The sequence below is a fragment of the Apilactobacillus ozensis DSM 23829 = JCM 17196 genome (assembly GCF_001435995.1).
Taxonomy (GTDB): Bacteria; Bacillota; Bacilli; order Lactobacillales; family Lactobacillaceae; genus Apilactobacillus; species Apilactobacillus ozensis.
On sequence record NZ_AYYQ01000001.1, the window covers coordinates 1 to 57,671 of the forward strand.

At 32.5% G+C, this 57,671-nt stretch carries 58 protein-coding genes, 1 tRNA gene, 3 riboswitches and 1 other annotated feature (1 of these 63 running past the window's edge); of the genes, 27 read left to right on the plus strand and 32 right to left on the minus strand.

Annotation, left to right across the window (positions count from 1 at the left end):
- Positions 1 to 204: 204 nt before the first annotated feature.
- The 5 genes from FD06_RS00005 (at position 205) to FD06_RS00025 (ending at position 5,484) form a co-directional block, all read left to right on the plus strand.
- On the plus strand, positions 205 to 1,806 hold the full coding sequence (locus FD06_RS00005) for an APC family permease (protein WP_056965486.1): 1,602 nt from the start codon (positions 205 to 207) through the stop codon (positions 1,804 to 1,806).
- A gap of 406 nt (positions 1,807 to 2,212) precedes the next feature.
- Complete coding sequence (gene trpX / locus FD06_RS00010; protein ID WP_054657246.1) at positions 2,213 to 3,211, plus strand: tryptophan ABC transporter substrate-binding protein; 999 nt, start codon at positions 2,213 to 2,215, stop codon at positions 3,209 to 3,211.
- A complete protein-coding gene (locus tag FD06_RS00015; protein WP_056965487.1) occupies positions 3,208 to 4,098 on the plus strand; it encodes an ABC transporter permease in 891 nt (296 codons plus the stop codon). Before trpX ends, FD06_RS00015 begins: the two co-directional genes overlap by 4 nt.
- Entirely contained in the window at positions 4,098 to 4,865 is a 768-nt protein-coding gene (locus FD06_RS00020) for an ABC transporter ATP-binding protein (protein ID WP_056965488.1), read from the plus strand. Before FD06_RS00015 ends, FD06_RS00020 begins: the two co-directional genes overlap by 1 nt.
- A gap of 73 nt (positions 4,866 to 4,938) precedes the next feature.
- Positions 4,939 to 5,484, plus strand: a complete 546-nt coding sequence (locus FD06_RS00025; RefSeq protein WP_056965489.1) for a hypothetical protein — start codon at positions 4,939 to 4,941, stop codon at positions 5,482 to 5,484.
- A gap of 25 nt (positions 5,485 to 5,509) precedes the next feature.
- On the opposite strand, the gene FD06_RS00030 is transcribed toward FD06_RS00025, so the two are convergent.
- From FD06_RS00030 to FD06_RS00040, 4 genes are all read right to left on the minus strand, one after another.
- On the minus strand, positions 5,510 to 6,907 hold the full coding sequence (locus FD06_RS00030) for a DHA2 family efflux MFS transporter permease subunit (protein WP_056965490.1): 1,398 nt from the start codon (positions 6,905 to 6,907) through the stop codon (positions 5,510 to 5,512).
- Position 6,908: 1 nt separating this feature from the next.
- Positions 6,909 to 7,337 (minus strand): MarR family winged helix-turn-helix transcriptional regulator, encoded by a 429-nt coding sequence (locus FD06_RS00035; protein ID WP_056965491.1) that lies wholly within the window; start codon positions 7,335 to 7,337, stop codon positions 6,909 to 6,911.
- A 105-nt stretch (positions 7,338 to 7,442) separates the two neighbouring features.
- Positions 7,443 to 7,514 (minus strand) — tRNA-Arg (locus tag FD06_RS07545).
- A gap of 48 nt (positions 7,515 to 7,562) precedes the next feature.
- Positions 7,563 to 7,886, minus strand: a complete 324-nt coding sequence (locus tag FD06_RS00040) for a hypothetical protein (protein WP_054657250.1) — start codon at positions 7,884 to 7,886, stop codon at positions 7,563 to 7,565.
- Between the two features lie 120 nt (positions 7,887 to 8,006).
- Here FD06_RS00040 and FD06_RS00045 point away from each other — a divergent pair, with 120 nt between their 5' ends.
- Entirely contained in the window at positions 8,007 to 9,848 is a 1,842-nt protein-coding gene (locus tag FD06_RS00045) for an FAD/NAD(P)-binding protein (RefSeq protein WP_056965492.1), read from the plus strand.
- A 31-nt stretch (positions 9,849 to 9,879) separates the two neighbouring features.
- Here the strand turns inward: FD06_RS00045 and FD06_RS00050 are convergent, their stop codons facing one another.
- Together FD06_RS00050 and FD06_RS00055 are read right to left on the minus strand one after the other, a co-directional pair.
- On the minus strand, positions 9,880 to 10,518 hold the full coding sequence (locus FD06_RS00050) for an LVIS_2131 family protein (protein ID WP_054657252.1): 639 nt from the start codon (positions 10,516 to 10,518) through the stop codon (positions 9,880 to 9,882).
- Between the two features lie 146 nt (positions 10,519 to 10,664).
- The gene (locus FD06_RS00055; protein WP_056965493.1) at positions 10,665 to 11,693 is read right to left on the minus strand and encodes a D-alanyl-D-alanine carboxypeptidase family protein; all 1,029 of its coding nucleotides are present in this window, start codon (positions 11,691 to 11,693) and stop codon (positions 10,665 to 10,667) included.
- 158 nt (positions 11,694 to 11,851) lie between these two features.
- A riboswitch (TPP riboswitch) is annotated at positions 11,852 to 11,942 on the plus strand.
- A gap of 93 nt (positions 11,943 to 12,035) precedes the next feature.
- On the opposite strand from FD06_RS00055, the gene FD06_RS00060 reads away from it, so the two are divergent.
- From FD06_RS00060 to FD06_RS00075, 4 genes are all read left to right on the plus strand, one after another.
- A complete protein-coding gene (locus tag FD06_RS00060; protein WP_054657258.1) occupies positions 12,036 to 12,590 on the plus strand; it encodes an ECF transporter S component in 555 nt (184 codons plus the stop codon).
- 16 nt (positions 12,591 to 12,606) lie between these two features.
- Positions 12,607 to 14,001 (plus strand): ATP-binding cassette domain-containing protein, encoded by a 1,395-nt coding sequence (locus FD06_RS00065; RefSeq protein WP_056965494.1) that lies wholly within the window; start codon positions 12,607 to 12,609, stop codon positions 13,999 to 14,001.
- Positions 13,988 to 14,638 carry an energy-coupling factor transporter transmembrane component T gene (locus FD06_RS00070; protein WP_056965495.1) on the plus strand — a complete coding sequence of 217 codons (651 nt, stop codon included), beginning with the start codon at positions 13,988 to 13,990 and terminating at the stop codon, positions 14,636 to 14,638. The genes FD06_RS00065 and FD06_RS00070 overlap by 14 nt, the downstream gene beginning before the upstream one ends.
- A gap of 94 nt (positions 14,639 to 14,732) precedes the next feature.
- Positions 14,733 to 14,927, plus strand: coding sequence for an LBP_cg2779 family protein (locus FD06_RS00075; RefSeq protein ID WP_056965496.1), 195 nt, complete (start codon positions 14,733 to 14,735; stop codon positions 14,925 to 14,927).
- Between the two features lie 19 nt (positions 14,928 to 14,946).
- Here FD06_RS00075 and FD06_RS00080 read toward each other — a convergent pair whose 3' ends face one another.
- Both FD06_RS00080 and FD06_RS00085 read right to left on the minus strand, forming a co-directional pair.
- Positions 14,947 to 16,110, minus strand: coding sequence for a hypothetical protein (locus FD06_RS00080; RefSeq protein WP_056965497.1), 1,164 nt, complete (start codon positions 16,108 to 16,110; stop codon positions 14,947 to 14,949).
- Between the two features lie 17 nt (positions 16,111 to 16,127).
- Entirely contained in the window at positions 16,128 to 17,102 is a 975-nt protein-coding gene (locus FD06_RS00085; RefSeq protein ID WP_056965498.1) for an asparaginase, read from the minus strand.
- A gap of 120 nt (positions 17,103 to 17,222) precedes the next feature.
- Positions 17,223 to 17,321: riboswitch (purine riboswitch) on the plus strand.
- A 75-nt stretch (positions 17,322 to 17,396) separates the two neighbouring features.
- On the opposite strand from FD06_RS00085, the gene FD06_RS00090 reads away from it, so the two are divergent.
- From FD06_RS00090 to FD06_RS00100, 3 genes are all read left to right on the plus strand, one after another.
- Positions 17,397 to 18,698, plus strand: a complete 1,302-nt coding sequence (locus tag FD06_RS00090) for a nucleobase:cation symporter-2 family protein (RefSeq protein ID WP_269147718.1) — start codon at positions 17,397 to 17,399, stop codon at positions 18,696 to 18,698.
- 98 nt (positions 18,699 to 18,796) lie between these two features.
- Entirely contained in the window at positions 18,797 to 19,138 is a 342-nt protein-coding gene (locus FD06_RS00095) for a hypothetical protein (protein ID WP_056965500.1), read from the plus strand.
- A gap of 59 nt (positions 19,139 to 19,197) precedes the next feature.
- Positions 19,198 to 19,881 (plus strand): aquaporin, encoded by a 684-nt coding sequence (locus tag FD06_RS00100; protein WP_237757209.1) that lies wholly within the window; start codon positions 19,198 to 19,200, stop codon positions 19,879 to 19,881.
- 6 nt (positions 19,882 to 19,887) lie between these two features.
- Here FD06_RS00100 and FD06_RS00105 read toward each other — a convergent pair whose 3' ends face one another.
- From FD06_RS00105 to FD06_RS00125, 4 genes are all read right to left on the minus strand, one after another.
- The gene (locus FD06_RS00105; protein WP_056965502.1) at positions 19,888 to 20,730 is read right to left on the minus strand and encodes a DegV family protein; all 843 of its coding nucleotides are present in this window, start codon (positions 20,728 to 20,730) and stop codon (positions 19,888 to 19,890) included.
- Positions 20,731 to 21,238: 508 nt separating this feature from the next.
- Complete coding sequence (locus tag FD06_RS00115; RefSeq protein ID WP_054657276.1) at positions 21,239 to 21,712, minus strand: DUF2798 domain-containing protein; 474 nt, start codon at positions 21,710 to 21,712, stop codon at positions 21,239 to 21,241.
- 100 nt (positions 21,713 to 21,812) lie between these two features.
- On the minus strand, positions 21,813 to 22,013 hold the full coding sequence (locus tag FD06_RS00120; protein ID WP_054657278.1) for a hypothetical protein: 201 nt from the start codon (positions 22,011 to 22,013) through the stop codon (positions 21,813 to 21,815).
- Positions 22,014 to 22,080: 67 nt separating this feature from the next.
- Positions 22,081 to 23,109, minus strand: a complete 1,029-nt coding sequence (locus FD06_RS00125) for a lactonase family protein (RefSeq protein WP_056965504.1) — start codon at positions 23,107 to 23,109, stop codon at positions 22,081 to 22,083.
- Positions 23,110 to 23,245: 136 nt separating this feature from the next.
- Positions 23,246 to 23,474: a binding site (T-box leader), on the plus strand.
- A 42-nt stretch (positions 23,475 to 23,516) separates the two neighbouring features.
- Between FD06_RS00125 and FD06_RS00130 the strand changes: the two genes are divergently transcribed.
- The 4 genes from FD06_RS00130 to FD06_RS00145 all read left to right on the plus strand — a co-directional run bounded on the left by FD06_RS00130 (position 23,517) and on the right by FD06_RS00145 (position 26,787).
- Positions 23,517 to 24,899, plus strand: a complete 1,383-nt coding sequence (locus tag FD06_RS00130; RefSeq protein WP_056965505.1) for an amino acid permease — start codon at positions 23,517 to 23,519, stop codon at positions 24,897 to 24,899.
- A complete protein-coding gene (gene mmuM / locus FD06_RS00135; RefSeq protein WP_056965506.1) occupies positions 24,892 to 25,809 on the plus strand; it encodes a homocysteine S-methyltransferase in 918 nt (305 codons plus the stop codon). The genes FD06_RS00130 and mmuM overlap by 8 nt, the downstream gene beginning before the upstream one ends.
- Positions 25,810 to 25,857: 48 nt before the next feature.
- The gene (locus FD06_RS00140) at positions 25,858 to 26,232 is read left to right on the plus strand and encodes a hypothetical protein (protein WP_056965507.1); all 375 of its coding nucleotides are present in this window, start codon (positions 25,858 to 25,860) and stop codon (positions 26,230 to 26,232) included.
- Positions 26,233 to 26,340: 108 nt separating this feature from the next.
- Positions 26,341 to 26,787 (plus strand): Fur family transcriptional regulator, encoded by a 447-nt coding sequence (locus FD06_RS00145; RefSeq protein WP_056965508.1) that lies wholly within the window; start codon positions 26,341 to 26,343, stop codon positions 26,785 to 26,787.
- A 38-nt stretch (positions 26,788 to 26,825) separates the two neighbouring features.
- On the opposite strand, the gene ppcA is transcribed toward FD06_RS00145, so the two are convergent.
- The 8 genes from ppcA to lysA are packed head-to-tail and all read right to left on the minus strand — an operon-like array spanning position 26,826 to position 35,583.
- On the minus strand, positions 26,826 to 28,334 hold the full coding sequence (gene ppcA / locus FD06_RS00150) for a phosphoenolpyruvate carboxylase (protein WP_056965509.1): 1,509 nt from the start codon (positions 28,332 to 28,334) through the stop codon (positions 26,826 to 26,828).
- A gap of 31 nt (positions 28,335 to 28,365) precedes the next feature.
- Positions 28,366 to 29,442, minus strand: a complete 1,077-nt coding sequence (locus tag FD06_RS00155) for an aspartate-semialdehyde dehydrogenase (protein ID WP_054657286.1) — start codon at positions 29,440 to 29,442, stop codon at positions 28,366 to 28,368.
- Between the two features lie 21 nt (positions 29,443 to 29,463).
- Entirely contained in the window at positions 29,464 to 30,639 is a 1,176-nt protein-coding gene (locus tag FD06_RS00160) for an aminotransferase class I/II-fold pyridoxal phosphate-dependent enzyme (protein WP_056965510.1), read from the minus strand.
- A 27-nt stretch (positions 30,640 to 30,666) separates the two neighbouring features.
- Positions 30,667 to 31,446: a 4-hydroxy-tetrahydrodipicolinate reductase gene (gene dapB, locus FD06_RS00165; RefSeq protein ID WP_054657289.1), complete on the minus strand. Its 780-nt coding sequence runs from the start codon at positions 31,444 to 31,446 to the stop codon at positions 30,667 to 30,669.
- Between the two features lie 2 nt (positions 31,447 to 31,448).
- A complete protein-coding gene (gene dapA / locus FD06_RS00170; protein ID WP_054657291.1) occupies positions 31,449 to 32,363 on the minus strand; it encodes a 4-hydroxy-tetrahydrodipicolinate synthase in 915 nt (304 codons plus the stop codon).
- Positions 32,364 to 32,384: 21 nt separating this feature from the next.
- The gene (locus FD06_RS00175) at positions 32,385 to 33,533 is read right to left on the minus strand and encodes an N-acetyldiaminopimelate deacetylase (protein WP_054657293.1); all 1,149 of its coding nucleotides are present in this window, start codon (positions 33,531 to 33,533) and stop codon (positions 32,385 to 32,387) included.
- Positions 33,534 to 33,539: 6 nt separating this feature from the next.
- Entirely contained in the window at positions 33,540 to 34,250 is a 711-nt protein-coding gene (dapD, locus tag FD06_RS00180) for a 2,3,4,5-tetrahydropyridine-2,6-dicarboxylate N-acetyltransferase (protein ID WP_056965511.1), read from the minus strand.
- Between the two features lie 25 nt (positions 34,251 to 34,275).
- On the minus strand, positions 34,276 to 35,583 hold the full coding sequence (gene lysA, locus FD06_RS00185) for a diaminopimelate decarboxylase (RefSeq protein ID WP_056965512.1): 1,308 nt from the start codon (positions 35,581 to 35,583) through the stop codon (positions 34,276 to 34,278).
- A gap of 126 nt (positions 35,584 to 35,709) precedes the next feature.
- A riboswitch (Lysine riboswitch) is annotated at positions 35,710 to 35,895 on the minus strand.
- 203 nt (positions 35,896 to 36,098) lie between these two features.
- Here lysA and FD06_RS00190 point away from each other — a divergent pair.
- From FD06_RS00190 to FD06_RS00205, 4 genes are all read left to right on the plus strand, one after another.
- Positions 36,099 to 37,460 carry an aspartate kinase gene (locus tag FD06_RS00190; RefSeq protein WP_056965513.1) on the plus strand — a complete coding sequence of 454 codons (1,362 nt, stop codon included), beginning with the start codon at positions 36,099 to 36,101 and terminating at the stop codon, positions 37,458 to 37,460.
- A gap of 22 nt (positions 37,461 to 37,482) precedes the next feature.
- Complete coding sequence (gene dapF / locus FD06_RS00195) at positions 37,483 to 38,457, plus strand: diaminopimelate epimerase (protein ID WP_056965514.1); 975 nt, start codon at positions 37,483 to 37,485, stop codon at positions 38,455 to 38,457.
- Positions 38,458 to 38,573: 116 nt separating this feature from the next.
- Positions 38,574 to 39,269 carry a VIT1/CCC1 transporter family protein gene (locus FD06_RS00200; protein ID WP_269147719.1) on the plus strand — a complete coding sequence of 232 codons (696 nt, stop codon included), beginning with the start codon at positions 38,574 to 38,576 and terminating at the stop codon, positions 39,267 to 39,269.
- A 39-nt stretch (positions 39,270 to 39,308) separates the two neighbouring features.
- Positions 39,309 to 39,974, plus strand: a complete 666-nt coding sequence (locus FD06_RS00205) for a VIT1/CCC1 transporter family protein (protein ID WP_056965571.1) — start codon at positions 39,309 to 39,311, stop codon at positions 39,972 to 39,974.
- Positions 39,975 to 40,004: 30 nt separating this feature from the next.
- Here the strand turns inward: FD06_RS00205 and FD06_RS07630 are convergent, their stop codons facing one another.
- The 4 genes from FD06_RS07630 to FD06_RS00225 form a co-directional block, all read right to left on the minus strand.
- The gene (locus FD06_RS07630) at positions 40,005 to 40,532 is read right to left on the minus strand and encodes a hypothetical protein (RefSeq protein WP_056965515.1); all 528 of its coding nucleotides are present in this window, start codon (positions 40,530 to 40,532) and stop codon (positions 40,005 to 40,007) included.
- 19 nt (positions 40,533 to 40,551) lie between these two features.
- Complete coding sequence (locus FD06_RS00215; RefSeq protein WP_056965516.1) at positions 40,552 to 41,817, minus strand: M20/M25/M40 family metallo-hydrolase; 1,266 nt, start codon at positions 41,815 to 41,817, stop codon at positions 40,552 to 40,554.
- Positions 41,818 to 41,960: 143 nt separating this feature from the next.
- Positions 41,961 to 42,716 carry a YibE/F family protein gene (locus FD06_RS00220; protein WP_054657301.1) on the minus strand — a complete coding sequence of 252 codons (756 nt, stop codon included), beginning with the start codon at positions 42,714 to 42,716 and terminating at the stop codon, positions 41,961 to 41,963.
- Entirely contained in the window at positions 42,713 to 43,750 is a 1,038-nt protein-coding gene (locus tag FD06_RS00225) for a YibE/F family protein (protein ID WP_237757204.1), read from the minus strand. The genes FD06_RS00220 and FD06_RS00225 overlap by 4 nt, the downstream gene beginning before the upstream one ends.
- A 260-nt stretch (positions 43,751 to 44,010) precedes the next feature.
- On the opposite strand from FD06_RS00225, the gene FD06_RS00230 reads away from it, so the two are divergent.
- From FD06_RS00230 to FD06_RS00245, 4 genes are all read left to right on the plus strand, one after another.
- Positions 44,011 to 45,210 (plus strand): quaternary amine ABC transporter ATP-binding protein, encoded by a 1,200-nt coding sequence (locus FD06_RS00230; RefSeq protein ID WP_056965518.1) that lies wholly within the window; start codon positions 44,011 to 44,013, stop codon positions 45,208 to 45,210.
- Between the two features lie 10 nt (positions 45,211 to 45,220).
- Positions 45,221 to 46,072 carry an ABC transporter permease gene (locus FD06_RS00235; protein ID WP_420834739.1) on the plus strand — a complete coding sequence of 284 codons (852 nt, stop codon included), beginning with the start codon at positions 45,221 to 45,223 and terminating at the stop codon, positions 46,070 to 46,072.
- Between the two features lie 14 nt (positions 46,073 to 46,086).
- The gene (locus tag FD06_RS00240) at positions 46,087 to 46,998 is read left to right on the plus strand and encodes a glycine betaine ABC transporter substrate-binding protein (RefSeq protein WP_054657303.1); all 912 of its coding nucleotides are present in this window, start codon (positions 46,087 to 46,089) and stop codon (positions 46,996 to 46,998) included.
- Positions 46,999 to 47,092: 94 nt separating this feature from the next.
- The gene (locus tag FD06_RS00245) at positions 47,093 to 49,009 is read left to right on the plus strand and encodes a M13 family metallopeptidase (protein WP_476726726.1); all 1,917 of its coding nucleotides are present in this window, start codon (positions 47,093 to 47,095) and stop codon (positions 49,007 to 49,009) included.
- 49 nt (positions 49,010 to 49,058) lie between these two features.
- Here the strand turns inward: FD06_RS00245 and FD06_RS00250 are convergent, their stop codons facing one another.
- Both FD06_RS00250 and FD06_RS00255 read right to left on the minus strand, forming a co-directional pair.
- Entirely contained in the window at positions 49,059 to 50,456 is a 1,398-nt protein-coding gene (locus FD06_RS00250; protein WP_237757205.1) for an MFS transporter, read from the minus strand.
- Between the two features lie 109 nt (positions 50,457 to 50,565).
- A complete protein-coding gene (locus tag FD06_RS00255; RefSeq protein ID WP_056965520.1) occupies positions 50,566 to 51,441 on the minus strand; it encodes an alpha/beta hydrolase in 876 nt (291 codons plus the stop codon).
- A gap of 166 nt (positions 51,442 to 51,607) precedes the next feature.
- On the opposite strand from FD06_RS00255, the gene map reads away from it, so the two are divergent.
- The gene (gene map, locus FD06_RS00260; RefSeq protein WP_056965521.1) at positions 51,608 to 52,402 is read left to right on the plus strand and encodes a type I methionyl aminopeptidase; all 795 of its coding nucleotides are present in this window, start codon (positions 51,608 to 51,610) and stop codon (positions 52,400 to 52,402) included.
- 47 nt (positions 52,403 to 52,449) lie between these two features.
- Here the strand turns inward: map and FD06_RS00265 are convergent, their stop codons facing one another.
- The 4 genes from FD06_RS00265 to FD06_RS07760 all read right to left on the minus strand — a co-directional run bounded on the left by FD06_RS00265 (position 52,450) and on the right by FD06_RS07760 (position 55,821).
- Positions 52,450 to 54,000: a BCCT family transporter gene (locus tag FD06_RS00265; RefSeq protein WP_082605229.1), complete on the minus strand. Its 1,551-nt coding sequence runs from the start codon at positions 53,998 to 54,000 to the stop codon at positions 52,450 to 52,452.
- 235 nt (positions 54,001 to 54,235) lie between these two features.
- Entirely contained in the window at positions 54,236 to 54,787 is a 552-nt protein-coding gene (locus tag FD06_RS00270) for a sugar O-acetyltransferase (protein ID WP_056965522.1), read from the minus strand.
- A 45-nt stretch (positions 54,788 to 54,832) separates the two neighbouring features.
- The gene (locus tag FD06_RS00275; RefSeq protein ID WP_082605222.1) at positions 54,833 to 55,636 is read right to left on the minus strand and encodes a ribonuclease H family protein; all 804 of its coding nucleotides are present in this window, start codon (positions 55,634 to 55,636) and stop codon (positions 54,833 to 54,835) included.
- A gap of 62 nt (positions 55,637 to 55,698) precedes the next feature.
- Positions 55,699 to 55,821 carry a hypothetical protein gene (locus tag FD06_RS07760; RefSeq protein WP_269147720.1) on the minus strand — a complete coding sequence of 41 codons (123 nt, stop codon included), beginning with the start codon at positions 55,819 to 55,821 and terminating at the stop codon, positions 55,699 to 55,701.
- 156 nt (positions 55,822 to 55,977) lie between these two features.
- Here FD06_RS07760 and thiD point away from each other — a divergent pair, with 156 nt between their 5' ends.
- A complete protein-coding gene (gene thiD, locus FD06_RS00280) occupies positions 55,978 to 56,790 on the plus strand; it encodes a bifunctional hydroxymethylpyrimidine kinase/phosphomethylpyrimidine kinase (RefSeq protein ID WP_056965523.1) in 813 nt (270 codons plus the stop codon).
- A gap of 47 nt (positions 56,791 to 56,837) precedes the next feature.
- On the opposite strand, the gene FD06_RS07690 is transcribed toward thiD, so the two are convergent.
- Both FD06_RS07690 and FD06_RS00285 read right to left on the minus strand, forming a co-directional pair.
- Positions 56,838 to 57,014 carry a hypothetical protein gene (locus FD06_RS07690; RefSeq protein WP_170207769.1) on the minus strand — a complete coding sequence of 59 codons (177 nt, stop codon included), beginning with the start codon at positions 57,012 to 57,014 and terminating at the stop codon, positions 56,838 to 56,840.
- On the minus strand, positions 57,014 to 57,671 hold the 3' portion of the coding sequence (locus tag FD06_RS00285) for an NAD(P)H-dependent oxidoreductase (RefSeq protein WP_056965524.1). 47 nt of this gene lie beyond the right edge of the window; the window shows 658 of its 705 coding nt (coding positions 48–705); its start codon lies off the right edge, out of view; the stop codon is at positions 57,014 to 57,016. Before FD06_RS00285 ends, FD06_RS07690 begins: the two co-directional genes overlap by 1 nt.

The window sequence follows — 57,671 nt, forward strand, 5'->3', positions numbered from 1 at the left end:
AATATTTGGGATTAATATCCTAGTAAAAGTTGTCTAACTTTTGGGGTTCACATCATTTAGCTTTTTTATTTTTTATTTGTAAATTCCCTAATCAAGCACTATTATAAACATGAAAGCGTTTAAATACTGCCACGATAGGCTTCAAATAATTTTACATCAAAAAAGTTTTTTGGTAATATGTTTTGAGACCATGAAAGGAGTTTTATGAAAAACACAAATAAAACAAAAAAGAAAATAGGTTTATTTCAAATTGTAATGTTAGGTTTAAGTTCAATTATCGGTTCAGGATGGTTGTTCGGTTCTTGGGAAGCTTCTAGAGTTGCCGGACCAGCAGCAATAATATCTTGGGTTGTAGGTGCAATTGTTATTGGAGCAATTGCTTTTAACTATATTGAACTAGGTTCAATGTTCCCCGAAAGTGGTGGTATGAGTAAGTATGCTCAATACTCTCACGGTTCATTGCTAGGATTTATAGCAGCTTGGGCTAACTGGGTTTCATTAGTAACATTAATTCCAATTGAAGCTGTGGCTGCCGTTCAATATATGAACACTTGGCCTTGGAAATGGGCTAGCTGGACACACGGATTTATGGAAAAAGGTGAAATATCAAACCAAGGTTTATTAGTGGTTTTCCTTTTCATATTAGTCTTTACACTGTTGAATTACTGGTCAGTTAACTTATTAGCTCGCTTCACAAGTGTTATTTCCATTCTTAAATTAGGTGTTCCAATGCTAACAATTATTATGTTGTTACTATCTGGATTCCACTCAGGTAATTTCACTTCTGCGGGCGGATTTATGCCTTACGGTAGTGCTGCTATTTTCTCAGCAACAACTGCTTCAGGTATTATCTTCTCATATAACGCTTTCCAAGTTGTTATTAATATGGGACAAGAAATTAAGAATCCTAAAAAGAATATATCACGTGGAATTGTTATTTCACTTGGTATCAGTATAGTTATTTATGTGTTACTTCAATTTACATTTATCGGATCAGTTATCCCTGCTGACTTAGCAAATGGTTGGCATGGTGTTGATTTTGAATCACCATTCGCTGACTTAGCTATTTTACTTGGTATTCACTGGTTAGCTATACTATTATATTTAGACGCTTTCGTTTCGCCTTTTGGTACTGGTGTTTCCTTCGTAGCACAAACTGCGAGAACCCTTGCTGCCATGAAAGATAATGGACACATGCCTAAATTCTTAGGTATCATTAATGAACGTTGGGGTGTCCCACGTATTGCAATGGTTGTTAACATGATTGTAAGTGTCTTGTTAGTTGCTATCTTTAGAAGTTGGGGAACTTTAGCTAGTGTTATTTCCACTTCTACATTGATTGCTTATCTAACAGGTCCAGTTACTGTTAAATCATTGAGAAAGATGGCGCCTAACTTCAAACGTCCAATTAGAATTAAATTGCTAGAATTTATGGCTCCATTTGCATTTGTGCTAGCTAGTTTAGCTACTTACTGGGCAATGTGGCCAACTACTATCAAAGTTATCGGAGTTATCCTATTAGGTTTACCTTTCTACTTCTACTTCGAATGGAAAACTAATTGGAACAAGACTGGTAACCAATTCAAAGGTAGTCTATGGATGATTGGATACTTAATTTTCATTTCAATCATTTCTTACCTAGGTAGTTCTGATTTTGGTGGAATTAACTTAATTCCATATCCATTTGACTTCGTAGTTATTATTATAGTTTCATTAATTTGCTACTACTGGGGTATTTCTTCTTACGTAGTAACTAAGAACTTAGATAACGCTAAAGCAGTAAATGACAAAGTTCAAATGAAATAAATAAAAATATTATTAAGATAATAATGGTCGAAAGAGTAAACAATATGTTTACTCTTTTTTCTTTTAAATATATAAAAGGTTGACTTTTATAATTTATATATTTAAAATTAGGTTATTAAGAAGGGAGAGGTTGTCAATGAATAATATAAATAAAATTAGTTTTAGTAGTTGGCAAGGCTGGCAATATTAAAGTCGTAGTGTGTTAATTTACAGATGCGACTTTGATAATTAGATGTTAAATCATTTATCGATAATGCATCTGTGCTGGCTATCTTCTCACGAATAAATGCCTGTGCGGATTTTATTAAAATGCCAGCCAGGCCTAATAAATTAAAAGCGGACTGTCTGAGCATTCAGATATGTCCGCTTTTTTATTGCCATAAAATAATTATTTAAGGAGCGAAATATGAAAAGACTGTATGGAACCATTATTATCCTATTTTTAATTTTAACCTATGCCTTTTTGCAAGAGAGTCACCCTAAAAAAAACGATAAGAATCGCACCCCTATTGTGGGAATTTTGCAGCTAACTGATCACCCTGCTTTAAACGAAATTCATAAAGGTATTATCGATGGTTTAAAAGAATCTGGATATTTCCCAAATAAAAATATAAAAATTGACTTTCAAAATGCCGAAGGTGATCAAAGTAATTTACAAACTATGAGTACTAAGTTTGCGAATGAAAATGTTGATGCTGCGATTGGAATTGCTACCCCGGCTGCTCAATCGTTAGCCAATAGCATTAAAAATGCTCCAATTGTTTTAGGAGCGATTACTGACCCTGAAAAAGCAGGCTTAGTTGACAGTAACCAACACCCTGGTCGCAATGTTACAGGAGTATCCGATTTATTACCGCTACAACCTAATTTAGATTTAATCAAAGCATCCGTCCCGCATTTGAAAAATTTGGGCATTATTTACACATCTAGTGATAATTCATCGACAACTCAATATCAAATGTTCAAAAAGTTATGTAAAGAAAATCATATTAATTTGAAAGCTTATACCATTGCTAACAGTAATGATTTAAACCAAGTGTCCCAACAAATGCTCCAAAAAGTAGATGCTGTATTTGTGCCAGTCGACAACACCATTGCTAGTTCTATTCAAACTTTAATTGGAAATGCCAATGCCAAAAATATTCCTGTCTTTCCTGGATCAGATACTATGGTCAAAACTGGTGGTGTCGCAACATATACTGTTGACCAATATGGCATGGGTGTCCAAACTGGTAAAATGACGGCTGGAATTTTGAGAGGACAAATCGACCCCAAAAATACCCCTATCAGTTTTACTAAACATCCAAAATTGGTAGTAAACCTTAAACAAGCTCAAAAATTAGGAATTCATCTACCTGAAAATATTATTCAAGAAGCCACACACAAAGGAGTGATTTACAAATGAGTATATTAGTATCTGCAATTGGACAGGGTTTGTTATGGGGAATTATCGGCGTTGGATTATTCTTAACCTTTAGAATTCTTGACTTCCCTGATATGACTGTTGAAGGAACTTTTCCAATGGGAGCAGCAACTTCCGTCACAGCAATTGCTCATGGTGTGTCACCATTTAATGCAACTATTTTAGCCTTTATTGTCGGTTGTTTAGCCGGCTTAGTAACTGGGCTACTTTATACTAAAGCTAAAATTCCAGTTTTATTAGCCGGTATTTTAGTTATGACAGCATCTTACTCCATTGATTTAAGGATTATGGGTAAGCCCAATCAATCGTTGTTAGGTTTAAAGACGTTATTCAATAGTCCAGTATTTGCTAAGTTACCGCCTTACTTCGATAGCATTTTTATAGGTATCTTAATTGTAGCAATTATTATCGCAATTTTAATTTACTTCCTACAGACTAACTTAGGTCAATCATTCATCGCTACCGGTGACAATGAAGATATGGCTCAATCTCTTGGTATTAACACTGATAATATGAAAATTATGGGAGTCAGTGTATCCAATGGTTTAATTGCCCTAGGCGGTGCCCTAATTGCACAAAATAATGGATATTCAGACGTTAATATGGGAATTGGAATAATCGTAGTGGCCTTAGCATCAATTATTATTGGTGAAGTTATTTTTGGTAATTTAACAATGAATCAACGACTAATCGCAGTCATTTTAGGTAGTATAATTTATCGAATTATATTAATGATTGTATTACAACTTGGCTTTAATGCTAACGATTTCAACTTAATTTCTTCAGTAATTCTGGCATTATTTATGTCATTACCAATCTTAGAAAAGAAATACAACCTCAAAAGAATTATTCAAAGGGGGCTAAAATAATGAGTAAGCCTATCTTTCAACTAAAAGACGTTACTAAAACGGTAAACGCCGGTTCACCCGAAGAACTGAATATTTTAAATCATCTAAATTTAGATATCCATGATGGTGACTTTATAACTATCTTAGGTTCCAATGGGGCCGGTAAATCAACTTTATTTAACAGTATCACTGGCAATATTGTCCCCACTTCAGGGGATATCATATATAAAGGCAATCGCATCAATAAAATGTCAGTCGTTAAACGAACTAAGTTTTTGAGTCGCGTTTTCCAAGACCCTAAACTAGGTACTGCACCACGTATGACTGTGGCGGAAAATCTACTATTAGCTGAAAAACGTGGTGAACATCGTTTATTCAACCTAAGAGGATTGAATAAACAGTTACCATTATTTAAAAAAATTACCGCAAAAATGAATAATAGTTTAGATAAACGTTTAAACACCCCTACTGGAAATTTATCTGGTGGTCAAAGACAAGCCTTAAGTTTTTTAATGGCTACAATTAAAAGACCTGACATTTTGCTGTTAGACGAACATACAGCTGCTTTAGACCCCAACACTTCTGAAAAATTGATGAAGATAACCAATGAGACTATCATCAAAGAAAATCTAACCTGTTTAATGATTACACATCAATTAGAAGATGCTTTAAAATATGGTAATCGACTAATTGTATTGCACAAAGGCGCCATTGCTTACGACTTTAACAGTGAAGAAAAGAAAAAGCTGTCTAAAGAAGATATGTACAAATTCTTCAACGAAAAATAACTAACAATACAATTAAATCCAATTTTGTTATAATACTGTATGGGGAAATTTGCCTTTTACAGGAGGGACAAAGTTGAATAATAACGATTCAGATTCTAGAATTCGTCGATACAATTTTAAACGTAGTGAACTAAATGAAAAACCTAACAAAAATAAAGTTAAGGTTTGGCAAATTATATTAGCTATCGTATTAATTACAGCTTTTATCGTAGCTAGTGTTAAACTTTTTAGTGGCGATGTTAAGGGAACTAAAAAAAGTGATTACTACACAACTAAAAGTGCTAAGCAAACTGAAAGTAGTAGTAAGAAAAGCTCCAATAATAATGATCAAAAAACTAAATATGAAACTAAAAAGACTAATTCTAGTGAAACAAACAACAACGATAACAATAGCAATAAATCTGATAGCAATAGCAGTAATAATAGTACTCCCGACAATAACGAACCACCACAAAAGTATAATAATTCTACTTTTAATGTTACTCATACATTTGGTTCCGTGGAAGATGCTAAAAATTGGGCCACCGCAACTCAAAGCTCTTGGCTAAAAGATGGTTATACAAACTACACTGTGACTTCGGATAGTCAAGGTTACTACATTTTAAAATTTATCAAATAAAAAAAGACGGTTTTTACCGTCTTTTTTATTTTGCAGATTTTTTAAAAACTAACATTTTAAAAGTAACTAACGCAGCTATAACAATTAAAACAAGCAAGACAATTAAAGCATTTTTAGAGCCCAACGCTGTACTGCCTACTTCGCCTAAGCTTTTGTGGCTAACTTGACTAATAGTTATGACGGCAGAAATAATTGAAGTAGCAATAGCTCCAGATATTTGTTGAACTGTTGTAAAGACAGCATTTCCGTCACTATTTTCATGTCTTTTTAACTGCTTCAAACCGTTTGTCATAAAGTTACCGAATGATAATCCTATACATATCATATAAACTACATAAAAAATTAAAACCAGCGTATCGCTTAGATGCATACTAAAAGTAACAAATAAAATTAATGAAATAACTCCAAAACATAGTCCGCTTAACATTGGTGGCTTAGGGCCAAAGTTATCTAATATCTTCCCAGAAAATGGTGCAAATAATGCTCCAATAACTGCCCCAGGTAATACTACTAAGCCAGCTATCGTAGCAGATTTATGATTAACAATTTGAATATAGTTAGGCAAGATAAATGACAAACCTAAAGTTTCAAACTGAAGAATAAAAAATACTAAAACATGTCCTGCAAAGCCTTTATTTTTCAAAACATTCAAATTAACGATTGGATTTTCAATATGTGTAGAGCGTTGATATAAAATAATCATCCCTAAAATACCAACTATGATTGGTAAGATGACTTTTAATGATAATACTTGGCCGTCGCCCATGCTGCTAAATCCAATAACCAATCCTAAGAAAGTAACCATAATTAGCATTAAACTAATTAAATCAAATTTAGCTTTATTGATTTCACTCTTTTGTTCAATTGCAAATAATCCCATTAATAGTGATAAAACTAATAGAGGTAATAATATAACAAAGATGTAGCGCCATCCAATAGAAGATACGACAACTCCGCCAAAAGTTGGACCTACTGCTGGAGCAATGGCAGTAATTAAATTTCCAACTCCCATCATAAGACCTATTTTAGACTCAGGAACTTGTTCCAAAATAATATTAAACATTAATGGTAATGCTATTCCAGTTCCCATTCCTTGGACTACTCTTCCTAAAAGCAGCAAACTAAAGTTCGGAGCTATGATATCTAACCCTATTCCTAAAATAAATAATAAATTTGCTGTTATAAATAAGTTTTTTGTTTTAAAGTTACGTTTCAAAATAGCTGATAGCGGAATTACTATCGAAACAACTAATAAATAAATAGTTGTCATCCATTGCACAGTACTAGTGTTAATTCCGAATTCTTGCATTAACGTAGGAAATGTAATGTTCATAGATGTTTCAATTACAACTCCCGCAAAAGACATAATTCCTGCAGCAACCACAGCTAGAATAATTTTAAATGACATTTTTGAGCTAGCCATTTTATAAATTCCCCTTTTCAAATTTAATTAATTTATGCATTACTCGATTCAAAAGTTTAATTTCTTCTTTTGAAAAATTGTTTTCAAAATTTTGTTGAGTAGTATCCATATATTGACTGATCACTTTTTGTAACTTTTTAGCATCATCAGTCAATAAAACTTGCTTTTTTCTAGAATCTTTTAAAGAAGCACTTCTAGTTATTAAATTATGATTTTCCATTCGTTTTAATAATACTGATGCTGTTGATTTTTGAATATAGAACTCTTCTTCAATATCTTTTTGAAATGTTTCCAACTCTTGACGTCGACTTAAAAAATCGATTACTGACATTTGAGTAGAAGTCAATCCATATTCATGTGCAAAAGCATCAAAACGCTTAACCATTTGAATGCATGCTATTTTTAAAAGTATTCCAAAATTTTCTTTCATAATATTCCTCCTTAAAATAGTTAGCTAACTAACTATTTTATAACAAAAAATATTTTTTTCAACCCAAAATAAAAAAAAGTACTCTAAAAAGAGTACTTTGTGATATGCGTTCCCCGAGAATCGAACTCGGATCATGAGGACCGAAATCTCATGTGCTATCCATTACACTAGGAACGCATCTATAAATAATGATAATAATTTATAGAATATATTTCAAATAATTAGCTAACTTCTAGCAATCTTATCGGCTTGTTCTTCAAGTCTTAATAATAATTCAATTGAGTTATTTTTAAAGTCCTCAACAAAAGATGCACCTTTTGATTTAAAAGAACATTGTTTAACGTGCCCAATTCCATACACATTGATGGTATCTCCATCTAATTCTCCAGTATCATAATGACCTTCTTCAGCACTTTCTAGATACATTTGAAATAAATCACTAACTGATTTAGAAATAATATCATCAATATCGACTGGCTTACCTGATTTTGACAATTCATTAAATTTATAATTAACCTCATCCATATTTTCTGGAATTAATTCACTCATTAAAATCACCTCAAGGAATATTTTAACATTATTAAATCAATATAATAATTATTATATTTTTAAATATTTAATATAAAAACTATAATGTATATATAACTACAGATTAAGGGAGTTTATATTATGAAGATAGCAATCATCGGTGCAGGTCCACGTGGCCTGGTAACTGCATATAATTTACTAAAAAATTTTAATAATAAAAATGAAAGCTTACAAATCAATTTATTCGACAAATATGACGTTGGAGGTAGGGTTTGGAATGCAAACCAATCACCTTATTTGATTATGAATACCCCCGCTAGCGAAATCACACTTTTTAATTACGATGATAAAAATAAACAAACACTTTACGAATGGTGTAAAAACGAAAGTGAAGATTTTATATCGAAGCATGATTTTGAGTATCAGCAACAACTTATTGCAGCTGCTACAAATTTACCAGAAAATGGTTATGCTGATCGAGCATTATTAGGTATTTATTGTAAATGGTTTTTCGAAGAATATATTTTAACTCAGCAAACTGCGGACAAAAAAATAAATTTAATTAATCATCAAACTGTAAGTAATATCAAAGTTAATAGTGATAAAAAATATAATGTCATTATTAATTTTAAAAAATATTACGGTGACTTTGACAAAATTATTATTAGTTTGGGACAACAGGAAAACAAATTAAGTGAAAATGAAGCTTCTCTACAAAAATATGCTAAAGAAAATGGACTAAATTATTTTCTACCTGGATACCCAGCTGAACAAGATTTATCAAAAATCAAAGCTAGTGAAAACGTAATAATCAGAGGATTGGGTCTTAGTTTTAATGACTATGTTTCATTGTTAACCATTGGTCGTGGTGGTAAATTTGTTAAAGATGGCGAAAATCTAAAATATATTCCTTCTGGTAACGAACCTAGAATCATTGCCGGCTCAAGACGTGGGGTTCCATATTTTCCTAAAGCAATTAGTCAAAAAAGATACGATGAAAAATTTGGCGGACATTTCCTAATTCCTGAAGTGATTAAAAAGCATTTAACCAATGACAAATTAAAATACGAAGAGTTAGTTAAACTACTAAAATTAGATATTGAATATCGCTACTACGCTTTACTAATCAAAAGTAAATACGCAAAAATTAATTTAGATAATTTTAAAAATGATTTCATTAAAAATAACGGAAAACTAAATTTTGCAGAGCAATACGGAATTGATACGGCGGATATTTTTAATTGGGAAAAGGTTTTAAATCCAGTCGCCGGTGTAAAAATCACAACAACAGATAACTATCAAAAAGAAATTTTGAAATGGTTAAACTTTATTATAAAAGATGCAAAATTAGGCTCTAAAACTGGCCCGCTTACTTCAAGCATTGAAATGCTAAGAGATTTAAGAACCAACATTCGCTGGATTGTAGCTAACAATCTGCTATCCAATGATGATTATATTAATAAATTTCAAAAACAATTCATGTCAACAATTAGCTTTTTATCAATGGGAGCACCTGTAATTAGAAGCGAACAATTAGCTGCATTAATTAAAGCTAACATCGTAACCATATTAGGTCCTCAAATGATGCTTATCGGGGCAAATAAGACTTATAAGACTTGCTCAATGTTTTATAAAAAAGAAATTTTTAGTGCAAAGAATTTAATTGAAGCTCGGATTCCTAAAGCTTCTTTGAAAAATACTGACAATGTACTACTTAAAAATTTATCAGACGATAAACTTGTGCATTTAGACGAGCTTAAAATAAACAATAATCAGACAAGTACAACTGATTCTATTGATATTGATGTAAACAGCAACAATATTATAGCTAACAATGGAAAAATAAATAAAGACATTTATGCTTGGGGACTTAGTACTGCTGGGAAATACTTTATTCCATCAGCATTTCCCACCCCATCTAAAAATGATGAAAACATTTTAATTGCTCAAAAAATAAGTAATCATATTGCTAATAAATTATAAAAATAAAGGAATCTCAACACATGAGATTCCTTTATTCGTTTTCATTATATATATAAGAACTATCAGGTACCCTAATTACAGTGTATTTATCGTATAATTTACCCGCCTTAAAACCAATTCCATTAATTAAATTATCTTTATACCAACTTTGCATAGTTAAAACCCATGCTTTTTGAGTCTTGGAATCTAAATCTTGAATAACTAAACTTTTGTTCAAATCACGGTTTTTATACCTACTACTTATTTTGTATAAGTTTCTATAATTATTAAAATTATTATCAAGCACTAACGCCTGATTACTATTAACTACGTTCTTTTTACCGTCAGATAAATAATAATAATTATTTAAATGACTGATTTCGTTTTGTGAATTGACTTTAATGTAATAAGATTTAAAACCATTAGTATCTAAAACTAACGGATAGTAAGCTTTAGTATTAACTACAGATTTTAAAACTAGTTTGTTGCCGAAAGCAAAGTGAAACATAACTAAAAAAATACACATATTAATTAAAATGTGCACGAAGTTTTTAGAACATTTTACGAACAATGGATGATTATTGCTTTTATTATCTTTAATTTGAAGAAAAAGGTAGAATAGTACAATTAGTAAATCGAATAGTAAACATAACCAAAAAATCAAGCCAACAAAATTCCAGGCTGATTTCATACAAAAAACTCCTTTAAAATATAATTAAGTTTTTTAAACATATTTGACATTTTACACTAAATGCGTAAAAACTCAAAATTATATTTTATGGCTTATATAATACATTCGTTAATATACAATAAAAAGAGCACCTAACAGTGCTCTTTTTATCTAAATAATTCAGAAGTTGCATATATATGTTTCATAAGCGATTTAGTTTCAGAAAATTCGTCATTATCATTTAAAACTACAGTTACAAGACGATCTTTACCTGGTTGTTGACCAGTAGCTACAAAACATAACCCTGCATCAGGGGTGTAACCAGTTTTTAGACCATCAACATACAAACTCTTTTTATAATAAGTTTTTCCAGGTAGCATTCTGTTAACGTTTCTTACAGTTTGCCCAGCTACATTAGCCTTAACTTTACTAGAATCGTCAACAATTCTTGGATATTCTTTAAGTACGTGACTAGCAATGATTGCTACTGATCTAGCGGATACCATATTACCATCGCGATACTTACCTTTTACCCAGTATCCATAGGAGCTTAAATCATGATTTTCCAAACCCGATGAGGAGACAAAGGTTGCATTCAAGTTCCAGGCTTTAGCTTGACTATTCATCATATTAATAAAGGCCTTGTTACTACCTGCCACCCATTCACCTAAAGCAATTGTTGCATTATTAGAAGATTGAATTAAAGCAGCTTGATATAACTGCTTAACTGTGTAGTTATGTCCTTTTACAAATTTAAAACCACCTACAGCAGGATTTTGGCCCATTCTTCTTAAACTTGCACTAGAAGTGTTAACTACTTGATTCCAGCCGTTATCAGTATTTTGGGCTTTTTGAATTACTAAATAAAGTGTCATAAGCTTTGCCACAGATGCAATGCGCATGTTTTTGCTACCATTTTTATCATATACAAAAGTGTTTTTATCAACATCTAAAGCTACTGAAGCTTTAGCTTTTTTAGTGCCTTTAAATGTGTCATTATCTCTAATTAAATTATCGACATAGTTTTCGTCACTATTCAAGTAATAATTAGGTTTAAAAGACTTAGAAGATGGTATTTTAGTCTTAGAAACCGCGTTTTTAACTGAAGAAGCACTTGTTGATTCATATTGTGTATACGTTATAATTCCAACAGCTGCGACCAAAGTTAAAATTAAATACTTAATATATTTTTTCATGGAGTACATCCTTTTTGTAAATTAATGTTTTTACTAAATATAAACTAACATCTATTAAAGGCATCGACAATAGAATTAGCCAAACTGTAACAACAAAGTAATCTTTGTTGCTTTTATTTAATATCTGTCTTATAATCCAAATATATTAAAATATTTATTTACATTGTTTGGGGTGCCTTTTAGGCTGAGATAATACCCATGGAACCTGATCAAGCTAATACTTGCGAAGGAAAACATTAGTCTTTTATTTTTGCGTACAATTTTAAGCTAAAAATTCAAGGGCCCTCAAACTTTGTATTTGGGGACCCTTTTAATATACAAAAAATTATTAGGAGAATTGATATGCTTAAAAATTTAAACTTAAGAAACATTATTTTAATGACACTAATTTCAATTATCTGCGGAACTATCTTTTGGGTTGCTGGATTTTTATACAATGTAGTTACAGTCGCACTAACCCCATTAGGTTTAGCACCCCTATCCAATGATTTACTAATTGGTTTATGGACGATGGCTGGCCCCTTATCAGGATACATAATTAGAAAAGCTGGTTCATCATTGATTGCAGAATTGTTAGGATCTTTTGTGGAAATGTTTTGGGGTGGCCAATGGGGAGCTTCAACTATTATTTCCGGAATTGAGCAAGGTATCGCTTCTGAATTAGGTTTTACTATTTTAGGCTATAAAATATATGGATGGGTAAGTATTATATCAACAACCATTACAACTACCGTTATCACATTTCTTTGGGACTGGTTTAGAAATGGATATAGTGCTTATAGTTACCAAATGTTAATGTTACTTTTTGTAACTAGATTAATTTCCGTATTTGTATTCAATGGAATTTTAACTAAATTAATCGCTAACTTATTGGAGAAAAGTACTATTTTAAAGTAGGAGTGTACTAAATCAAATGCTAGAAATTAAAGACTTTAGTTATCGGGTTAATGAAAACTACATTTTAAAAAATGTAAATATGAAATTTACTGAAAAAACTATTTCAGTTATTCAAGGACCCTCTGGATGTGGTAAAAGTACTTTACTTAAAAGTATTGCCAAACTATATCCAAAATATAGCAATGGAAAATGCAATGGGACAATAACACTAAATCACGAACCGCTAAAGAAAACTGGTACAGATGCATTTTGTAAACAAATCAGCATAATGTTTCAGAATCCAAATTACCAGTTTGCAATGGAAACAGTTCAAGACGAGCTAATTTTTACGCTAGAAAATATTAACACTAACCCTAAATTAATTGAAAAAAAGGCCAGACAAGCCCTTGGATTTTGTGAAATTGCACATTTAGCTAACCGTAAAATTGCTACTTTATCTGGTGGTGAAAAACAAAAAGTATCATTAGCCATTATATATGCAATCGATAGTCCTGTAATTCTATTAGATGAACCTTTTGTAAACGTTGACCAGTCTTCAGTAAATTTAATTATTGATAAATTAAACGTCTTAAAAAGAGAACATCACAAAACGATTATTATTGTTGATCATAATACTTACATATACTATGGTACGGCTGATTTTTATTATAAATTTGATGAAAATAAGCTTAATTTTAAGCCGTTCAATGCTGTTAAACCAAACAATCTAAGCAAATTAATTAGTTTAAATACAAATCGTCGACCATTCGATAATATAATAACTTTGCAAAATTTTGAGGTAGCTAACGAAAATAAAGAATTATTGTCTATAAATAACTTTAGTTTTAAAAATGGAATTACATTATTAACAGGAGACAACGGAACTGGAAAATCCTCGCTTTTTAAAGCGATTACTAAAAGTAAAAAGTATCGCGGAAATATTTCGTTAGCAAAAATGCCAATTCGTAAAATGAGTAAACAAAAATTATACAAAAAAGTTGGCTTAATTTTTCAAAACGCGGACACCCAATTCATGACCATGACGGTGCAGGAAGAAATTAATCTATCTTACAAAAAAGTTAAGAACGGTTTTTATAATTTTAGTCAAATTCAAGATGCTATTAAATTACTAAATTTGGATGCCTTATTGAATCGAGTAATATACACGTTAAGTGAAGGGCAAAAGAAGAAAGTACAAATTTTAAGTATGTTAATTATGTCTAATCCAATTTTGTTACTTGATGAACCATTCAATGGATTAGATAATCATTCACTCCATCAAATCTTAAAACTTTTAAAAAATGCCAAGGAGAAATTTAATCAGAGCATGATTATCATCAGTCATCGTTTTGATGATGTTGGCCAAATAATTGACCACCATGTTAACTTGTCAAACCATAAACTAGTGAACTTAGGAAGTGAGCATAATTAATCCATCTATAAAACTAATCACTATCTTATTAATTGCTTTAGAAATATCCTTTACGCAAAACATCATAACTAATCTAGTGCTTATCTGTTGCAGCATACTGTATTTAATCTTTCATAAAGCAATAACTAAAGGCACCCTGCTTGTTTTTACACTAGCAATCATCCCATCAATAGGGATAGTATTTTCTCAAAACATGTACGGTAACTCTTTTATGGGCACAATATTAGTTACTCGTCTGTATGCATACATCGCTTTAGGAATGACCATTACTAAAACAACTACAATAAAAGAATTATGCATGTCATTTGAACAAAATCTTCATATGCCTACAAAATTTGTATATGGATTTATGGGTGGCTTTAACTTAATAAGTTATATAAAACAAGATATTTTAGACATTAAACAAGCAGCATATTTTAGAAACATGAGTTTACATTTTTGGTCGCCATCGTTGTATTTCAAAGCAATTGTATCAGCTATTCATTATTCGGAACTTTTAGCTGAAGGGATGGAATCACATGGCTTTTCAGAAAATTCTCAAAGAACCCATTACCAAAAAATGGAAATTAAAAGAAGCGATTATGTATTTTCATTAGCGTTATTGATAGCCGTACAAATATTTCTTTTTTACTTTTAAAACATCTTACAAACATAAATTTATCAACATCTTATAATTATGTTTATAATGTAGTTGGGTCGTAATGTTTTTTATAATAATTTGGAGGCTTTATATGAATCGTAAATTAAGTAATGTTTCAGAAAAAATTGTTGATTATCAAAAGAATAATGACCTTACCGATACTCAATTAGCATTCAAGTTACATTTTAGTGTCGAAGAGTTACACAATATTAAATCTATGGAACGAAGACCCACGAGAGATGAACTTAGAGTTATAAAAGTAGGATGTAATGAAAAAGCCTGGTAACAATTAGTTACTAGGCTTTTTATATTTCTCCACGCAATGATAATATTTCTCGAACTAAATAAGCATCAACATACCCAAATGATATTTCCATTACATCATTTAAGGCAATTTTTTTGTTCAAAATTAAGAAAGTTTTGGTTTCATCTAACTGATTGATATACACATTATCGTCATCAGTCTTAACTGGATATCCCATGAAGTCATTACCATTATTCAACTGCAATCGAATTAAATATCTCAATTTTTGAGATTGATTAATAATATCTGAAAATAAATTATCTTGTGAATCAAATTCTCGTTCATAATTTAAAACTGGTTGTGACTCCATATGATAATACTTATTCATGTCAATAAATTGCTGAATTAAAAATAAGTAATCAGATTGAACGATTAAATTGTGTACTGCTAAATTTTTCATCAGTACATATCCACCAAATTGTCCAGCCATATCAACCACTTTAATTACTAGTTGGCTATCAGATAAAGAAATAATTTGTCCAACATAAAAATATCTTTTATTATATCTAGACCTAATTTCAACCAATTGCTGATTCTTATATGCTTGTTTTAATCCATCAACAATTTCAGCTTGTTCACGTTTTATAATTGTTGGCAAACTATCTTTTTTAAAAACATCTAAACAACGACTTAAAATAGTTAATTCTCGACCTTGAAACTCAACTAATTTGATGTTGGTAAAATTAATTGTTGTTTCTTTTTTATTACTGAAGTGAAACTTATCAACATTTTTTATTTTAAAATTAGTATCACTAACATCAGTGACTAGCCCCTCAATAAAACGATTAGAAATTAAATCTTGGACTAAAATAACCTGTTTATCAAGCATTGATTGAATGATAATTTGCTCAAATAAGTTAATGTTCGTAGCAAAGGATAACGAATTAGGATAAAAATCAATAAAATCGTCATCCGCAGCGATTGACATTCTTAATTTAATATCACTTAAATCATCGCTATCAAATTCAACTTCAGAAATTACTGAGTTTTTTAGACACACCATGCCATCAGCTAATCCTAAGCTATCGTAGGTACTTAACAATGTTTCATCATCATTGATTCGATTTACGTACCCTGTATAAAATACATCCTCGTCTTCTTGATAAACATTAATCAATTTTCGATCATTGAATGCATCCTGTAAATCACTATAAATAGTGTTCATAAAATCCTCACTTTATATTATGATATTGCATTCGCCATAAATTTGTTCAAATCAGCTCTGGATTTACCAGCACTAACTCCAACAATTAATTTAATTCTGGCTTTTTGACCATTTAGGCCACGGCAAATTTCAATACCCATTTTTTCTAGTTCAATTCCGCCACCTTGATAGTCATAAATATCTTGTGCAAATCCATTAATACAACGTGAAACTAGATAAATTGGAATATTGGCGTTAAGTAGACGCTGTACTGAAGGTAACGTAGCGGGTGGTAAATTACCAGCACCTAATCCTTCCACGATAATTCCCCTAGTATCTGATTTATTTAGTGCATCGAAAATGGTTCCATCCATCCCCGCAAATGCCTTTACCAGATATACACCATCCACGGTATGATCTATTGAGCATACTTCACTTTGAATTAGTTCTTGATAAAAAGCTGGTTGATGCTTACTGACAATTCCAATGGGCCCAAAAGTTGGTGTCCTAAAGGTATCAACGTTAGTAGTATGAGTTTTAGTTACATATCTAGCTGTATGAATTTCATCATTCATTACAACTAAAACCCCTTTATCAGCCGCATCATCACAAGCTGCAACTGCTAAAGCATTCATAAAATTATATAGTCCATCTGAACCAATTTCATTTGAAGAACGCATTGCACCAGTTACTACCACTGGTATTTTGTTGGGTAATGTTAAATCTAAAAAGTACGCTGTTTCTTCTAAAGTATCAGTTCCATGCGTAATAACTACCCCATCAATGTTCTCGTTATATGCTTTTCTAATTCGTTGACTTATTTGTAACATAATTTCAGGAGTTACGTGTGGTGATGGTAAGTTAAATAAATCATCGTTGATTACATTAATGTCTTGGCCTAAATTAATGGTTTGTTTAGCAATAGGATTTTCATCATTTTGGATAACTTCACCATTTTCATTTTGTGACATGGAAATGGTTCCTCCAGTATGAATCGCTAAAATATTTTTCAAGATTATAATCCCCCTCAAAAGCTAATTTTATTTAATTGTACATTAAAATATAACTTTTAAACAATTTAATATTTAATGATAGATTGTTTTTAGTCGTTTCTAATGCTAATATATTATTTATCAAGTTAAATAGTATTTGTTTATATAATACCAAAATATGGTTGGTTAGTTTCTACCTAGGACCGTTAATCCTAGACTATAAGCATAAAGTATTCTAGACTTTTTGCTTTTAGTCATGCAAAAGGTCTTTTTTAGTTTGTATAAACGATGCTTAAAATATTTAGGAGGATTATTGTGCAAAATAGTTCAGAAAATGGTCTCAAGCAAGTTTCACATGGTAGATCAGCTATTTTAGGTTTTCAACATTTGTTAGCTATGTATTCTGGTGACGTAATCGTACCGCTATTAATTGGTACATTCTTGCATCTATCAGCAGCTCAGCTAACTTACTTAGTTTCAGCCGATATTTTTATGTGTGGGATTGCAACGCTCCTGCAATTAAAGAAGACTCCCATCACAGGAATTGGCTTACCAGTGGTTTTAGGTTGTGCGGTTCAAGTGGTTGCTCCCCTAAAATCAATTGGTGGGACTTTAGGTTTAGGATATATGTACGGTGCTATTATTATTTCAGGTTTATTTGTATTTTTAATATCCGGCCTATTTTCAAAAATTAGAAAGTTGTTTCCTCCGGTTGTAACTGGTTCTTTAATTACCATTATCGGTTTTTCTTTAGTTCCAGTCGCTTTCCAAGATTTAGGTGGTGGTAATGCTGCTGCTAAAACGTTTGGAAGTGCTAATAATTTAATTATTGGTTTTTCAACTATGGCTATTATCATTTTAATTAATATTTTTGGTAAAGGTTTCTTTAAATCAATTTCGGTATTAGTGGGTATGGCGTGTGGAACTTTAATTGCATACATGATGGGAATGATTTCATTTGAATCAGTTTCTCAAGCCAGCTGGTTACACTTTCCAGAACCATTTTACTTTGGAGTCCCTAAATTTGATTGGTCAGCCATCGTCACTATGATTTTAGTTTCTCTAACTACTATGGTTGAATCCACTGGGGTTTTCTTAGCCTTAAGTGACATTACTGGTAAAAAAATCTCCAGTAAAGATTTAGCTCGAGGTTACCGTTCAGAAGGAATCGCTGCCATGCTAGGTGGTATTTTTAATACTTTCCCTTATTCAACTTTTTCTGAAAATGTTGGTGTTGTGCAATTATCAGGTATTAAGACCAAACGTCCCATCTACTATGCTGGATTCTTCTTGTTACTATTAGGATTGCTACCTAAAGTTGGAGCATTCGCTACTGTGATTCCAAGTCCAGTACTTGGTGGTGCCATGGTGGTTATGTTTGGAATGGTTGGAGTTCAAGGAATCAGAATTTTACAACAAGTTGATTTCAATGATAACAATAATTTACTTATCGTAGCCGTTTCAATTGGTTTCGGAATTGGTGTTACTGTTTATCCAGGAATATTCAATGCCTTACCACAAGCTGCCCAAATCATTCTTAATAACGGAATTGTGGTTGGTGGTTTCCTAGCTGTAATCATGAACTTAGCATTTCAACTTTTAAATAAAAATAAATAACCTAAAAAGTCTACTCAAATAATTAGAGTAGACTTTTTTAATCAAATTTTTTTAAATTAAAATCAATCTGAATTAAAATTGTAATTGAGGTGGTATTAATGGCTAAAAAATTTGATAAAAAGAATCGTGAAGAAATCATTATTGATATGAATGATTTTTTAATCACATATGGTGCATCTATTTTAGGTAATGATAATAAAGATATTGCTCAACGAGTATACGAAGCTGGCAAAAACGGTTTAAATAACTTAGATAAATTATTTAAAGACAACGGCTTTGGTCGTAAGGAAAAATATTATGATATCGGAGAAGGATACATATCAGATTTGTATCATGAAAATCCTGAAAACATCACTGATGAAGCAAACAAACTAGCTAAAGAAGCTATGGAATACCTAGGTAACAATCTTGATAAATTTGACCATTGGAAAGCCGAATAAGATGACCTCCAATGGTCATTTTTATTTAATAATGACAAAGGGAGGCCGCTAAATTGATTATGATAATTGGTGAACTCATAGGTACATATTTAATGCTAGGACTAGGCTTAGTAAGCAGTGTATTTATAAATTACAACCTATATCCAAAGCCACAAAGCCGTTTTTTAACCGGTGCTTATTGGGGATTAAGCATATTTATAGCTTCAATGTTTAGCACCCTATTTTTTGGAACAGCTAATTTTAATCCTATTTTTTCTTTCGCACAGGCTGTTAACCATCAAATATCTTGGTTAACCATGCTTGGTGAATTTGTAACTCAAATTTTTGGAGCGTGGTTGGCATCAGCAACCGTTCAAAAAATGTGGTCAAAGTATTTAAACACAATGCCAGTTAATTTAAATTTTTTTGCGACTGTTCCGCGCCAATTACACAAATGGTTTTATAATTTTTCATGGGAAGCCATTGGTACTTTTACAATTGTTATAAATGCTCAAATTATGGATGATATCCAGATTACTTGGTGGGTCAAAACCATCTGGTCATCAATCTTAATAACAGCAGTTATTACAACCGTTTCGCCAATTACGGGGGCTGCTTTAAACCCAACACGGGACTTTATTCCTAGATTATTTTTTACTAAAACATATGACAAAAAAATGGCCCAGTGGGAATATTCTTTAATTCCTATCGCTGGACCAATTGTTGGTGGTATTTTAGGGTTAATTGTGGCTAATTTAATTTAGCTTTGATTATTTTTGACACATCATAATAGCAAAAGCATTGTTACCAGTATGGGTAGAAACAATTGCCGAAGTATATATTAATGGTATTTCTAAATCTGGGAAAGCGGCTTTTAACTTAGCTTGCATTAGCTTAGGCCATTCATCACTACCCGTGTAGCTAATACCAATAAATGAAAAATCTTTTGATTTCATTTCGTCAAATTTGCTGGCAAACCACTTTGTAAAAGTTTTTTTACCACGACCTTTTACCTGTAGTACAAGTTCTTTTTCTTGTAACTGGAATAAAACATGTAGGTTCATTAATTTAGAAACTAAACCTTTGGCTCTTCCAATACGACCACCTTTAACCAGATTATCTAAAGTACTAGCACCAATAAATAAACTACTCTTACTAATCATATCGTTAACAGCATTCACAATTTTAGAAACGTCTTCTTCACCGTTTTTTACCATTTTAGCAGCTTCTAAAACTATATGACCTAAGTTTTGATCAATAAAATGACTATTAATAACGGTTACTTTACCGTCAGCTATATCAGCAGCTTGGCTAGCTGAATTTACCGTTCCACTCAATAGGTCAGTCATGTGAATTGAAACAATTTCACTACCGTCTTTAGTTAAATCATTATAAAATTCTACAAAATCACCAATTGATGGTTGACTGGTAATTGGAAATGGCGCTTTAGGGTTGTTTTCGATTTGATCAATTAAAGTTTGACCGTTAATATCGATTCCATCTTTATAAGATTTTTCACCAATATTAATATTAAGTGGAATAACATTGATATTAAATTCGTCTTGTTTTTCCTTAGATAGTAAAGCAGTCGAATCAGTAACTATTTTAATCATACGTAATAGTCCTCCGTTATTTATTTTCTACATATATAATAAATGTATTAACAATAATTTTCATTCATTTTACATCTATTATATTAGAAACTGCTGACAAAGCCTAACGAATCAGTTAATAAAAAGCAACATTTAAATGTACTAAAGTAACATTGTGTAACAGATTAACTTGAATTTTACAAATAAAAGATATATGATTATAAAAAATTTAAATTTCTTAAGGATGTTTTATATTGGCTAGAAAAATAACAATCACATTCATACTTATTACGAATATATTTGCCATTTCATTAATTTTAAACGACCTTTTTTCTTTAATCGATGAAGGTATCAATCCTGTTAAAATCTTTAGAGTAATCTTCGTGTTTATACTAATCTTATTTATTGATTTTAAAACCGCTCAAGAAAATAATTATTAAAAAAGAAGCAATGAAAATTGTAGTGCCTTACAAAAGTTAGTTTTAATGTCCAACTTTTGTAAGGCGGTTCAAAATCATTGCTTCTTTTTTTATTTACTATCTAAATTACTTTGAATTTTTCCTAATAAAGCTCTACAAATTGGTCCTACAAGGATTAATTGAAGCGGCAAAGCTAAAATTAGATTGAATAACCAAGTGTGTAAATAAGTTCCAAAAGAAAAATTAAAAAATCCAATCTGTACAATTAAACCAAAGCAAGACATTAGAGTCACCATGCCTAAGACCATCATACAAGATATCCATAGCGCAATTACAATCGGATTTTGTTTCATACTTTCTTTAAAAATAAATTTGAAGAAAATCCCCTTTACGATGGGACCCACTAGCACTAAATCTAAAATAGCAGCAACGATTAAAGCTAACGGATAACCCTTAATAACTTCAATTACGTAACCATCACTAAATCCTGCACTTAACGCAATATTATAGCATTCCATAACAATGACCATTAGGCCAGCCATCATTCCAGTAAACATTAACTCTTCTTTAAAATTTCTTGGCATTGAAAATATCTTCCCTTCTTTAATATAAAACCATTAAAAGTCAATATTTTCACATTACCATAAGAAAATTTTCTTCGTAAGTAACAATTATGTTACAAAATTAAGCTCGCCACATTTCCGCGATAATTTGCGTTTGCATAAATTGACAAATAACCCTTACCATTTGGTCTGGCATGTACTTTGCTGCATTTAAGGTTGCTGGATGGTCATTAATTGAAACAATACTAAGTCCATTATGTCTAATCGTTATGTTGTACTTCTTAAATTCATCAACCATTTTAATTAGCTGCGTTTCTGTCATAATCATCACCACTGATTTTAAAAATAAAAAAGGCTACTTGAATAAATCAAATAACCCCTTTAAATAATTATTTTTCTGGAGCAACACAAACTCCTTCAGGAACTGTGAAGTCTTTTTGTATTATCGTTAACTTACCATTGTCAGCATTACGGCTGTAAAGTGTAGCGTTGTTGGTATTTTGATTCAAACAAATTACTAAACTTTCATCCCCATTAAAGTTAAAGTCTCGTGGAAAATCGCCTTCAGTAGAAATTAGTTGGATTAGTTTAACATTTGCATCATCATCAGACTCAAATACTGCTAAACTATTGTGTCCACGATTAGAAAGATAAATAAACTTGCCATCTTTAGACATACGAATTGCAGCGGCACCGTTATGTTCAGTCCAATCATCAGGAATTGTTGAAATTGTTTGTTTAGCACTTAAGGCACCCTTATCAGCATCATAATTTAAGACAGCCAGTTTACTGCTTAATTCACCAGCAAGATATGCAACTTGTTTGTCTGCATCAAACACAATGTGACGAGGTCCAAAGCCAGCTTCCATATCTAAACGACTAACTTCAGTTAATTTACCGTTGTCAGTAACATCATAGATGTAAACCCTATCTTGACCTAAATCAACTACTGCCAAACGATTATCTGGAGTTAAATCAGCATAGTGTGGATGCGCACCGTTTTGTTGTTCTGGTCTAGGGCCAACCGAGCCTTCATGTACAACTTTATCAACAAAATTTAATTCACCATCGTCACCAATATGATATACCTTCACTTCACCTGTATGATAGTTAGCGGTATAAACTAGTTGGCGATTTTCATCAACTGTAATATAAGCTGGGTTAGTATTTTCTTCAATCACTTTATTAATTTCAGTTGCTGGACGTTGACTGCCATCTAGAGCAATCGCACCACCCTTGCCAGAAGCATCTTTATCTACTGCATATATACGATTGTCGTTAGATTGGGTAACATAAGTAGGATTACCAACTTTAGCTACTAACTTCAAGTCGCTAAGCTTATCTGCATCTAAAGAAAGTTCATAAATTCCTTCACTACTTTTTTTAGTATAAGTTCCAATTAAAAATTTTTCTGTCATTACTATCACTCTTTCAGTTATAGTTTTTGTACTATCTCTATTCTATTATGTATAAATCATTTCGTAAACAATAGGACTCTAAAAAAGTATTGACTAAAATCAAATCATCAGTATAATTATTAATAACAAATGAGAATATTAAGCTATGATGAGAAAAGTAGTTAGATACAATTTTTGCAGAGAGTCCATGTGGGGTGAAAATGGATATGTTGGATTTAACGAAAATGGTCTTTGAGCTTTTACGAACGACATTTAGTTCGTAACGGGAGCACCTGATATCGTGCAAAGGAATGATTAGTTCCGGATGAGGTAAATCAATTTTGATTTATAAACTAAGGTGGTACAGCGAGGCACTCGCCCTTTTTAATAAGGGCGGGTGCTTTTTTATTTTAGAAGGAGTGAAATATATGTCAAATAAAAATTTTGATAAAAGTTTAGAAAGTAAACATTTAATAACCCTATCATTAGGTGGTGTAATTGGTACTGGTATTTTTATGAGTACTGGCTATTCAATCCAATCTGCTGGGGCTGTTGGAACTATCCTAGCGTACATCGTTGGATCTGTTTTGGTGTGTTTAATCATGTCATGCTTAGGTGAATTATCAGTTCATAATCCAAACACTGGTGCCTTTCATACTTATGCTAGCAAATATATTAATCCAGGGATGGGCTTTTTAACTGCTTGGTTGTACTGGCTAACTTGGACCATTGCATTAGGCTCTCAGTTTGTTTCTTTATCGTTGATTGCTAAACAATACTTCCCTCATTTTCCAATTTGGGGCTTTAATTTATTATTTGCCATAATTATATTGTTATTAAATACCATCAAAATTGAAATTCTTTCCAAAAGTGAGTTCTGGATGTCTATAATCAAAGCTGCAGCTTTAGCAATCTTTTTAGTTATTGGATTGCTAATGGTATTTAAAGTTATTCCAACGCATCAACAAAATTTTAAGCCTTTCTTTGCTGAACTAACCACTAATGGATGGTTTCCAAACGGAATTGCTCCAGTTATTTCAATAATTCTTTCAGCAAATTTTGCTTTTTCCGGTACCGAAATGATTAGTGTGGCGGCAGGGGAAACACAAAATCCTGAAAAAAGTATTCCTCAAGCAATTAAGAAAACCCTATTAATTTTAATCGTTTTATTTATTGGAACAATCATTGTATTAGGTTCCATCTTGCCTCAACATTCAGCATCATTAACACAAAGTCCGTTTGTATCGGTTTTAAATAACGTTGGAATTCCATATGCTGGAAATATTATGAACTTAATTCTATTCATTACAATTTTCTCCGGAGCTAATTCAGGTGTATACGCTGCTTCTAGAATGTTATGGTCGTTAGCTGACAAAAATACCCTGCCTAAAAAACTAGCAAAATTAACTAAAAATGGATTGCCAATTTACGGGTTGATTTTAACTATCATGGGTGGGTTTCTAGCTCTATTTTCGAGCGTTTACGCCCCTAATACTGTTTACTTGGCACTAACTGCTATTTCAGCATTTGCAGTCGTAATGGTCTGGTTAATTATCGCATGGTCGCAACTAAACTTTCGTAAACAATTCATCGCTAGTGGGCATTCATTGAGCGAACTAAAATATAAAAGTCCCGGATATCCTTACGTTCCATGGATAGTAATTATCATTTGTTCTATTTCATTGTTAGGAATTGCACTCGACCCTAGCCAAAGAATAGCCATTATTGTCGGCATTCCATTCTCAATCATTTGCTATGCATACTATCAAATTGTATATAAGAAAAAATTGGAAGGTGATTTAAATGAGTAACTTTAAAACTTGGAGTCAAAAGCAGGATAAAATCTTAATTGATAGCTCAATGTCATTAGGACTAGAAGAGAGAAATTTAGATTTAAATAATAAATTATGGACTGCTCAAGCATTAGTAGAAAAGCCTGAATTAATTGAAGATGTTCATACTGAATATTTTAATGCCGGATCTAATCTAACTGTAACTAACACCTATCAAGCAAGTATTAAGGGCTATTTAGATGCCGGATTTGATAAAGTTGAGGCTGAACAATTAATCAATAAAGCTGTTCAATTAGCTAAAAATGGTCGAAGTAAATCTAAAAATAATCAAGAAAAATGGATAGCTGGTGCCATTGGACCATATGGTGCTTATTTAGCTAATGGATCTGAATATACTGGAGATTATAACGTCTCAGATGAAGAACTAAAGCAATTTCACACTGATCGCATCAAGATTTTAATTGAAGCTGGGTGCGACGTCTTAATATTAGAAACAATCCCAAACTTTGCAGAATTAAAAGTCTTAATTAAATTATTAAAATATAAAGATATTCCTGTTATCGTGGGCTGCTCTTTAAGTGATTATAATCATCTAGCTGATAAAACCCCCATCAAACAGGTTCAACAGCTATTAGAACAAGCAGACTGCGTTATCGCTTATGGTAATAACTGTACTGCCCCAGACATTGTATCTGATAGTATTAAAGAACTAGTTAAAAATTATCCAAACCATAAAGACCTTATCGTTTTTCCTAATTCCGGAGCCCAGTATGACCCTAAAATAAAAAAATGGTTAAACAACGGTGTATCAGAAATAGAATTTTTAGAATTAACTAAACAATGGCTTGCCTTAGGTGCTAAATATGTCGGCGGTTGTTGCTGCACTTCAGAAGCAGAAACTAAATTAATCCATGACAAATTGTTTTAAAGCAACGCCCAATCAGATAGAATAATCATTAATGGAGATGATTATTTTATGCAAAGTTTTGAATGGCTACATCCTATCTTAACCCCCACTTTTAAGTTAGATTGGCTTTCTAATTTTAAAATTAAGGATGTTAACCTATTACAAAAACAATCCAACTATCAAACTTCAATTGAGCAAAGTATGGATTATGTTAATGCAACGATGCAAAAAATTATGCAAACTGAAAATTTAGTATGGGGAATTCAGCAAAGAAAAAACAATCAACTAGTTGGTATTATTAAAATATCTAATTTGAATAAGAAAACAACATTTATTGAATTTATTAACGATAGTCTTTCTCAAATCGAACAAGAGCAAATTCTAGAAAGAATTTCTCCATTACTAAAACAGCTGGGTTGCAAAAATTTTAAAGTAATTAAATAACTTATTTCATAACAAGGTTAATGATTATATTAATCTTGTTATTTGCTTTATAATAAATAGTATATTATATTATTTAATAATAATTACAAACTGAAAGGGAGGACATTAATGGAAAATGATATTTACCAAAAATCATTAAATCTACTAAGAGAAAATAAAGTAAGAATTACTCCACAAAGGCAAATAATTTTAAAATATTTAATTGATCATGATAATCATCCATCGGTCGAAACCATCTATAAAGCTTTGGAAGATGAATTTTCTAATTTAAGTGTAGCGACTATCTATAATAATTTAGAATTATTTGAAAAATTAGGTATTATTATTCAAATTCCTAATCAAGACGGTGGTGTAAGATATGATTTCTTTGGTACTCCTCATTTTCATGCCATTTGCGAAAATTGCGGTAAAATAGTTGATATTTTTTATCCTAAATATAAAGAAATTGATCAAGAACTTAAAAATATAACTAAAAATCAGTCTGATTTTATGCCATCTACTAGTCGGATTGAAGTGTATGGTTTATGTAACGAATGTAAAAAACAATTCAAATAAAAAAATCTCATAGATTTTATCCATGAGATTTTTTATTTTTAACCTAAAAATTGTCTTAGTTTACTCATTTTTTCAATTAACAATGTTCTAATTTGGATGTCTTTTATACTTACTAAATCAGTCGCTAATTGAGCATGCTTAACTTGTTCTTTAGTTACAGGACCTGCTTTAATACCAAATAATTCATCCATCGCCTGAATGTCTTCTTCGACACCCTTCCATGCTGAATTATGTTGTTTCAACACTTCTAAGGCCTCTGGACTGAAGTATTTCATAACGTGGGCAAAATCATTACGGATGTTTGGATAGTATTTTTCCAAGACTTCAAATTCTTTAGAACTCAATTTCTTTAATACTCGGCCCGAACCAATTAGTTCAGGTGGGATTCCAACTGAATATAGTGAGCCCGTAAACGTAATGGCACGTGGCATTTTATATCCATCAACATCTCTAGAATAGCCAATGATTCCAACGTGTTGGTGACGATCACGACGCTTAGGAAAAGCATCAAATACTGCTTGTAAATCATCAATCAGTGGGTCTAAAGTAACATGATATTCTTTAGCAGTTTTTTCAGCGATTTCTAATAAAATTGCTTGGTCTTCATCGTTTATAATATTAAATTCGCTCTTTTGTAGTCCAGTTCTCAACTTTTCAATAGCTGGTTTAACTTCATCTAATGGAAAATCATATCTAAACGCGGATTGGATAGTAGCGGTCTTCAAGCCTGGAAATTCTTCCAAGTAACGATCAACCAATCGAGGTGACAGGCCCCCTCTAAAAATAGTACTTCCAGTTCCGGCAATTGGATAAACTGGTAAACCAGTCTCTTTAGAAAATTCACCCAACTTAGACAATGCTAGTTTATTTCCAATAATACTATTTAGAAAACCGTTGGATAATGCTGAATCTGATCCAGCTAAGAACACTCGTAAATATTCAATTGGTCGACCAAAATGGTCTTGATACATATCTACGAATTTTTTCAAAATTTTAGGAGCATTGAACTGTGATTCAAAGCTTTCAAATAACGGAATCATTTGTAATGTATCACTATTTGGATGAACATTTTTAAATTCTTCGTTTTTAAATTTAGCCAAAGCTGCAAACTTATCTTCCATCGCAATTAATTGGTCAGCATTTCTAGTCATTGGCAAAATAGCTTCAAATAATGGTCGATTATCAAAGTTTAAATCATCCGCAAAATCCTCTGCTAACATCATCGTAGTCATAGCTTGCATTAAGCTATAGCCTTTTTCTTCCCAAATGTTTGGTAGTCTAAAAGTTAAGTACTTATCTTTACCTAGTGAATGTTTAGTAAAATAATCATAGTGCTTAGAGTAAAGACGATTTACAACTGAAGCGTCAGCATGCTTACCTTCCCAGTCCCACATATATTCATCAGCATCTAAAACTGAATAATTTTGATATGCTTCATCAATTTCTCTAAAAGCTGATACGAAAGGATTATCATGATGTTTAAAGAAAGGCACGTTGGCGTTATCTGGATGTTGGGTTCCCATTACATTTGGAATTTTTCTGTTCATTAGATTTTCCTCCTAAAATTGGCAATAAATATTATGCTTTAAAGTAGTCTTTTGGAACGCGAGCCAAGTCATGTTCAACTAAACGTTCAGCATTTTCAACCGTGTTCCAAGCTGCTCCTTTAAGCAAGTTGTCAGCGACTACCCACATATTAAAGGCCCCCGGATTTTCATTATCAGGACGAACACGTCCCACATAAGTTTCTCGGTTACCAACTGCATTAATTGGCTGTGGATAAACTTGATTAGACGGATTATCTTGTAATGTAACGCCATCCCCATCAGCAATACATTTTTGAATATCTTCTTTAGTAGCAGAACTGTCTTCCACTTCAAAGTAAACTGATTCGCCGTGAGCAATTGGAACTGGCACACGCACACAAGTTGCTGTAACTTTTATATCTTTAGCATCCATATCATTTAGCATAATTTTTTTGGTTTCATGAATCATCTTCCATTCTTCATGTGAATAACCATCATCTTCAAATACATCGATTTGAGGTAATAAATTAAAAGCTAATGGATAATGCTTTTTGTCACCAGCAGTAGGTAAAATATTTGCATCCATATTCTTGCCATCTAAGAATTGTTGAGTTTGTTTATAAAATTCATTCAAAGCTGATTGACCAGCACCCGAAGCAGCTTGATAAGTAGAAACTATAATTTGCTTTAAACCATATTTTCTAAATACGGGTGCCAAAGCAACTACCATTTGAATGGTTGAACAGTTAGGATTAGCAATAATTCCCTTATGGTCTTTTAAAGCATCCTCGTTCACTTCAGGCACTACCAATGGAACATCTGGGTTCATTCTAAATGCACTGGTGTTATCAACACATACCGCTCCACGTTTAACTGCTTCTGGTAATAATTTCTTAGAAACTGCTCCACCAGCTGATGCTAGGACTAAATCAACATCGTCAAAAGCTTCTGGAACAGCCTCTTCTACCGTTATCTCTTGACCTTTAAATGATAATTTTTTACCAGCTGATTTTGCTGATGCTAAAAGTTTTAATGATTTTACTGGAACCGTCGATTTTGCTAATTGGTCAATCATTCTAGTTCCAACAGCACCCGTGGCACCTAAAATTGCTACATTATATTCTTTCATTTTTAAAATCTCCTATATAAATTATGCTAAATAATTTTTCATTTGATTCATTGCAACTTTTATATCTTCATCAGAAGCTGCATAGGAAAGACGAATGTATCCTTGACCTCCATCACCGAAGGCTGAACCAGGTATCACACCAACTTTAGCATTTTCAGCTAATTCAAGCGCAAATTCCGCATCATTTTGGTTACATTGTGCAGGAATTTTTGCAAAGACATAGAAAGCACCTCGTGGTGTCGCCATGTCAAAGCCCATAGTTTCTAAAGCACTAACAATATAATCACGACGACGACGATAGATTTCACGCATTTCAATTGGGTCATTTAATCCATTAGCTAATGCTTCGTATGCAGCCACTTGTGCAGGATTAGATGGTGATGTAATCATAAAAGCATGCACTTTAGTTAGCTTTTGCATAAATTCTTCTGGACCACAGACATATCCAATTCGATAACCAGTCATCGCATGTGATTTAGAAACTCCATTAATATAAATTGTTTGCTCTGGTAGTAATCGAGCAATTGAATAATGTTCAACTCCGTAAGTCAATTCACAATAGATTTCATCTGTAATCATAAAAATATCATGATTCTTAACAACGTTAGCTAAAGCTTCTAAGTTTTCTTTTGAATATTCAACACCAGTGGGGTTACCAGGATAATTAATTAAAATAGCCTTAACTGCATCCCCTTCACGTTCAATAACTTGTTCTAGATGTTCTGCAGTTAGTTCAAAATTATCCTTAGATGTATCAACCATAATTGGTTGAGCACCTAATAATTTAATAATTGGATAATATAAAGCAAAAGTTGGGGTAGGTAAAATAACTTTGTCACCAGGATTTAACATCGTTTCAAAAGTAGCATAAATTGCTTCAGTAGCTCCAACTGTAACCACCACTTCACTTTGTGGATTGTAATCAAGATTTTGCTCTTTCTTTAAGTAATTGGAAATCGCCTGACGCAATTCTAATTTACCAGTTTGAGCTGAATAATGAGAATCATTATTTTTGATACTATCCATAGCAGCTTTTTTAACATGTTCAGGAGTATTTAAATCTGGTTCTCCAATGGTTAATTTTACAATTCCATCAATACTAGATATTTTTTTATCAAATGCTCTAATTCCTGATGGCCCTACTAAATCTAACTTTTCATTATATGTGTCTTTTAAATTTGATAATAATCTTGGCATAATAATTAATCTCCCATCTGGTTTTTACTACATTACATTTTCTAATCCAACCACTAATTCATTTACATCCATAACTTTTTCAATTCCAATCTTTACACCGTTCATGAAAGAGCCACGATCAAATGAATCTTGTCGGATAGTAAGTGCCTCGCCAGCACCACCAAACAATACTTGTTCATGAGCAACATACCCAGGCAGCCTTACAGCGTGAACTCTAATTCCGTTATAATCTCCACCACGTACATTAGCTAATGTTTCAACGTTGTCATCAGCACCTTGTTCATGGGCTGGTCTAACTTTATCAATCATCTTAGCTGTATTTAAAGCCGTTCCAGATGGTGCATCTTTTTTATCATCATGGTGCATTTCAATAATTTCCACATCTGGGAAATATTGTGCCGCTTCTTGAGCAAATTTCATCAATAATACTGCTGAAAGTCCAAAGTTGGGTGCAATTAAGCCACCTAACTGATTAGAACGACTTAATCCTTTCAATTCAGCTAATTGATCATCACTCAATCCGGTCGTGCCAACTACTGGACGCATTTTATGTTCAATCGCAAATTTAACGTTTTGATATACTGAATTTGGCACTGTAAAATCAACCCAAACATCAGCAGATACATTAATTTCATTTAAATTGGTAAATAGCTTAACTTCATCAGATAGCCCATATTTACTTTTATCATTATCGTTGGCACTAGGAGCTAAGCCACCAACTAATTCAAAATCTTCAGTTTCTTGAATCATATGAATTGCTTTTTGTCCCATTGAGCCATTGTAACCAGCAAGAAAAACTCTTATCATAATTAATCTCCTAACTCTAGTGATAATTTATGCATTAAAGCATTTTCATCAAGCTTTAAAGCCTTAGCTAAGGTTTGTTTTTCCAAATTATTCAGTGATAAAATTGGTAATCTACATCCACCGACCGCAAAACCTTGTGCATTTAACACTGCTTTAACTGGTGAAGGTGACGGATACATAAATAATGCATTCATCCTAGGAGTTAAAAATCTTTGTAGTTTTGCAGCCACAGATACTTGCCCTTGCTCTAAAGCATCCAACAAATGACGCATCTCATTTCCATAAATATGAGAAGCTACTGATATAACTCCATTAGCACCTGCTGATTTAGCGTACATAGTTTGAGCATCTTCACCTGTATATATAGCAAAGTTTTGGTCTGTATGATCAACTAAATATTCGATATCTTCAATTGGATTACATTGTTTAACTCCGACAACGCTAGGTTCTTGAGACAATTCTGCGATTGTTTCCTTATCCATCGAAACCCCGGTACGTCCCGGGATGTTATAAATCACAATTGGAATATTTGTATTATCAGCTACTGATTTAAAATGAGCCTTCATACATCTCTGATTAGGTTTATTATAGTAGGGAACTACAACTAATGCTGAATCAATTCCATCAATTTTTTCAACTTCTTTAGTAAAATTGATAGTTTCTTTAGTATTGTTACTCCCTGTACCAGCGATAACTGGTACTCTTTTGTTAACAATTACAGCAAAATTTTTATAAAGCTCTAATTTTTCATCATGAGTTAAAGTTGGTGTCTCACCTGTAGTACCACCAATGACAAATCCACGACTACCCGTTTCTAATAAGTGATTGGTTAATTTTTTTAATGCAACGTAATCAATTTCATCGTTTTCGTTGAACGGTGTAATGATTGCGGTCATTAAGTCTACATTTTCAAACATAATAACGCCCCTATTTATTTACTAATTATTACTCATTCTAAATTCAATAAACTGAATGATTGCTTTTACTCCCTTTTCAATTGATGTCTCTTTAGGGTTAAAAGTATCTGAATGCAATTGCGAATCATCTTCTACCCCTAGCCAAAACATCGTTCCAGGAAATTTATGCAATAAGTAACCAAAATCTTCACCAGTCATGGCTGGTTTAGTTTCTATGAATTCAATTTGTTTATTGTTCTTCATAAAGTTAATAAAATTATCGGTAAGTTCTGGATTATTTTCTACTGGTAAATAACCACCCTGATTTAACTCAACATCGACATCACAATCAAAACTAATTGCAATTCCTTTACCAATTGCTTTCAAGCGAGCATCAATTTTTTTAATCATACTTTGGTTTAAGCCCCTAATTGTTCCTTCAATTCGAGCTTCACCTGCAATCACATTTCTAATCGTTCCAGCAGTTAATTTACCAAAGGTAATTACGCCACTTTGGATTGGATCAATACTACGTGATATCACCGTTTGAACTTGACTAATAAACTCACTAGCAGAAACAACCATGTCATTAGCTAGTTGTGGATAAGCGGCATGACCACCTTTTCCTTTTAAAGTAACATTGACTTCAGTGGTTCCAGCAAAAAGGGTTCCCATACGACATCCAATACTACCAGCTGGTAATTGGGGGTTATCATGTAATCCATAGAATTCATCCGGACACCATTTACCCTGAAAAACGCCTAACTCATATGCAATCTTACCGCCATTTTCACTTTCTTCGGCCGGCTGAAAGAAAAATACCAAATTATCTTTTGGCTGATGTTCAGAAAAATAGTTTAATATCCCTAAAGCTACAGTCATATGAATGTCATGACCACAGGCGTGCATTTTCCCTAAATTTTTAGATTGATAGTCTAAGCCTGTATGTTCAGTAACTGGTAAAGCATCAATGTCACATCGATAACCAATTGTTCGAGTAGGATTGCTACCATTAACATGTACCAAGGTAGCAGTTGGTAGACTTTCAATAGTTTTTAATTCTAAGTAATCTTGCTTAAAACTTCCTATTATATCTCTTAGATATTTTGCGGTTTCATTCTCTTGTAATGCTAATTCTGGAATTTGATGAAAATGTCGACGAATATCAATTAAATCTTTTGAACTTAACATATAAAATCACAACTTTCTCAAATCATCTTGTAATTCAGTTTTAGATTTAGTTTTATCATCAATTTTTTTAATTACTCTAGCTGGCATCCCAGCTACTAATGTATTCGGTTCAACATCTTCAGTAACAACTGCACCAGCTGCAACTACTGCACCGTCACCAACGTGTACCCCTTCGATGACTACTACATTAGCTCCAATCATTACATTATCTCCAATTGTAACTGGTTCAGCTGAAGCAGGTTCTACTACACCAGCCAACACGGCGCCAGCTCCAATGTGACTGTGTTTACCAACAATTGCACGTCCACCCATAACAACTCCCATATCAATCATGGAATTATCACCGATTTCAGCCCCAATATTAATTAAAGCACCCATCATAATCACTGCATTGTTACCAATTGATACTTGGTCTCTAATAACAGCACCCGGTTCAATTCGGGCATTAATGTTTTTCATATCAATTAATGGAACTGCAGAGTTACGAGCAGCATTTTCAATTTCATAATTATCGATTGAATCAGCATTATTTTCTAAGAAGGCTTTAACATCTCTCCAATCTCCAAAAATAACTCCGGAATGAGCCTCAACAAAAGCCTTTATATTAGATGGATATTCAATTTGGTCTAACTTACCACTCACATAAACTTTCACTGGGGTTTTTTTATCTGCATTACTAATAAAATTGATAATTTCTTGAGCGTCTAATTGTGCCATGTAAATTTCCTCCAATTATCTAAAACTAATATTTTAAATCTAGTCTGACTAAGTCTTCATAACTTTGTCGTTTAATAACTAACTTATCTTGGCCATTTTCTACAAATACAACTGCTGGCTTTAAATTAAGATTATAGTTAGAAGCCATTGCGTATCCATAAGCACCGGTAGCAAACATTGCTAAGATATCCCCGGGTTGTGTACGTGGTAAATTAATATTTTGAATTAAGATGTCACCAGATTCACAATATTTTCCAGCAATTCTAACTGGGGTGCTTTTTGGTTTATCATTAGCTTTATTAGCTATAACAGCTTCATATTTAGCCTGATACAAAGCTGGACGAATGTTGTCACCCATACCACCGTCTACGGTTACATATGATTTGATACCTGAAACATCTTTTCTTGAGCCAACTGTATATAAGTTATATCCTGCCGGCCCAATAATCGATCTACCTGGTTCAATCCAAATGGCTGGTAAATTAATTCCTTTTTGATTAGAACGTTTTTTTATAGCTTTAACAATTGCATCCACAAACTTTTCCGGTGCAATTGGGTCATCTTCTTCACTGTATTTAATTCCAAATCCGCCCCCAACGTTTAATACTTGGGGTTGATAGTCAAATTTTTGATGCCATTCAGCTGACAAATCAACTAATTTTTCAGCTGCCATCACAAAACCATTGACTTCAAAGATTTGTGATCCAATGTGAGCATGAATGCCTAGCATATTCATTCTAGGATTATCTAGAACCATCTTTAAGGCTTGTTCAGCTTGCTTACTTTCAACATCAAAACCAAACTTACTGTCAACTTGACCAGTTTGATCATATTCATGAGTATGAGCTGAAATACCTGGTGTAATTCTAAGCATCACATTGGTAGTTGTATTTAGCTCTTCTAAAACTTGATTTAGTAGACTAATTTCATGAAAATTATCTAATATAATAACGCCAACGTGGTTTTTAACTGCCATTACTAGTTCTTCAACAGACTTATTATTACCGTGAAAACTAACTTTATCCATTGGGAAGTCAGCCTGCAAAGCGGTATATATTTCACCACCAGATACGACGTCAATATGACAATTTTCCTGTTTCATAACTTGGTAAGTAGCAACGCTAGCAAATGCTTTACTTGCGTAACTAACTTCGTATTCAACTTGATTATCTTCAAATACTGATTTGAAGTGATTAATTTGTTCTCTAATTTTTGAAACATCATAGACTACTAATGGAGTTCCATACTTATGAGCCAATTCAACGGAATCAACGCCACCAATCATTAAGTGGTTGTGTCTAGTTTCATAATCAAAATCATTTTCAATCATCATAAATCCTCCAATAATTTTTATCGAAGTTATCGAACAAATAATCCATTTTAGAAAAAAGGATTCTTCTGTTCGCTTAAACAAAAGAATCCCCCAATTTTTTAGATAAAAAACTATTATTCGGTATAATTTTGTCGATAGCGCCCCATAAGCTTTCATACTTATGACAGTTCATAGCCTATTAAGCTAAGCCCCAGAAAGAAAAATCACATATAAAATTCTTTCTTCGGCAATCTCCCCTTTCAAATAACCTCATAGCCAATATGTGATAACTCGGTTATTTTACTTTTGTCGACTGCGACCTCTTCGATTAAATAAAACTATAATACGAAATACTCATTTTTTCAATACATCTTCTCATATTTTTTACGTTTTTTTTAATTATTTTTTATTTACTTATATAGTTCCATCTTAAATGTACCCTAATATCAACGATTACAGTTGATTATTAAAATTATAATGTTAAAATTCATCTTAATAATAAATTAATTTTTATCGTATAAAGGTGTGAAGTAATGATGAAAGTTGTAAAGTTTGGTGGTAGCTCACTAGCCAGTGGGCCTCAATTTGAAAAAGTAATTAACATCATAAAAAATGATTCTAGAAGACAGGTTATAGTAACTTCTGCACCTGGTAAAAGGTTTCCTAAAGATACTAAAGTAACTGATTTACTTATAACATATGCTGAACAAGTAATCGGCAAGCAAGACTATTCTGAAGTTCAAAGCGATATTTTTAATCGTTACCGCGAAATTGCTAGTTATTTTAAATTACCTACAGAAAATATTAAAGAGCTTAAAAATATTATTTACCGACTACCACAAAGTAGTTATCCAAACGATGATTATCTAATGGCAGCATTTAAAGCTCATGGTGAAAGAATCAATGCTAAGTTAATGAATATGATTCTTAATCATTTAGATATAAAATCAAGATACATTGACCCTAAAAAAGCTGGAATCATTGTTACTGACTATCCTAACAATGCATCTGTACTTCCAGTTACTTATAAGAATTTATCCGAACTAGAATATAGTGATGACGAAAAATTAGTTTTTCCTGGTTTTTTTGGATTTACTAGCAATAATGAAATTGCTACCTTTAACCGTGGTGGATCAGATATTACTGGCTCTATTCTAGCGCGTGGTTTGAAGATTCCAAGCTATGAAAACTTTACCGACGTAAATGCAATATACGCAGCTAATCCTAAAATTGTAAATGATCCAATGCCAATTCATAAATTGACTTATCGTGAAATGCGTGAACTTTCATACGCTGGTTTTTCAGTTTTCAACGATGAAGCGATTATTCCAGCGATTGAAGGTCATGTAACCATCACTGTTAAAAATACAAACAACCCGGAACTACCTGGTACCAAAATCGTTCCACAAGGCATTGCACAGCCATCGCATGTTATTACTGGGGTTGCTGGCTCTGACCATTTTTCAGCTCTTTATATTCATAAATACTTATTGAATAAAGAAGTTGGATTTACGCTAAAATTATTGCAAATATTGTACAAATACAACATTTCATATGAACACATGCCATCTGGAATCGATGATTTAACAGTTATTTTTGATAAGAAACAGCTAACTGATAATGTCGTCGAAAACATATGTCAAGACATCAAATCCATTCTTAATCCTGACCAAATTGAATGGATTGATGATTATGCAATTATTATGATTGTGGGTGAAGGTATGAAAGGTCAAACCGGTATTTTAGACCGTGTCTTAAATCCGCTCGCACAAAATCGAATTGCTGTGCATATGATTAATCAAGGTGCTTCTAGACTATCCATGATGATTGGAACTCGTAAAGAAGACGCCGAAGACGCTGTAAACTGTATATATAACGAATTTTTCCTAGAAGAATAATTTTTTAAGGAAGTGCATTTTAATGGTTCAATTATTAAAAGTTCATGGTTCAGAAAATCATTTTTTCATACTGGACCAAACACTATTAAACTCACCTATGCCTTTACCTAATATTCAACAATTAGCCCGTAAAATAACCAATGAACAAAGTGGCTTTTTACACGGCGCTGATGGTATTTTAGTCGTTGATAAATCTAATCATAAAGATTGTTTAGGTAAGATGATCGTAGTAAATGCAGATGGAAGTATTGCTTCTATGTGCGGTAATGGTCTAAGAACTGTTTCAAGATACTTATCTGAGAAATACAATAAAAATAATTTCAAAGTAGAAACTTTGAATGCTGACCTTGAGGTTGGTAAAAAAGATGATTTAAGCGAAAAAGTGCCTGCTTTTAGCGTTGAAATTTCACCAATCCGCTTTGAAGATGATGCTTTTCCTTTTAAAAACTTAAAGCATGATGAAATAATTAATCAAAAATTACCAGAACTAAGCAATCACTTACTATTTACAGCGATTGCCGTTCCTAATCCACATTTAATTAGTTTCGTAGAGGATGAAGATTTAAATAACGATACTTTAAAAGAACTTGGGACTAAATTAAATGCCAAAAATCCATATTTTCCTGATGGTGTAAATATTAATTTTGCAAAGATAATTGATAAAAATGCACTTTTCGTCAAAACGTTTGAACGTGGCGTTGGTTTCACTAACGCATGTGGAACTGGCATGTCATCAACGTCATTGGCATTCTTAATTAATCACCCTGATCTTTGCGATGAAAACAATGATATTACCGTCTATAATCCTGGTGGGATGGTTAAAACTAACGTTAAAAAGGTTAACGATAACTACCAAATCAATTTAATTGGTAATGCCACAATTACACACAAAATTGAGATTAGTGAACAAGATTTGATTAATGAAAATTTTGAAAATGCTCAAATTAACGCTACTGGCGAAGAAAAATATTATCAGGCATTTGTAAATAATCTATAAAAAAGAACTCCAAATTTGGAGTTCTTTTTGTTTTGCTTTACTTTTTTAATAATAAGGATTATCATTGAATTAATTATTAAATAATAATCATTCTAATCTAAAGGGGCATACATAAATTGAAAAAAAGAAAAACTAGTTTAGCTCAAAAAATAAATATTTTAAGAGCCAGTGTCATGGGATCGAATGATGGTATCTTATCAGTTGCCGGGATTGTTATTGGGGTTGCCGGTGCTACAACTGACTCATTTTCCATATTTATTTCAGGAATTGCTGGTATGATTGCCGGAACTGTCTCCATGGCAATGGGCGAATATGTATCAGTTAATACTGAAAAAGACTCGCAAAGAAGAGCCGTAATGCGTCAAAAAAATGCTTTAAAATCTAATTATGACGAAGAATTTAATTTTGTTAAGAACAAATATAAAAGTACCGGAATTTCAGATGAATTGGCTAATAAAGCTACTACCGAAATGATGAATAAAGATGCTTTAGTAACTACTGTACGTGAACGTTTTGGCTTTAACGTTAATGAATTTACTAGTCCTTATGCAGCAGCCATTGCATCAATGATTTCATTCCCTACTGGTTCTGTTTTACCGCTATTGGCAATTACTTTGTTCCCACCCAAGATAAAAATCATTGCAACTTTTATTGCAGTTGTTATTGCATTATCAATTACCGGGTATGTAGCAGCTATCTTAAGCCATGCTAACCGTTTCAAATCAGTTGCAAGAAATATAATTTCTGGAATGTTAACTATGATTGTTACTTATTTAATCGGATTATTAGTTGGAATTATTTCACACGGATAGGAGGAGCAAAATTTGAAAAGTAAGAAAAATAAACAAACCATGAGTGAAAAATTAAACACTTTAAGAGCGGGTGTTTTAGGCTCAAACGATGGTATATTGACGGTTGTCGGAGTCTTATTTTCAGTCGCTGTAGCAACTCCTAATATCTTTACAATTTTTATTGCTGGTTTATCAGATTTATTAGCTTGTGCTTTTTCAATGGCATCGGGAGAATATGCGTCTGTTAGTTCACAAAGGGACGCTGAAAGTTCAGCTGTTAACAATGAACAAGTATTGTTAAAAAATAATATTGAAGAAGAAATCCAATCAGTTAAAAAATATTATATGAATCGTGGTATTTCTGAAGCAACTTCAACTGAAATTGCTCGAGAATTGCTAAACAAAAAGCCTTTAGAAACTGTGGTTAACACTAAATATGGTATCCAATTAGGTCATTATATGAATCCATGGCACGCTGCCTTTTCTTCTCTAATTTCAGCTGCTGCTGGTGGAATTTTTCCACTACTAGCAATGAGCTTGATTCCAGGAATATATCGTTGGCCTGGAACCATTGGTGCCGTAATTTTATCAGTAGCTTTAACTGGATATTTAAGTGCTAAGCTAGGCGACGGATTAGTTAAAACTGCCGTAGTTAGAAATATTATCATCGGTATCTTAACTATGATTATTCACTACACTTTAGGAAAATTAATGAATCAATTTTAAAAAAAGCGTCATGCCTAGGCATGATGCTTTTTAATTTATTAGTCTAAAATTTTGAGCATACATTAAAGCTACAAACATAACAAAAACATCAACTAGTAGAAAGACAATTAGAAAAATAATCATCTGATTTTTATACGAATTAAACCATTGTGTAAAAACCTTTTCACCATATGGCCAGAATTTAACGTTGATTTTATATGTCATAAATTTAACATATGCAAAAACAATTTCAGCAATTAAAAGAAAAATTAATGCATAGCTATTTGCTATTTCAGGGAAAAATAGACTTAGAACTGCATAAGTTAGGATAAAAGCTAACAAAAACATCGCAACTTTATCAAAAAATTGTAGTTGTAATCTGCTTTTATCATTTTGTAGATATACTAATAAGCTCTCTTTCAAAGGCTTATGTAGTTTATGCGCTTTTAAAAATAAATCGACCAGTGCAATCAATCCAACGAACAAAATAAGGTAAAGTAAAATTAAATATATAATAATATTATCCCCTCCTAATATATTAATTATATCAAAGAAATAAGGCATGCATTCAAAATGCATGCCTTATTTTATACTTTTATTATTTTACCAAGTTTTTTTCAAAAAATTTCACTACAACATTAAAATACAAATCAGTCATATTATAAAAAGTTTCCAAGTCAACGTATTCATTAGCTTGATGAGCAGTGGTGTTACCGGGCCCAACAATCACTATATCTAAATTAGGATTATTTCTTCTAAATTCGGAAGCATCAGTTCCCAATGAAACGCCCACTTGTGGTAACGGCATAGCCTCGCCTAAAGTTAATTTCGCTTCGTTTTGAAAAATTTCAACGATGTCAGTATTATTGTGACATTTTACCGGACATTCATTATATTCAACTTTAAGTGATAAATTTACGCCTGGTTGCTGATTTAAACGATTAATAATTGCCTGCAAACGTTCAATTAATTCTTCGTTTGGCAATTGTGGAATTGTTCTAACTTTTACCTGAAGATATGCTTTGTCAGGAATACTATTAACTTGTTTGCCACCGCGAATAATATCTGGTGCATATACTGTATAGCCCAAATCTTCATCATATTCAGTTAGAGAATTATAAAATACCTTTTCTGCCAAATAATATTTAACTAAATTATCAATTGCATTGATTCCCATGCTGGGCATTGATGAATGTGCCGCTTTACCAGTTGACGTAACCGTATAAGTCATCCAACCTTTATGAGCAGTGATGATAAAGTGTTGTTCATCAAACACATTCAAATCACTTTTAGCAAGCAAAGTTTGTTTAAGTTCCGAATTGATTTTAACGCCATCACTATTTACGTATTCTTTTAAACTATCAGTTGATACACCCGTTGGTTCAGCAATGATCAAACTTTTTAAATCGTCACCATATCCGAGGTCTGATAAATATTTAGCACCTTCCTCAGTTAACTCTTCTGAAATAGTAAGCAATAAACGCACATTCCCATTAAATTTATCCATCGAAAGCTCAATAAAAGCTATTATTAAATCAACCACGCCAGCTTTCATATCACTAGTACCACGACCATATAATTTTCCATCTTGTTCTACAAGTTCAAATGGATCAGTTTTCCAACTGTCAACATCACCTTCACTAACTATATCCATGTGACCGCTTAATCCTAATACTGGACCATCGTTGTTAATGATTTCGGCAACTAAATTAGAACGTTTAGGAGCTTGCTTTATGATTGAGGAGGAAATACCGTAAGATGATAGCAACTCTTTAACGTAAATAGCAACTGTTTCTTCGTAGTTATTCACCGTATTGATTTTAACTAGATCTCTAAGTATTTGTAATTTTTCATTCTTTTTCATATAAATCCTCCTCAAGATTTAAGCATTCTAAAAATAACATTAAAATTAAAATATTATTAAATTTAAATGATATTATATGTGGTAATTAGAATTTTATCAACAGCAAATTAAAAAGCATTCTTTTAGAAAATAAAAAGAATGCTTTAAATGTGTTTATTTTTCCAGTTATGAGCTATTACTACTGAAGTAATTGGAATTGATATTATTACTCCAATTAAGGAAAATAAAATAATAATAAATTCAGCATTAAATACTTTATCGTTTAAAATATTACCGAAAGAATAATTTAAACCAAAAAACCAAATAAAAAGTGCCAGCATCCCACCAAATAACCCAAAGAATAATGTGTTCAATGTGGTTCCAATGATTTGCTTACCAATAAAGAAACCATCAAAAAGTAGTCGCTTACTACTTATATCTGGATGCTGTTCTTTGATTTCACCTAATCCAGAGGCAATTGCCATAGTTGCTTCAGCAATGGCTCCTAATGTACTTAGTACCGCCGTTGCAATGGATATTTTTACAAAATTAATTCCTATCATCAAAGACATACCTTCTAAGTCATCACTATCTTCTAATCCAAAACCTTGTACTTGTGACCAATATTCAATTGGAATAATTAATATTACTAAAATACATAGGACTAACAATGAAGAATAAAAAGCTAATTTGCCAGTTTCATCGTTAACACCGCTCAAAAAGATAGTTAGTGACAATAAAATTGTTCCAACTACTAACGTAACGAATAGTGGTGAGAGATGAAAAGATATTAAAACAATCGATAAAAATAAGAACCCAAAATTTAACAGTAAGCTTATGAAGGAATTAAAGCCCTGCCAACCACCTACTAAAACCATTAATATAAGTAAAATAATCCCTAATAGTGCGATTGAACTCATTTATTGCCACCTTCTTTAATAAAAATACTTGTTAATAAACTAGAAACCGGTACCGCTAACACTATTCCAATTGCACTAATCAAGCTTTGCACCATTCCTAATGACATATTCATAGAAAAAGAGTATCCCCAACTATTTCCATTTTTTAAAAATAAAATTGCCATCGGTAGAGTCTCACCCATAAAAATAAAGAATAATACATTTACCAAGGGTCCCATAATAGACTTACCAATGTTTTGGCCCGATTTGAAAATCTGCTTTTTAGATATTTGTGGGTGCTCATTTTTTAGAGTAAACAGCGAGGATATTATATCAGTAGATTCGTCCATGACTGCTCCTAGAGATCCAATTAGGGTTCCTGCTAAAAATAAGGGCCTTGGTGATTGCGTAACGTATTGCATAGATTCATAAAAAATACCTTTTTCGTGCGTAACGGAAAAAACAGCCAATCCAATTAATACCGAAGCAAATGTACAGGCCAAAGTAGAGCATAATGTGATCCACATTTGACGACTAAAGCCTAAAATCATCGTTAAAGTTACGGTGGAAAAAACTATTGCTAATATGCTGAATATAATTACTACTCCAGCACCATTTCCGTGGTTATTTAGCAATAAAGCTAAAATAAACAACAATGTATTAACAACTATACTGCCAATTGCAGTAATTCCGCTCATTTTCAAAAATATAACCATTAAACTAATTGCTAGAAATAATACAAACACAATTGGAACGTCACGTTTATAGTCTTTAATTGTAACGTTTAAATTAGGATTTTTATGAATAATAACAAATGCTTGCTGACCTTTTTTGTATTTTTTATCCATAGCTTGAGAATCACTATAACTATTATTAATGGTTACTTTTTTGTTTTTATATTTTCCATTTAAAACGGTTCCCACTAATTTCTGATTATAACTGGTATCTTCATTTTGAAAAGAATCAGTTATTTTATTTTTATGTAATAATTGGGCACTATCAATTCGAACAATTGGTTGTCGATATAGGAAAGCATCATTTTTAACAAATAGCATTAAAAATATCCCCAATAATAAAAATAAGAAAATTAATTTTAAAGGAATTTTATCAATTATTTTTTTCATTTATTTTAATCATCTCATCATTGTATTTATTTACTTGATTTTAACATATGTTAACGCTTTTATTTTAACTAAAAAATTTATTTATCACATGAAAAAAGCCCCGCCACCATGCAGATTATTTGACATAGTAGGTCGATTTTTGTAATAATTGTTTCTGTTTGTTTTTTAAATATTTATCAAAGGAGGATTTTATGAGCACAAAAATTAACGTTAATAACTTAACCAAAATATTTGGTCGTCATGCCGGACGTGCCAAAGAAATGCTAAAAGAAGGCAAATCAAAAGCCGAAATTTTAGAAAAAACCGGTAGTACTGTTGGTGTGAACAAAGCTAATTTTACTGTGAACGATAATGAAATATTCGTAATTATGGGATTATCAGGTAGTGGTAAATCAACATTAATTAGAATGCTTAATCGTCTAATTGAACCTACCGATGGTGAAATCTTATTAGACGGTAAAAATATTACCGATTTAGATAAAAAAGGATTGCGAGAAATTAGAAGAAAGAAATTGAGTATGGTGTTCCAAAACTTTGCTCTATTCCCTAACCGAACAATTCTAGAAAACACAGCATACGGACTTGAAATTCAAGGTGTCGATAAAAAAACACGTGAAGAAAAAGCTCACGAATCACTAGAATTAGTTGGTTTACATGGATATGATAACCGTTTCCCAGATCAATTATCAGGTGGAATGCAACAACGTGTTGGTTTAGCACGTGCATTAGCTAATGACCCTGAAATTCTTTTGATGGATGAGGCCTTTTCAGCACTAGATCCTTTGAATCGTAAAGAAATGCAAGATGAACTATTAGAATTGCAAGCTCATTTGCATAAAACTATTATTTTTATTTCACATGATTTAAACGAAGCTTTACGTATCGGTGACCGCATTATGATTATGCGTGACGGTAACATCGTACAAACTGGTAAACCGGAAGACATTTTACAAAAACCTAAAAATGAATATGTTGAAAAATTCATTGAAGATGTGGATCGTACCAAGATTCTTACCGCTAGTCGTGTAATGATTAGACCAAATGCCATCAATATTGAAAAAGACGGTCCGCGTAGTATTCTAAGACAAATGCGTAGCAACGAAATTTCTAGTGCTTACGTGGTTGATTCTGAACATGACTTTAAAGGACTTGTCGATGCTGATAACATTAATAAATTAATTGAAAAAGGTGAACGTGACATTACTAGTGTTATCAACACCAATGTGCCAACAATTCACCCAGACACGCCAATTAATGATTTCTTAAACCAAATCTCAACTTCTCCTGTCCCATTTGCGGTCGTTGATAAAAATAACCGCTTATTAGGTATTATCATTAGAAGCTCTATTCTTGAAGCAATTTCTGGAAACGAGGTGCAAGATAATGTTTAATTTTATGACTATGAACGTTCCAACAATTCCGTTAGCAAAATGGATTAATGCTTTTGTTAACTGGTTAACTCAATTTAATGGCTTTTTCAATGCTATAACTAACTTTATTGGTGCTATCGTAAATGCTTTTCAATGGTTCTTCGATTTGCTGCCCATCTGGTTATTCATTATTTTAGTATTAGGTGTAACCTACTGGGCACTACGTAAAAGTAAGCACTGGGGATTAATGGTTTTTGAATTAGTTGGACTATTATTGATTCAAAATCAAGGTTACTGGCGTGATATGACTCAAACGTTAACCCTAGTGCTAACTTCTAGTCTAATCATTGTAGTGATTGGAATTCCTTTGGGAATCTGGATGGCCAAAAGTCGTACCGTTAATTTAATTCTTAAACCAATTCTAGACTTTATGCAAACTATGCCAGCCTTTGTTTACTTAATTCCAGCAGTAGCACTATTTGGAATCGGAATGGTACCGGGAGTTATTGCATCAGTTATTTTTGCTCTACCTCCAGTTGTTAGAATGACTAACTTAGGGATTAAACAGGTTCCAGAAGATTTAATTGAAGCTTCTGACTCTTTTGGTTCAACTGGTTGGCAAAAACTTATCAAAGTTCAATTGCCACTGGCTAAAACTACTTTGATGTCTGGAGTTAATCAAGGAATGATGCTCACCCTATCAATGGTTGTTATTGCTTCAATGATTGGTGCTATGGGATTAGGTTCACAAGTATACTTTGCGGTTGGTCGAAATGATGCTGGTTCTGGTTTTGCTGCCGGAATTTCAATCGTTATTTTAGCAATCATCCTTGACCGAATTACGCAAGCTTTCAACAAATCAAAACGCGATAATATTAAATAAGAGAGGAGAATTATATGTACAAAAAAATAAAATTTATTGCAGCCGCTTTGTCAGTGATTCTTCTTGCTTCAACATTATCAGCTTGTAGTAGCAGCAAACCAGCTGCCTACAATCCTAAAGAAAAATTAGGAAAACAAATTAACTATACAATTACTGGTATTGATGCCGGAGCCGGAATTATGGCTTCCACTCAAAAAGCATTGAACACATACGACTTACGTCAAAACAAATGGCAATTACAAACTAGTTCTACCGCGGCTATGACTAGTACTTTAGATAAAGCCATCAAATACAAACAACCCATCGTAGTTACTGGTTGGCAACCACATTGGATGTTTACTAAGTTTCCAATTAAATTTTTAAAAGACCCTAAGAATGTATATGGTAAAGCTGAACAAATTCACACCATTGCAAGAAAAGGTCTAAGTAAAGATGCTCCCGGGGCATATCAAATCATGAAACAATTCCATTGGACTCCTGAGCAAATGTCTCAAGTAATGTTAAAGACTAATGCCGGAGTTGATCCTAAAAAAGCAGCTAGTGATTTCATTAAACAAAATCCAAAACTAGTCGCTGAATGGACTAGAGGTGCTGCTAAAGGTAATGGTAAAGCAATTAAATTAACTTATGTAGCATGGGATTCTGAAATTGCTTCCACTAATGTTTTAGCTCAAGTACTGGATAGCATGGGTTACAAAACAACCATTCAAGCAATGGAAATGCAACCAATGTGGATTTCAGTCGCAACTAATAAAGCTGACGCCACTTTATCAGCATGGTTACCTAATACTGCTGGTATTTATTATAAGCAATACAAAGATAAAGTTGATGATGTTGGGGTAAACTTGAACGGTGCTAAAGTTGGACTTGCTGTTCCAAAATATATGAAAAACATTAATTCAATTGAAGATTTACTTAAAAAATAATCTAATAAGACAATTCACTGTACTTGTGAATTGTCTTTTATTATATTATCATTAAAAAAATGTATGAATTTCTAATAAATTGTAGGTGAATAGTTTGGATAAAATAAACGAACAAGAATTAAAAATTGATTTTTATAAAGCTGTTAATGGTGAATGGGAAAAGAAAGCTGTTATTCCTAACGACCATGCTTCAACTGGTGGCTTTATGGATTTAGTGGATAATATTGAAAAAACACTAATGAAAGACTTTGCGGATTTAAAAGCTGGTCAAATTAAGCCTGAAAATAGTGAAATGGTGGAATTTAAAAAATATTATGACTTAGCTACTGACTTCGATAAAAAAGAAGCTGACGGTGTCAAACCACTATTATCAATTCTAAAACGAGTTGAATCAATCAAATCTTTTGCCGATTTAAACGAAGAGTTTGGAGACTGGACTCTATCTGGCTTGCCTACCCCAATTGATTTTGGTGTCGAAGCTGATATGAAACAAGCCGAAATGAATGTTTTATATGTTGATGGTGGTCCCCTATTCTTACCTGACCGTAGCTATTATGATAAAGATAATCAACAAGGTGTAATGTTGATGAATGTCTTTAAAAATATGAGTGTTAAGCTTTTAAAAATGGTAGGATATAATGACGCTCAAGCTAATAATATTTGGCAAGCAGCTGAACGATTTGACCGTTCTATAGCTCCATATGTTTTAACCGCTGAACAAAAAGCTGATATTGAAAACATCTATAATCCAATGAATTTCGATGATATTGCCGATAAAAGCAATGTTATTGACTTAAAACATGCTATTAAATCATTAATTGGACAAGTTCCTGATGAAGCCATCGTTACTGAACCCAAATTCTTGGATAATTTAGACAAAATTGTTAATGATGATACTTTCAATGATATGAAAAACTGGATGTTAGTCAGAACTGTCAATTCATTTAGCAATTCATTAAATGAAGAATATCGACAAACAAGTGGTGAATTTTCAAGAGCTCTATCAGGTCGTAAAGAGGCCCAAAGTAAGGAAAAAGCGGCTTATAATTTTGCTGCTAATGTTTTTAGCCAGGTAGTTGGCGATTATTACGGTAAAAAATACTTTGGTGAAAAAGCTAAACAAGACGTTTATAACATGGTTGTGAAAATGATTGGCGTTTATGAAAAACGTCTTCAAAATAACGATTGGTTAAGTGAAAGCACTAAAGAAAAAGCCATTATTAAGTTAAAAGCTTTAGGTATTCATGTTGGATATCCAGATAAAATCAATCCATTATTTTCTAAATTTAAGGTAACTACAAAAGAAGATGGCGGCACCTTATTTGAAAACACTGAGAAAATAAATCGACTAATTGCTGAAGATAACATGAACAAATGGCATAAACCAGTTGATCGTAGCTTATGGGGAATGAGTGCTAATATGGTTAACGCTTATTACTCGCCTACTGAAAATCAAATTGTTTTCCCAGCAGCTATTCTACAAGCACCTTTCTATAGTTTAAAACAATCTTCTAGCGAAAACTTCGGTGGTATTGGTGCTGTAATGGCACATGAAATTTCCCATGCCTTTGATAATAATGGTTCCAATTTCGATGAACATGGTAATTTAGCTAATTGGTGGACCAAGGAAGATCACGAATACTTTGGTAAATTAGCCGAAAACATGATTAAAGAATTTGACGGTATCGAATTTGCTGGACAAAAGGTAAATGGTAAATTGACTGTTTCTGAAAACATTGCCGATGCAGGTGGTTTAAGCTGTGCCGAAGAAGCAGCTAAGGGTGAAGATGATTGTAATCTACGTGAATTCTTCATCAACTGGGCACGTATTTGGCGTAATAAGTCTACTGAACAAATCAAGCAGTTACTCCTTTCTATCGATGTCCATGCTCCATCGGAACTAAGAGCCACTGTACAAGTTAAAAACTTAGATGACTTTTACACTACGTTTAATGTAACTGAAAAAGATAAGATGTACTTAAAACCAGCTGACCGTGTACAAATTTGGTAATAAATGTAAAAAGACCTGAGAAAATTAATCCTCAGGTCTTTTTGTTTTACTATGCTTTTTTAGTATTTTTTAAAAGTAGTGCCATGCCTAAGCCTACAAATTCTAATATGAAAAATACGATAAACACAGTATGAAATCCACTCTTTTGCGCTAAGTAATAAGATAATCCACTCGCTGCTTTAAAATTAGTAACATTAGTATAAATTAGCGTGGCTACTAATACACCAGTAGAGCCTAAAATCTGGCGAAAAGTCGTAATAAAGGCGGTCCCATGTGAAATTAAATCTTTATCCAAAGAATTAGCCCCCATGGTAACTGCTGGCATCATAACAAATGCATTCCCACCTTCAATGATTGCCGCAATTATCATCATTGGTAATAATTGAATTGTATTATGACCTAAAATAACTAGCAGTAACCAGCCTAATAAAATCATTAGCATCCCAGTCAACATAACTTTTTTAAAACCCCATTTATCAGCTAATTTACCTGTAAATGGATTTAAGATACTTAGGAAAATAGCTCCCGGTGCTAATGCCAATCCGGACATTGATTTTGAAACACCTAGAACTTCTTGATAGTACAATGGAAAAATAATGGTCACTACAATCAATGAAATGTAGGATGCTGCTGTTAACCCAACTGACAAATCGTAATTAAAATTTTTCAAAACTGACAGATTTAATAACGGTGTCGATAAATTTAATTGTCGTCTGATGAACCATATAATTGCGATTAAACTAATTCCTGAAATACCAAGAGTTGAAAATAAATTAATATTGTTTTTACCGATCATATTTACAACATATAAAATACCAATAAATCCAAATGACAATATAACTGAAAACAAATCTAAATGACTAGGCTGTTTGGGCATAATACTTTTAATTGTAAAAATAGCTAAGATAAATAAAATCGAAATAACGACCATAAAGAAAACAAATAATCCCCGCCAGGTCGTAAAATGTAATACAATAGCTGAAATAATCGGTCCTGAAGCTAAAGCTGAACCCATTACTAAACCGGCAAAACCCATAACACTACCGCGTTTTTCTTTAGGTGTTATATATAGCATTACTGATTGGTAGGACGGAAATAAGATTCCAACTGAAATGGCCTCCATTGCTCGTCCTAACATCATGGTTGGAAAATTGGGTGCAATGACTACAATCAATGTTCCTAAATCAAATAAAGCTAAGATAAACAAAAATAAGTACTTAAATTTAACGTTATTCAATAACCATGGACTAACCGGCATCATAATACACATAATCAACATAAAACCAGTTGTTAACCACTGAACCGTACTAGCATCAATTTTGAAATAATTCATCAAAGTTGGATACGCTGTGGAAATCGAAGACTGGCTAATTGACATTGTAAAACTGCCTAATAATAACACCGTTATAAATAACTTGGCGTTCAAACCACTAAGTTTATTTTTCAAAAAACCGCCCCTTAATTATAATCTTTACAAACTAATAATTAATTTAATTTTATTACGGTAATTCAAATATGTAAAATAATAAAGCCCACAAATAATGTGGACTTTATTATTAATTATTATCAAAAAGGAAGCGACTGGTAAGTCGGTCAACCACTGGATTACTATGTAATCGGCTATGTTGAGCGTTATTACCATTAATTTGAATTTCTCGATAACTTTGAGCTTTATTGTGCACTAAATACTGCAAGGAACGTGCTGATGGAATCGATACATATCCATCTGAATTAGGCATTTTACTATAATTTCCATAAATATTTAATACCTGAACGCCTTTAGGAAAATCATTACACTCTTTTAATAATTCACTGTAAGCTGGATACCACTTATTTGAAAGATTTTCATACTGAGGCTTTCCATAATCATTAATAATCACATTTGAATGTGGACGATCATTAATTCCGATAACCCCATTATATGGTCCCGCAATTGAAATAAACTTTTGCAGCTGTGGCATGTCGCTATCGTAGCCATATAAAGCAGTTGTTTGTAACACTGATACGCAACCAGCAGAATGTGCAACCGCATTATAATTATCATAATGATATTTCTGTTTTAAATTAATCAATACATTATGTAGCCACTCTACTTGCTTAGCAACAGGTGCATCGTTATTTTTAAAATCAATTTGAATTAGTGGATTTTTCATGTGTTTATCTAAATGTCCCTCATAGCTTAAATCACCGTTTTTAGCAATGTGAACAATTAGCGCTTTAGTTCCACCATCACGACTAGCAACAGTTACTAAATGGTTCGTTGATTTTAAAGATCCATTCAATCCGTGTACATAAATTGTGGGTGTTCCAATTCCATTTTTGATACCGTTTTTTATCATTTTATCACTACGAAAAGCAAAAAATATAGCAAAAATTCCAACTATAACTGTTAAAATACATAAAATTAAATTGGTTCTCGCTGTCTTACTCACAAAAAATCCCCCTTGTATTTACATATTAATGATACTAAAGATTTAAAAAAATTACACTAATTCTAATGGTTATTAATAAATTAGCAATATAATAAGAATTGTAGTAGATTAGAATACAGGGAACTTATTAATAATGTTTCACTCAATGCAATAAAGGAGAATTATCTTGATTACACTAAAATCACCTAGAGAAATTGAAATGATGGCTAAATCAGGTGCTGTTTTAGCCGGTGTTCATAAAGAATTACAAAAGATTATTAAACCAGGTCTAGATACTTGGAAAATTGAAGAATTAGCTAATAAATACATTACTGAACATGGTGCCCGTCCTTCTGAAAAAGGTTTTGATGGCTATAAATTCGGTACTTGTATCTCTATTAACGATGAAGTTGCCCACGGAATTCCACGTAAAGGCCTATTATTAAAGGAAGGCGATGTCTTAAAAGTCGACATGACCGTTAATAAAGATGGTTTTGAAAGTGATTCATGTTGGACATACGCTGTCGGTAAAATTTCTGATGAAAATAAAAAATTAATGCAAGTATGTCATGATGCTTTATATCGCGGAATTGATCAAGCTGTAATCGGTAACCGCCTAGGTGACATTGGTTTTGCTTGCCAAGACTACATCGAAAACCAAAATCACATGGGTGATGTTCGTGAACTAATTGGTCACGGTATTCAACCAACCATGCATGAACAACCAAATGTCCCTGCTTATGGTGAAAAAGGTCAAGGTATGCGTCTACGTGAAGGTATGACAATTACCATCGAACCAATGGTCAACCTAGGAACTTGGGAAATTACTGACCGCTATGATAAAAAAGATGATTGGACATATTATGTTTCAGCTGATGGTACTAACTCAGCTCAATATGAACATACCATTGCTATTACTAAAGATGGTCCTAAAATCTTAACATCACAAGATCACGTTGCTGATGCTAAATACATGCTATGAACTAAAAAAGTGCTGGTTATAATAATAACCAACACTTTTTTATGTTATTAATCTTTTTCAATGATTCCTTCTTGATTGGAATCTTTTTTATTTTTTCGTTTAATGATTGGTACACGACGATATTTTACAGTTTCATCCTTAGTAATCATTTTAAAGACTGACATTAAAATTAATAAACAGACAAACATCAGTGGGAACCCAGCAATCGTACAGAAGGTTTGAACTGTTTCAAATCCACCAACTAAAACTAAACTGAATGAGAAGATAATAAAGATGAATACCCAAGTCATTCGGTTTAATCGACTAGGTTCTTGACCTTGTTTTAATCTTAAACTAGTAAATGAAGATAAAACAAAGGCCGATGAAGAAATGGTAGTAGCTAAGAAAATAAAACAAGAAACACAATAAATTGCAAACATAATAAATTTCATTGGTAATGTTGAAATAACTGCAGAAATAACTTCAGCTTGACCTTGTGTATTTAAAATATGCACTAAATCAACCGTTCCTGTTTTTTGCAGCCATAGTGAATATCCACCCAAAATGGCATAAAAACTCATACAACCTAAAGCTCCATAAGTAAGCATCCCCACTAGCACTTGTCTAATGGTACGACCACGAGAAATTCTAGCAATAAACAATCCCATAAACGGCATGTATGACAACCACCATCCCCAATAGAAAATTGTTTGTTGTTGCGCAATTCCCGGATGGCCATTTGGCACCGTATTTAAACTCATAGGAATAAATTTTTGAATCATTAATCCAAAACTATTAGTTTCAGAATTTAAAATGTAAACAGTTGGTCCTATCAACAATACAATTGCTAGGAAAATAATGGCGGTCCAAATGTGTGCATTACTCAATTTATCAATTCCACCATTCAGTCCACGAAAGACTGTAACTGAAAAGATAACAAATAATATTGCAAATAATTCAACTTTTAACATTAAATTATCGGGTATTCCGGTCAATGAACTTAAAACATTTGAGATAACTGGAATTTCCATTCCAACAGATGCTCCAACCCCACCCATAATACCAAAAACGACTAAAATGTTAACAACTTGTTTAGCTGTCTTTTTCCACATTTCATCACCATCTAAAATAGTGATGGCATCACTTAATGATTGAATTTGACGATGCTTGTTGTACATCATGTATCCAATCGCAATTGTAGGCGCCCCGAACATTAACCATGCCATAGGACCCCAATTAAACTGACCATACATATGCGCCAAATTATAGGCAGATTCAGAAAAAGGCTTAACTCCACCGGTTGGATGCTGAACATATCTTAATGGATCAACCATACTTAACATTAAAATACTTGCATCAATTGCTGTAGCAAAAACCATGCTACCCCACTGGAAGTTACTATATGTAGGTTTATCTTCCTTTTTGCCTAGTCTGATGTTTCCGTACTTACTAAATATAATGTAGATAAAAAATACAAAATTAATTGCATACACCCACATATATCCCCAACCCATTTGAGTGGTAATCCAATTTAAAATTGAATTAAGCACTCCTTGTAAGGAATGGCCTCCAACCATTAGTAAACCAGAAACTATGATAAATAATACTACAGTAGGAATAAAGACGAGCTTGTCAATATTTTTACTTTTTAAAATAATAATCCTCCTCAGAATATTAAAAACTTTATACACAAAAAGCTATACAAATAGGATCGTAATAACGAGCCATCTGTATAGCTTTTTTAAGGTCATACAAATGCTAAAATTCAATAACTTTTAGATTTCAACTATTATTATACACATATAAAAAAATATGTAAAATGCTAAAAAGCCCAGAAATCAACATTTATAACTATTAATCGATTGTTTTTATAACTTTGGCTGGATTACCTACAATTACTAAATTATCGCCGAATGACTTCGTAACTACTGAACCAGCCCCTACTACAACATTATTTCCTAAAGTAACGCCTGGTAAGACAGTGACATGGCCACCCATCCAACAATTATCACCAATTGTGATTGGTTTACCTAGTTCCACATCAGCTAATCTTTGTTTAGGGTCAATTGGATGCACTGGTGTATATAATCCAACATCAGGTCCAAAATAACAATGATTACCAATTGTTATTGGACAAGTATCCAATAAAGTCAAATGATAATTAGCATAGAATTCGTCGCCTACGTGAATGTTATATCCATAGTCGAACTCGACCCCAGTTTCAACAAATAAGTCTTTTCCACAATCACCGAATAGTTGGGCTAGGTGTTCGCTAACTTTACTATTATCATCATAGTTATTAACTTTTTTTAGCTCTTGGCGAATGTATTTTCTTCTAGCTTGCAACTCGGGGTCAAATTGTTGATATGGTTCACCCTTAGTCATTTTTTCTCTTTCTGTTGACATAGAAATAAAAACACTTCCTTGATTTATTTATATCTAGTATATCATTTATTTCAAAAGACCAATTTTACGTAAGTTATCTTTTATGCTTTCAACCGAGGCCGAATCTTTATTTTCTACAATGTTATTTTGAGAATCAATGCTATTTTTAGAATCATTAATATTCATATTATCCATTGTTTGATTTAACAAATTATCAACAAAGTTATTTCCTTCGTTATTTGCATGTCCCTTAGTCCAAACAAAGTTAACATTAGTAAATACACTCAATAACAAATCTAATTGCTTAAACAAGGCTAAATTTTTAATCTCAGCCCCATTGCTTTTTTTCCATCCTCTTTTTTTCCAACCATTTAACCAGCCTTTAGTAATTGCATCTAATACATATTTAGAATCTAAAACACATTTTATTTTACTGTAATTATATTTTTTAGATTTTAAGAAAGCTAATGCCTTCACTAATGCCATTATTTCCATTCGATTGTTGGTTGCCCCAAATTCCCCTGCGGAATTAGCATATCGATGATTACCGTGTAAAATTAAATATGCCCAAGCCGCTTTATCATCACTTTTGACATGTTGTCCAGCAACATTCCCATTGTTTCTTGAACCCCCATCAGTATAAACAGTAAGCTCATAATCTGTACTTGATTGAACTGGCTTATTTTTATCTACACTGTTAATATTTTTTTTTCCAGACTTACCTATAAAATCTTCAGCTTCTCCCAAAGTCTTAAAACTCTTATATATAGCACCCGAAAAACCTTTTACCTGTGATTCAGTTTCAGGCCATGTTGTAAAAACACCAGTTTTGCGGCCGCTTTTCACTGCATAAAATTTTTTACTAGCCATAAAAATTAAACTCCTTAAGAAATAAATAAAAAAAGACTCAGTAATTACTGAGTCTTAAAAAATTATTTAGCTGGTTTTGACTTCAAAAATCTTTGTAAGTCAGAAACTTCTTTTTGTTTTTTGTTACGTTTTTTGGCGTTGATAGGACGACGTCCTTGAACACCGTTTGGATGACATTGTCTCATTTCGATTACTCCTTTACATAACTTAACTCTAGTCATTATAATACAAAATCGACTACTAACGCAAATTACTTTTAATCACTATTATTATATATATAATGGATAAAAATGCAAGTCCATGTTAATATATTATTAAAAATTGATTAGAAGGTGCTAATTATGGTAAATAAATATCCGCAAGCATTAACTATTGCTGGATCTGATAGTGACGGAAGTGCTGGAATGCAAGCTGATCTACATACCTTTTTTGCTAGAAAAGTATATGGAATGTCAGTTATAACCGCATGTGTTGCCGGTAACTCTTATGGAATCCACGATAGTGTGAATATGCCAGAACATTTCATCAATCAAGAATTTAAAGATTTAGACGACGATTTTGAAATTAAAGCATCTAAAACTGGTATGCTATCAGATACCAAGCTTATTAATATAGTAGTTGATAATTACAATAAGTATAACTTTGGACCATTAATAGTGGACCCCGTGATTGTCACCAAGCATGGTGCAATGCTCTTAGAAACGGATGCTTTTGAAACTTTGAAAGAAAAATTAGTACCCTTGGCTACTGTAATTACACCTAATTTTTACGAAGCCGAGAAATTAGCTAACATGAAAATTAATGATGATCAAGATATTGAAAAAGCTGCTCAAATTTTACGTAAAATGGGTGCTAAAAATGTCATCATAAAGGGAAAACATGTTTCTGGTAAAACTAAAGAGGTTAAAGACTATGTTTTATTAGAATCTGGCGAAGATTTTTGGATCACCGGACCTTATTATAATACAACTCACAAAAATGGCACTGGAGATTCTTTATCTGCCGCCATTACAGCAGAAATTGCTAAAGGTAAATCAGTAAAAGAAGCCATTATTGTTGCCGATGAATTTGTGGATGCTGCCATCAAAAATGGCATCGAAGTTGGACATAAATTTGGACCAATTAATCATTGGGCGGCTGAAAAAATTAAATAAGCTCAATTAAAAATAAGCTGTATCTATAATGGATACAGCTTATTTTTTTACCACTTATCTGGACTCCATGTCCTACCGTCTAATTCATCTTGAAGTTGTTGAATTCGCTTATCTTGTTCACGAACTAAAAATTTAGTTCGCTCTAAAATTGAACGCGTTGTAAAGCTAACTTCATCTAATTTAAGTTTATCAACTTCTTTGTCAAACCAGCTCTTATCAGTCATTATTCATCCTCTTTTTCTTTTATCATCGATAATTCCCAATTAAGTTCATCTAGTTTATCATAGTTGCTTTGTATTTGGTCAAGCAGCATGTCCATGCCAGCTTTCTTATCTTCACTTATGTGTTCACGAATCAACTGCAGTTGTTCTAAATACCATAACTGCTCACTTTTGAAACTATTTAAATGACTATTGGTTAAATAACTACGATATCTAACTAATAATTTTACTTTGCCATGTTCAGTTAAATAATTAAACTGCGATATAGAAAAAATGGGTAAAAATTTCATACCCGCTTTATGTGCTAAAGCATGGTATGGTTTCATAATTTCATCAATCGTAAAGGCTTCATCACCGCCATCATGATAATGATGAATAGGTTCACCTAACGTTGTAACTATCCCTAACTCTTTTCCGTCCAAACAACCGTATTCATCTTTATAGGTAAAATTACGCGTAAGAACATCGTCTTGATATTTCTTAAGGATTGCTGGAGCGCTGTACCAATATAATGGAAACTGAAATATTATTCGCTCATATTTAATTAAACGTTTTTGCTCTTTTTTAACATCAAAATCATAATTCGGATACTCACGATCTAACACTAATAAGTCAACACTATCAATATCTTTTTGACAGGATTTTAAGAATGCTTGAGTC

Bases quoted from the DNA above. Each gene is read 5' to 3' on its own strand.
- FD06_RS00145 (WP_056965508.1), top strand. From the start codon at position 26,341: ATGGAAAATGATATTTACCAAAAATCATTAAATCTACTAAGAGAAAAT.
- FD06_RS00175 (WP_054657293.1), bottom strand. From the start codon at position 33,533: ATGTTAAGTTCAAAAGATTTAATTGATATTCGTCGACATTTTCATCAA.
- FD06_RS07760 (WP_269147720.1), bottom strand. From the start codon at position 55,821: ATGAGACAATGTCATCCAAACGGTGTTCAAGGACGTCGTCCTATCAAC.
- FD06_RS07690 (WP_170207769.1), bottom strand. From the start codon at position 57,014: ATGACTGATAAGAGCTGGTTTGACAAAGAAGTTGATAAACTTAAATTA.
- FD06_RS07630 (WP_056965515.1), bottom strand. From the start codon at position 40,532: ATGCATTTTGAATGCATGCCTTATTTCTTTGATATAATTAATATATTA.
- FD06_RS00225 (WP_237757204.1), bottom strand. From the start codon at position 43,750: ATGCTATTTGTTAAAAATGATGCTTTCCTATATCGACAACCAATTGTT.
- FD06_RS00015 (WP_056965487.1), top strand. From the start codon at position 3,208: ATGAGTATATTAGTATCTGCAATTGGACAGGGTTTGTTATGGGGAATT.
- FD06_RS00080 (WP_056965497.1), bottom strand. From the start codon at position 16,110: ATGAACACTATTTATAGTGATTTACAGGATGCATTCAATGATCGAAAA.
- dapB (WP_054657289.1), bottom strand. From the start codon at position 31,446: ATGATAAGAGTTTTTCTTGCTGGTTACAATGGCTCAATGGGACAAAAA.
- FD06_RS00105 (WP_056965502.1), bottom strand. From the start codon at position 20,730: ATGATTAAAATAGTTACTGATTCGACTGCTTTACTATCTAAGGAAAAA.
- FD06_RS00055 (WP_056965493.1), bottom strand. From the start codon at position 11,693: ATGAAAAAATATATTAAGTATTTAATTTTAACTTTGGTCGCAGCTGTT.
- lysA (WP_056965512.1), bottom strand. From the start codon at position 35,583: ATGATGATTGAAAATGATTTTGATTATGAAACTAGACACAACCACTTA.
- FD06_RS00050 (WP_054657252.1), bottom strand. From the start codon at position 10,518: ATGAAATCAGCCTGGAATTTTGTTGGCTTGATTTTTTGGTTATGTTTA.
- FD06_RS00270 (WP_056965522.1), bottom strand. From the start codon at position 54,787: ATGTCAACAGAAAGAGAAAAAATGACTAAGGGTGAACCATATCAACAA.
- FD06_RS00075 (WP_056965496.1), top strand. From the start codon at position 14,733: ATGAATCGTAAATTAAGTAATGTTTCAGAAAAAATTGTTGATTATCAA.
- mmuM (WP_056965506.1), top strand. From the start codon at position 24,892: ATGAGTAACTTTAAAACTTGGAGTCAAAAGCAGGATAAAATCTTAATT.
- FD06_RS00095 (WP_056965500.1), top strand. From the start codon at position 18,797: ATGGCTAAAAAATTTGATAAAAAGAATCGTGAAGAAATCATTATTGAT.
- FD06_RS00125 (WP_056965504.1), bottom strand. From the start codon at position 23,109: ATGACAGAAAAATTTTTAATTGGAACTTATACTAAAAAAAGTAGTGAA.
- FD06_RS00060 (WP_054657258.1), top strand. From the start codon at position 12,036: ATGCTTAAAAATTTAAACTTAAGAAACATTATTTTAATGACACTAATT.
- FD06_RS00115 (WP_054657276.1), bottom strand. From the start codon at position 21,712: ATGCCAAGAAATTTTAAAGAAGAGTTAATGTTTACTGGAATGATGGCT.
- FD06_RS00215 (WP_056965516.1), bottom strand. From the start codon at position 41,817: ATGAAAAAGAATGAAAAATTACAAATACTTAGAGATCTAGTTAAAATC.
- thiD (WP_056965523.1), top strand. From the start codon at position 55,978: ATGGTAAATAAATATCCGCAAGCATTAACTATTGCTGGATCTGATAGT.
- FD06_RS00130 (WP_056965505.1), top strand. From the start codon at position 23,517: ATGTCAAATAAAAATTTTGATAAAAGTTTAGAAAGTAAACATTTAATA.
- FD06_RS00065 (WP_056965494.1), top strand. From the start codon at position 12,607: ATGCTAGAAATTAAAGACTTTAGTTATCGGGTTAATGAAAACTACATT.
- ppcA (WP_056965509.1), bottom strand. From the start codon at position 28,334: ATGAACAGAAAAATTCCAAATGTAATGGGAACCCAACATCCAGATAAC.
- FD06_RS00020 (WP_056965488.1), top strand. From the start codon at position 4,098: ATGAGTAAGCCTATCTTTCAACTAAAAGACGTTACTAAAACGGTAAAC.
- FD06_RS00190 (WP_056965513.1), top strand. From the start codon at position 36,099: ATGAAAGTTGTAAAGTTTGGTGGTAGCTCACTAGCCAGTGGGCCTCAA.
- FD06_RS00235 (WP_420834739.1), top strand. From the start codon at position 45,221: ATGAACGTTCCAACAATTCCGTTAGCAAAATGGATTAATGCTTTTGTT.
- FD06_RS00230 (WP_056965518.1), top strand. From the start codon at position 44,011: ATGAGCACAAAAATTAACGTTAATAACTTAACCAAAATATTTGGTCGT.
- FD06_RS00205 (WP_056965571.1), top strand. From the start codon at position 39,309: ATGAGTGAAAAATTAAACACTTTAAGAGCGGGTGTTTTAGGCTCAAAC.
- FD06_RS00035 (WP_056965491.1), bottom strand. From the start codon at position 7,337: ATGAAAGAAAATTTTGGAATACTTTTAAAAATAGCATGCATTCAAATG.
- FD06_RS00140 (WP_056965507.1), top strand. From the start codon at position 25,858: ATGCAAAGTTTTGAATGGCTACATCCTATCTTAACCCCCACTTTTAAG.
- dapD (WP_056965511.1), bottom strand. From the start codon at position 34,250: ATGGCACAATTAGACGCTCAAGAAATTATCAATTTTATTAGTAATGCA.
- FD06_RS00005 (WP_056965486.1), top strand. From the start codon at position 205: ATGAAAAACACAAATAAAACAAAAAAGAAAATAGGTTTATTTCAAATT.
- FD06_RS00100 (WP_237757209.1), top strand. From the start codon at position 19,198: ATGATAATTGGTGAACTCATAGGTACATATTTAATGCTAGGACTAGGC.
- FD06_RS00160 (WP_056965510.1), bottom strand. From the start codon at position 30,639: ATGCCAAGATTATTATCAAATTTAAAAGACACATATAATGAAAAGTTA.
- dapF (WP_056965514.1), top strand. From the start codon at position 37,483: ATGGTTCAATTATTAAAAGTTCATGGTTCAGAAAATCATTTTTTCATA.
- dapA (WP_054657291.1), bottom strand. From the start codon at position 32,363: ATGTTTGAAAATGTAGACTTAATGACCGCAATCATTACACCGTTCAAC.
- trpX (WP_054657246.1), top strand. From the start codon at position 2,213: ATGAAAAGACTGTATGGAACCATTATTATCCTATTTTTAATTTTAACC.
- FD06_RS00030 (WP_056965490.1), bottom strand. From the start codon at position 6,907: ATGGCTAGCTCAAAAATGTCATTTAAAATTATTCTAGCTGTGGTTGCT.
- FD06_RS00045 (WP_056965492.1), top strand. From the start codon at position 8,007: ATGAAGATAGCAATCATCGGTGCAGGTCCACGTGGCCTGGTAACTGCA.
- FD06_RS00240 (WP_054657303.1), top strand. From the start codon at position 46,087: ATGTACAAAAAAATAAAATTTATTGCAGCCGCTTTGTCAGTGATTCTT.
- FD06_RS00040 (WP_054657250.1), bottom strand. From the start codon at position 7,886: ATGAGTGAATTAATTCCAGAAAATATGGATGAGGTTAATTATAAATTT.
- FD06_RS00220 (WP_054657301.1), bottom strand. From the start codon at position 42,716: ATGAGTTCAATCGCACTATTAGGGATTATTTTACTTATATTAATGGTT.
- FD06_RS00120 (WP_054657278.1), bottom strand. From the start codon at position 22,013: ATGACAGAAACGCAGCTAATTAAAATGGTTGATGAATTTAAGAAGTAC.
- FD06_RS00275 (WP_082605222.1), bottom strand. From the start codon at position 55,636: ATGGCTAGTAAAAAATTTTATGCAGTGAAAAGCGGCCGCAAAACTGGT.
- FD06_RS00155 (WP_054657286.1), bottom strand. From the start codon at position 29,442: ATGAAAGAATATAATGTAGCAATTTTAGGTGCCACGGGTGCTGTTGGA.